Source organism: Streptomyces sp. NPDC005866 (genome assembly GCF_040629895.1).
In the GTDB taxonomy this organism is placed as follows: Bacteria; Actinomycetota; Actinomycetes; order Streptomycetales; family Streptomycetaceae; genus Streptomyces.
The window spans coordinates 394260-451930 of the sequence record NZ_JBEXWP010000001.1 but is presented as its reverse complement, the minus strand read 5'-3'; the positions used below and the strand labels follow the sequence as shown (position 1 = coordinate 451930).

Genomic DNA, 57671 nt, shown 5'->3' with positions numbered 1-57671 from the left:
CACCCGCACACATGTGTGACAGCCGAGACGAAGCGGAGCAGACGGACTCATGGGACGAGCGGAAGAGAGAAGAGCGCGACAGCGTGGCGGCCGCCGCGCCGCGCCCCGGCCCCGCTCGTCGCAGCAGGCCGAGCCCGAGACGCCGACGGCGGCGGGCGGTCCCACGACGGCGGTCGCGTCGCCGTCGGCCGAGGGCGGCACCCGCGCGGAGCGCCGCCGGGCCGCCGCGAAGAAGCCCGGCAAGCCGGACAAGCCAGAGACGTCCGGCAAGCCCGCCAAGGGCCGCATACGCAGGCTGTTCACCTGGAAGAAGATGCTCGGAGCGTTCTTCGCCTGCTGTCTGCTGGTCATCGGCGCGTTCGTCGCGCTGTACATGATGGTGAGCGTCCCCGCGGGCAACGCGGCCGCGCAGACGCAGAGCAACGTCTACAAGTACAGCGACGGCACGGTTCTGGCCCGCAAGGGCACCGTCAACCGCGAGATAGTCGACCTCTCCAAGGTGCCGAAGGACGTCCAGCACACCTTCGTCGCGGCGGAGAACAAGACCTTCTACACCGACGCCGGCATCGACCTGAGGGGCATGGGCCGCGGCCTCTACAACACGGTGATGGGCCGCGGCACCCAGGGCGGTTCGACGATCACCCAGCAGTACGTCAAGAACTACTACCTCAGCCAGGACCAGACCGTCACGCGCAAGCTGAAGGAACTGGTCATCTCGCTGAAGGTGGACCGCGAGAAGTCCAAGGACGAGATCCTCGCGGGCTACATCAACACCAGCTACTACGGCCGTGGCGCCTACGGCATCCAGGCCGCCGCCCAGGCCTACTACCGCGTCGACGCCCAGGATCTCACGGTCGAGCAGGGCGCCTATCTGGCCGCGCTGCTCCAGGCGCCGAGCCAGTACGACTGGGCGGTGGCGACCGACGGCGCCAAGAAGCTGGTGCAGGAACGCTGGAACTACGTCCTGAACAACATGGTCGGCCAGGGCTGGCTGGACAAGTCCAAGCGTGACGCCATGAAATTCCCGGTGCCCAAGGGGCCGAAGGGCGCCCCCGGTCTGGAGGGCCAGAAGGGCTACCTGGTCGAACTCGCCAACACCCAGCTGGAGAACCAGCTGATGAAGTCCCAGGGCATCTCCCGGTCCGAGGCGGAGGCCCAGGTCGTCGACCAGGGCTGGACGATCACCCTGAACATCGACCCCAAGAAGCAGGCGAAGCTGGAGGCGGCCGTCAAGAGCCAGCTCACCAGCAAACTGGACGGCAAGAAGCGCACGGTCGACAAGAACGTCCAGGCCGGCGCCGTCTCCGTCGACCCCAAGACCGGCAAGATCCTCGCCCTCTACGGTGGCGTGGGCTACCCCGACCACTACACGAACAACGCCACCCGCGCCGACTACCAGCCGGCGTCCACCTTCAAGCCGATCATCCTCGCCGCCGCCCTGGACCAGGGCGCCAAGACGCAGAGCGGCAACGCCATCAACGCCGACACGATCTACGACGGCACCAGCGGCCGCGCGGTCAAGGGCAGCGACATCGCCTTCGCTCCGCCGAACGAGGACAAGGCCGACTACGGCAACGTCACCGTGCAGACGGCGATGAACAAGTCCGTCAACTCGGTGTTCGCGCAGATGGGTGTGGACGTCGGGATGAAGAACGTCCTGAAGACCGCCGACGACCTCGGCCTGGGAACCACGGGCCTGCCGGCGGTGCCCGCGCAGACCCTTGGCACCATGGGCGCGAGCCCGCTGGAGATGGCCGGGGTGTACGCCACCCTCGACAACCACGGCCGGAAGGTCACCCCGACCGTCCTCGCGTCGGCGGAGAAGACCGGCCGCAAGGTCGACCTGCCGAACCCGATCGGCGCGCAGGTGATCAACCCCCGCGCGGCCGACCAGGTGACCTCGGTCCTGACCGGTGTGATCGACGACGGTACGGCCAAGGTGTCGGTGGCCCAGAACCCGCTGCGCAAGGGCCAGCAGGTGGCCGGCAAGACGGGTACGTCCGACAACAACAAGTCGGCCTGGTTCACGGGCTACACGCCCGACCTGGTGACATCGGTCGGCCTGTTCGGCGAGGACTACAAGAAGCACAGCCAGGTGTCCCTCACCGGCGCCACGGGCCTGATCCCCGGCACCGGCCGTATCAACGGCGGCGGTTACCCGGCGCAGATCTGGGCGGCGTACACCTTCGGGGTCACGAAGAAGGCCAAGTTCGACCTGAACACCGATCTGGGTGCGGCCGTCCAGCCGACGGAGACGCCGACCCTCAGCCCGACTCCCTCGCAAACCCCGTCCGAGACGCCGAGCCAGACCCCGACGAAGTCCGCGAGCCCGTCCCAGACCCCGTCCCAGACACCGAGCCAGACCCCGACCACATCGCCGCCCCCGACGACCACGACACCGTCGTCGACGCCCTCCTCGACACCGACGGGCGGCATCACGAACAACCCACTGGGTTCGGCCAACGGTCAGCAATGAACGCCCCGGGCTGAAGCGCCTCGCAAGACGCTTCAGCCCGGGGCGCGGGGCCGTATCCGATGTGCCGCTGCCGTCGCGCGGGCAACCGCAAGCGCTACGGCACTATCGGTTCAGCTCGAACCAGACGACCTTCCCGGTGCTCAACCGGGTCGCTCCCCACCGCCTGGCCAGTCTGTTGACGAGGTACAGCCCCCGGCCGCCCTCGTCCGTCGCCCGGGCCTGCCGTAGCCGGGGCAGCTGCGGCACGTCGTCGCCGACCTCACACCGCAGCACATCGGTCCGCAGCAACCGCAACGTCACCGGCCGCGACGCATACCGCACCGCGTTCGTCACGACCTCGCTGACCAACAGCTCGACGGAGTCGGTCATTTCCTCAAGCCCCCAACGCGCAAGGGCCCGCCGGGCCAGCCGCCTGGCCCGCCCCGGCGCCGCGTCCTCCGGCTCCAGGAACCAGTACGCCACATCACTCGGCGCGATCCCGTCGAAGCGGGCCGCGAGCAGCGCGATGTCGTCGTCGCGGTCACCGGGCCCGAGCATGTCGAGCACCTCGTCGCACAGCGCTTCAAGGGGCGGCGGATGGTCGGGTCCCGTCAGCTGCGCGGTCGCGGCGAGCTTCTCCCGCAGCTGCTCTATCCCGGTCCACACGTCCCGCAGCCGGGACTCCACCAGCCCGTCGGTGTACAGCAGCAGCGTCGCCCCGGCGGGCGCGTCCAGTTCCACCGCCTCGAAGTCGACCCCGCCGACCCCGATCGGCGCCCCCGGCGGCACCCGCAGCACCTCGGCCCGCCCGCCCAGGTGCAGCAGCACCGGCGGCGGATGCCCGGCGTTGGCGATGGTGATGCGATGCGACACCGGGTCGTAGACGGCGTACAGGCAGGTCGCCATCCGGTCGCTGCCCAGCCGCTGCGCCTGCTCGTCCAGATGGTGCAGGACCTCCTGCGGCGGCAGGTCCAGGCCCGCCAGCGTCTGCGCGGTGGTCCGCAACTGCCCCATGATGGCCGCCGAGGTCATCGAATGCCCCATGACATCGCCCACGACCAGCGCCACCCGGCTCCCCGGCAGCGGAATCGCGTCGTACCAGTCGCCGCCCACCCGCGCGGTCTCCGCCGCCGGCAGATAGCGCGAGGCCAGCCGCACGCCCGTCGCGCTCGGCAGGTGCTCGGGCAGCATGGTCCGCTGCAACTCGTCGGCGATATAGGCCTCGCGGCCGTACAGCACCGCCTTGTCGATACCGAGCGCGCTGTGCGTGGCCAACTGGGCGGCGACCAGCAGGTCGTCCGTCTCGAACGCGAGCCGCTCCGGACGGCGCAGGAACAGGGCCGCGCCGATCACCCGGCGCCGTCCGCGCAGCGGGGCGAGGATCGCGTGCTGTCCGCCCGGTACGAGGGACTCGTTGCCCTCGCCGAGGAGTTCGGGCAGCGCGGCGCGCGCGGCGGGGGAGCCGGCGAAAACCGGCCGTACGCCCCGCAGCACCTCGTTGAGGGCACCGCCCGGCCGTACCTCGCACAGCTCCGAGGTGAGCGCGGCCAAGCCCAGGTCGGCCGGGTCCGGATCAGGGACGGGCACCGGCATGAAGCCACTGCCCTCGGTGTCCCGCTCCTCCGGGATCCGGTCGGTGCGGCGCAGCCGCAGCACCACCGGGCCGACGGGCCGCTCGTCGCCGACCGGCAGCGGGTCGCGCAGATAGACCAGGATCGCGTCCGAGAAGGTCGGCACGGTCGCCCGGCACAGCCCCATCACGATCTCGTCCAGGTCCATACCCCGGGCGATCCGGCGGGTCGCGGCGCCCACGAAGCGCAGCCGGTCGCCGTCCCGCCGCATCGGCATCGGCCGGCCCGGCGGCAGCCCGCGTCCGGTACGGCGCTCCTGGGGTCCCGCCGTCCGCTCCTGCTCGGCGCCGGGCTGCGGCGGGATGCCCTCGGGGGTGGGGCGCGGCCGGTGTGGGTCGGGCTCAGCGCTGGTGGGCTGGGCGTGTTCGGGGCCGTTGACGGAGTGCTCCTTGGACGTGCTGGTACCAGGGCCGGTGGGCGTCTCGCCCGCGCGGGCCTGCGCCGGTAAGGCGGTGGCGCCGAGCGGACAGGGCTGGGCCTGCGGCTGCGCTTGCGGGGAACGCAGGAGCGCCCCGCGGGCCTCCGCGGGGTCGACGCCCGGCTGCGGGCGTTCGTAGGAGGTGGGGTGCTCCGTCACGCGTGTCGAATCCGTCCGTCCGGGGCTGCGCGCCGGGCGCGCAGGTGGTCCCGCCGAAATGCCGATACCCGGATTAGGTGTCCCGGGAACGGAATTCCGGCGTGGCTGGAGGCTGTTCCTGTGCCACCGGCGAACGGTCTGCGGCCCGCGCCCCGCCGGCCGGTGCTGTCCTCGTACCCCTCGCTCACGTCCTGCCGCCCCTCGGTGACGTTCGGTCAAGCCCGGATCGCACTCCGGGAGTTGTGCTCAACGTGCCCTTGCGGAGGACGATCCTACGGTTGTGGACCGGGGGCGCATCAAGGGTCTCATGTGGACACGTGCGCGCGCGTACGGTCCCAGTCCTCCGGCAGCGACGGTACCGCCCAGGCCGGGTCCGGGCGCCAGTGCTGCCAGCCGTCCGAGAAGGGCGGCTCCCAGGCCCGTACGGCGGCCACCGCGGCCAGACCCGCCGCCCGCACCCGTTCAGCCGTCTCCGCGTCCATCAGCCCGTCCCGCTGGGCCTGTTCGAACTCGTCCTCGTCGAGCCAGTGCCAGCTCCGGTCCGGGTGCACGGAGATGTCCAGGAAGTGATCCTCCGAGTCCACCCCGCCGTCCCAACGGACCAGCGGCTGCTCCAGATTGACGTACCAGTTCTTGAACTGCCAGCCCGGCTCCCAGAACAGCCACACCGACCAGGGCCGGCCGGGCCGGGCCAGCTTCAGCACCCCGGTGCCGAACCAGTGGCCGCGCTCCACGGTCCGCGGCTTGGTGTACCGGGACTCCAGCGGCTCCTCGCGGACCGACGTGCCGTCGGTGAACACGGGCTTGACGCACTCGGTGCCGGGGGCCAGCCAGACGGCGAGCAGCTCCTCGTCGTCCCGGACGACGGTGACAGGACGTGCGATGTGGAAACCGTCCCCGGCGTTCTCCCGGTACCGCCACAGGATCTGGCTCCCAGGAGCCCAGAACCCGGCCCCGTCACCGGTCGCACCGCCCGTTTCCCCGCGCATCACGCGTCTCACCGCTCCACCATCTGCCATGGACAGATATTAGGTGCCACAGGCATCCGCCGCTGCGGTGGACGTCACGGTTCCGGCCGGGCGGCGCGAAACGTTCGCACACGGTCACGGCCGTGTCATCCGCAGGACATCCAGTGCCTCGTCCAGCTGCTCGACGGTCAGAACACCCCTCTCGACGTACCCGCTCTCCAGGACGACCTGACGGATCGTCTTACGTTCCGCCAGCGCCTTCTTGGCCACCTTGGCGGCCTCCTCGTACCCGATGTACTTGTTGAGGGGCGTGACCACGGACGGCGACGACTCGGCGTACTCCCGGGCCCGCTCCCGGTTCGCGGTGATCCCGTCCACGGTGCGGTCGGCGAGCAGCCGCGAGACGTTGGCGAGCAGCCGGATGGATTCGAGCACGTTCTTGCCGATGACCGGAAGCATCACGTTGAGCTCGAAGTTCCCGGCGGCGCCGGCCACGGTAATGGTCTGGTCGTTCCCGATGACCTGCGCGGACACCATCAGCACGGCCTCCGGAATCACCGGGTTGACCTTCCCCGGCATGATCGAGGACCCCGGTTGCAGATCCGGCAGCGTGATCTCGGCGAGGCCGGTCCGCGGCCCCGAGGCCATCCACCGCAGATCATTGGAGATCTTCGTCAGGCCGACCGCGACGGTCCGCAGCTGCCCGCTGGTCTCCACGATCCCGTCCCGCGCGCCCTGCGCCTCGAAGTGGTTGCGCGCCTCGGTGAACGGCAGCCCCGTGACCCGGGCGACCTCCTCGATCACCGCGGCGGAGAACCCGGGCGGCGTGTTGATCCCGGTGCCCACCGCCGTCCCCCCGAGCGGCAGTTCGGCGAGCCGGGGCAGCGAGGCCCGCAGCCGCTCGACGCCGTACCGCATCTGCGCCGCGTACCCGCCGAACTCCTGCCCCAGCGTCACCGGCGTGGCGTCCATGAGATGGGTCCGCCCGGACTTCACCACATCGGCGAACTCCTCGGACTTGCGCTCCAGCGACGCGGCGAGATGCTCAAGGGCCGGGATCAGGTCCCGGGTGACGGCGGCGGTGGCCGCGACGTGGATGGACGACGGAAACACGTCGTTCGACGACTGCGAGGCGTTGACGTGGTCGTTGGGATGCACTTCCCGCCCGAGCCGCTCGGTCGCCAGCGTCGCGATGACCTCGTTGGCGTTCATGTTGGACGAGGTCCCCGACCCCGTCTGGAACACGTCCACCGGGAACTGCTCGTCCCACTTCCCCTCGGCGACCTCCCCGGCCGCCTCCTCGATCGCCTGGGCCATGTCCTTGTCGAGCACCCCCAGCTCGGCGTTCACCTTGGCCGCCGCGCCCTTGATCCGGGCCAGCGCCTCGATGTGCGCGCGCTCGATCCGCTGCCCGGAGACGGGGAAGTTCTCGACGGCCCGCTGCGTCTGGGCCCGCCACTTGGCGTGGGCGGGGACACGGACCTCGCCCATGGAGTCGTGTTCGATGCGGTAGTCGCTCATGCCGGTTACAGCGGTCGGCGCGCCGGGGATGTTCCGCCGCTTGCTCCGCCCGGGTGTGTGACCCAGCTCTCACCACACGGATGCAGCAGTACGGCCCGGGGCCGCGTCGAGGACGGGTGACAGGAAGGGAGGAGCGTGTGGAGACGGAATCCGAGGCCGGCTTCGACGGCTTTGTCGCCGCTCGGTCGGCCGCGCTGTTCCGGGGTGCGCTGGTCCTGACGGGAAACCGGGACGCGGCCGAGGACCTGGTCCAGGAGACCCTCGAGCGGGCCTGCCGCAAGTGGCGGACCATCGCCGCCGCGGACGTCCCGGACGCCTATGTACGGCGGATCATGGTCAACCTCGCCAACGACCGCTGGCGCAGGTTCCGCCGTACCGTCCCGGACCCCGGCGACCGGATCGCCCCGGGCGATGCGTACGGACAGGTCGACAGCCGCGACCAGTTGGTGCGGGCACTGCAGCACCTGCCCATGCGGATGCGGACGGTGGTGGTGCTGCGCTACTTCCACGACCTCTCCGACACCGAGATAGCGGCCGACCTCGACATCTCACCCAGCACGGTGCGCTCCCAACTGGCCCGGGGGATGGAGAAACTCCGCAGCCAGTTCCCCGCACTCTCCGGTCCTTCACCACGGCAGCCCCAGGGGGGAACCCGATGACCTCGTACGGCGATGCGCGGCCCTCCGGCTGCACACCCTTCGAAGAGGAACTCATGAACGCCATGAACCAGTACGCCGACTCCGCCGAGACCCCCGACTTCGACGCGCCGAAGATCGTGCGCCGCACCCGGCGCAGGCGCGCCGTCGGCATCGCCGCCGTCGCCACCGCGCTCATCGTGGCGGGCGGGGGCACCGCGCTGGCCTCGATGAGCGGCGGCGGCTCGCAGGCGCCGGCCGCCACCAAGACCGCCGTCAAGAGCGACGCGACGGTCATGCTGTTCGGCTTCTCCGACGGCGGCACCATTCCGATCGACTTCGCGGGCTGGAGCCTGCAGGAGGCGAAGTCGTACCTCCTGAAGACCCAGACGAAGCTCGGCACCGTCTCCGAGAAGGAGGTCAAGGGCTGCAAGCCGGGCTCGGTGGTCGGAGTGGACCCGCACGCCCCGAAGACCGTCGAGGCCGGCGACACGGTCAGCTTCACCCTCTGCGCCGGCTGACCCGCCCCCGGCACGACGACGCCCGCCCCTGCGCCAATCAGGGGCGGGCGTCCGCTCACATACTTACGCCAGCCCCGGTCCCCGGACCGGAATCGACGTGAACGTCGGCTGCGGCGCAGGATCCTGGAAGAAGTCGTTGCCCTTGTCGTCGACGACGATGAACGCCGGGAAGTCCTCGACCTCGATCTTCCAGACGGCCTCCATGCCGAGCTCCTCGTACTCGACGACCTCGACCTTCTTGATGCAGTCCTGGGCCAGGCGCGCGGCCGGCCCGCCGATCGAGCCGAGGTAGAAACCGCCGTGCGTGTCGCACGCGTCGGTGACCTGCTTGCTGCGGTTGCCCTTGGCGAGCATCACCTTGGAGCCGCCGGCGGCCTGGAACTGCTCCACATAGGAGTCCATGCGGCCGGCCGTCGTAGGACCGAAGGAACCGGAGGCGTAGCCCTGGGGGGTCTTGGCCGGACCGGCGTAGTACACCGGGTGGTCCTTCAGGTACTGCGGCATCTCCTCGCCCGCGTCGAGCCGCTCCTTGATCTTGGCGTGCGCGATGTCACGGGCGACGACGAGCGGGCCGGTGAGCGAAAGCCGGGTCTTCACGGGGTACTTCGTCAGCTCGGCCAGGATCTCGTCCATCGGCTGGTTCAGGTCGATCTTCACCACGTCCGACGACTCGTCGAGGTGCTCATCCGTCGTCTCCGGCAGGAACCGCGCCGGGTCCGTCTCCAGCTGCTCCAGGAAGACGCCCTCGGCGGTGATCTTCGCGACGGCCTGCCGGTCCGCGGAGCAGGAGACGGCGATGGCGACGGGGCAGGACGCCCCGTGCCGGGGCAGCCGGACCACGCGCACGTCGTGGCAGAAGTACTTGCCGCCGAACTGCGCGCCGATCCCGATCTTCTGGGTCAGCTCGAAGACCTTCTGCTCCAGGTCCTTGTCCCGGAAGCCGTGGCCGAGCTCCGAGCCCTCCGCCGGGATCTCGTCCAGGTAGTGCGCGGAGGCGTACTTCGCGGTCTTCAGCGCGTACTCGGCGCTCGTACCGCCGACGACGATCGCCAGGTGGTACGGCGGGCAGGCGGCCGTACCGAGCGAACGGATCTTCTCCTCCAGGAACTTCATCATGGAGGCCTCGTTGAGGACGGCCTTCGTCTCCTGGTAGAGGAACGACTTGTTGGCCGAGCCGCCGCCCTTCGCCATGAAGAGGAACTTGTAGGCGTCGCCGTCGGTCGCGTACAGCTCGATCTGGGCGGGCAGGTTCGACCCGGTGTTCTTCTCCTCCCACATGGTGAGCGGAGCCATCTGCGAGTACCGCAGGTTGAGGTTCAGATAGGCGTCGTAGATGCCGCGGCTCAGCGCCGCCTCGTCGCCGCCCTCGGTCAGCACGTTCTGCCCGCGCTTGCCCATGACGATCGCCGTGCCGGTGTCCTGGCACATGGGCAGCACACCGGCCGCCGCGATGTTGGCGTTCTTCAGCAGGTCGAGCGCGACGAACTTGTCGTTGGCCGACGCCTCCGGGTCGTCGATGATCCGCCGGAGCTGGGCGAGGTGGGCGGGCCGCAGATAGTGCTGGATGTCGTGGATGGCCTCCTCGGCCAGCTTGCGCAGCGCCTCCGGCTCCACCTTGAGGAACGTCCGCCCGCCCGGCCCCTCGACGGTGGACACACCCTCCGGGGTCACCAGCCGGTACGGGGTGGAGTCCTCGCCCTGGGGGAGTAGATCGGTATACGCAAACGCTGGGGTGGTGGGGGGGGAACTACTCGGCATCTCAGCCCATTCCTCACTCTGGCGGACGGCCGCCCGCCGACGCTGGCGGGCCTCACCAGCGTAGAACCTGGCTCTGACACGGAGTTTGTGAGGTAGCGCTCAGTTCGACACGCCAGGGTTGTCCATACCCCTAGTCGCGATCTATCGCGTTTCGGTACTCTGCTGCCGTGGACCTTCAGAAGCAGACCGAGACGCCGGTCGCCGAGCTGCGCGCCTCGGACGCCGACCGTGACCGAATCGCCGACATCCTGCGGGAGGCCCTCGCCGAGGGGCGCCTGACCGCCGACGAGCACGCCGAGCGGGTGGAGGGGGTGCTGAGCGCCAAGACGGTGGGCGAACTGGAGGTCTTCATACGGGACCTGCCGGCGGCCCACGCCCGTCCGGCCGGCCCGGCCTACACACCGGTACCGCCCCGGCCGACGCCCGGCGCGATCCCCGCCGAGCCGGACACCAACGTCGTGGCCGTCTTCAGCAGCGCCCGCCGCCGGGGCCGCTGGCGGGCGGGCCGCCGACTGCACGCTTACGCGATCTTCGGCTCGATCGAACTCGACCTCACCGAGGCGATCTTCGAGTACCAGCAGGTCGTCATCAGGGCGTTCTCGATCTTCGGAGACGTCCAGATCCGCGTCCCGGAGAACGTGTCGCTGCGCGGCACCGGCGGCGGTGTGCTGGGCAACTTCGAGGCGGACACGCTGGACTCGGTCGACTCCGACGCGCCGGTCGTCTACGTCGAGGGGTGGGCCGTACTCGGCAATGTGGAGGCGCGGCCCAAGCGCGGGAAGTTCATCGAGGACATCCTGGACCGGGTTCACGACAAGGTCGACAGGAAGTTGCGCAAACACCTGGACCGTTGACGGACGCGAAGCACTCCTCGTCGCGCGGCGCCCCGGGTCGTGAACAGGGCGCGGGGCCACGGCTGTTGAGGACGCTGTGCATAGGCCCGCGCACAGCGGGTAGGCCTTGCTGCATCGTCTCTCGCTCGCGAAGCCGTCGTCAGGAGTAGACCGTGCTGCAACCGCCGCATTCGTCCCTGCAGGTAGCTGCCGTACCGGCCCAGCGGGTGCCCGTGCGGGACAGGGACCAAGACGCACCCTGGCACACCGAGGCGGTGTGCCGGCGCGACGAGGCAGGCCTGTTCTTCGCACCCTCCAAGGAACCCACCGCCGCCCGGCTGTCCCGGGAGGAGGCGGCCAAGCGGGTCTGCGCCCGCTGTCCGGTCATGGTCGAATGCCGCGAACACGCGCTGCTCCAGCCCGAGCCGTACGGCGTCTGGGGCGGCCTCACGGCAGCGGAACGCCGAGTGGTCCTGGCGCGGCGCAGGCGCCGCGACATGGAGCTGAAGAACGCGGCACGAGTGACGGCGGCGAACCGCATAGCGCAGGCGGGCTGACGAAAAGGCGCCCTCTCCGCACAGAGGGCGCCTTTTGACCCGCGTGGGGGCAGCGCCCCCCTCCGCTCAGGTCCTACTTCGCCCGATCGAAGTCGATCGCGCTGTACGCCCGCAGCTTGCGCAGCCGGTGCTCGGAGTCGATGCGCCGTACTGTCCCCGACTTCGACCGCATCACGATGGACTCGGTCAGCGCGGTCTCCGACCGGTACCGCACCCCGCGCAGCAGCTCACCGTCGGTGATGCCGGTGGCCACGAAGAACACGTTCTCCCCGGTCACCAGGTCCTCGGTGGTCAGGACCCGGTCCAGGTCGTGCCCGGCGTCGACGGCCCGCTGCCGCTCCTCGTCGTCCTTGGGCCACAGCTTGCCCTGGATGGTCCCGCCGAGGCACTTCACGGCGCACGCGGAGATGATGCCCTCGGGCGTACCGCCGATCCCGAGCAGCATGTCGACGCCCGTGCCCTCGCGCAGCGCGTAGATCGACCCGGCGACGTCACCGTCGGAGATCAGCTTGATGCGCGCGCCGGCCTCCCGGATCTCCTTGATGATCCCTTCGTGCCGCGGCCGGTCGAGGATGACGACGGTCACGTCCTCCGGCGCGGACCGCTTCGCCTTGGCGACCCGGCGGATGTTGACGGCCACGGGCGCGTTGATGTCGACGAAGTCCGCCGCCTCTGGGCCCGTGACCAGTTTGTCCATGTAGAACACGGCGGACGGGTCGAACATGGCCCCGCGCTCGGCCGCGGCCAGCACGGCGATCGCGTTGGGCATGCCTTTCGCGGTCAGCGTGGTCCCGTCGATCGGGTCGACGGCGATGTCGACCTCGGCCCCGGTGCCGTCACCGACACGCTCCCCGTTGAAGAGCATCGGGGCCTCGTCCTTCTCGCCCTCGCCGATGACGACCACGCCGTTCATCGACACGGTGGAGACGAGGGCGCGCATGGCGCGCACGGCGGCGCCGTCGGCGCCGTTCTTGTCACCGCGGCCCACCCAGCGCCCGGCGGCCATCGCGGCGGCTTCGGTCACCCGGACGAGTTCCAGGGCGAGGTTGCGGTCGGGAGCCTCGGAAGGCACATCGAGTTCGGACGGCAATTGATGATGCTCGGTCATCGGTGCGCACCTTTCTGATACGACGACGGCCGGATGAGGGTTTCGCCTCGACTCTATCGCCAGGCTGACAAAATGAGCAGGGGACCCCACGGATGAGCGCGGTGGGCACCTGCGACGATAGGGGACGTGGCAGGCACGAACGGCAAGCAGAAGACGGTCCGGGACATGATTTTCTCCCTGGCCCTCATCGGCCTCGCGGCGGGCTTCATCTACCTGCTCGTCCCGCACGATGATCACGCTCCCGACATCCAGCGGGTCGACTACCGGGTCGAGCTGCTGACCGCTCGGCGCGCGGCGACCTACCCGGTGGCCGCGCCGGAGGGCCTGCCCGGCGGCTGGAAGGCCACCTCGGTCCGCTTCCAGGGCCAGAAAGGCGACCGCTGGCACCTCGGCTACCAGACCCCCGACGGTCAGTACGTCCAGATCGAGCAGTCGACCCAGAAGCGCGCGGACTTCGTCACTGACGCCAGCCAGGGCGCGACAGCCACGAAGACGACCGAGAAGATCGGCGGCCACACCTGGACGCACTACACCGGCGGCCGCTACGACGCGCTGGTGCTGGAGAACACCCCCGGCTCCACGACGGTGGTGGCCGGCACGGCCTCCTTCACCCAGCTGACGAAGATGGCGGCGGCCCTGAAGCTGTCGTGACCCCTCGGGCCGACCCGCCCGTCCTGACGTGAGAGGCCCCCGGCGCCGTTGCCGGGGGCCTCTCACGCATGTGCGGGGTGGCTCAGACGGCCGTGACGACGTCGTCGTAGGCCAGGCGCGGGGAGCGCGGGAACCAGGCGTCCGGGCCGGGCCGGCCGATGTTGATCACCATCAGCGGGGTGTGATCGCCGTCCAGGAACTCCTTCTGGACGCCCGCGAAGTCGAGGCCGGTCATCGGGCCGGCGGCGAGACCGGCGGCGCGGACACCGATGATGAAGTAGGCGGCCTGGAGGGTCGCGTTCAGGGCGGCGTTGCTCTCACGGACGGCGCGGTCGCCGAAGACGGCGTCCTTGGCCTGCGGGAAGTGCGGGAAGAGCTCCGGCAGCTCCTCGTGGAACTCGTTGTCCGCGGCGAGGATCGCGACCAGCGGGGCGGTGGCGGTCTTCTTCTGGTTGCCCTCGGCCATGTGCTGCACCAGGCGCTCGCGGGCCTCGGCGGAGCGGACCAGGACGACGCGCAGCGGCGACTGGTTCATGGAGGTCGGACCGAACTTGACCAGGTCGTAGATCGCCTGGATCTGCTCGTCGGTCACCGGCTCGTCGGTGAAGGTGTTGGCGGTGCGGGCCTCGCGGAACAGCAGGTCCTGGGCGGCGGGGTCGAGAACGAGAGACATGGTTGAACTTCCTAGAGGTCACGTCCGGTCGAATCCGGACCGCGGTCCGGATAGGCTGACGGCATGACCATACGCCGAGAAGGTTCAAGTTTCAACTAGAACCGGATCATGGTGGTCCGCCTCACATCCACCGCTCAGCTCACTCCCCCTCCTGGGCCCCTTCCCCCTCCTCTTCCTCCTCGGCCAGCGCCGCGTCCAGCCGGGCCCGCGCCCCCTCCAGCCACCGCCGGCACACCCTGGCCAGCTCCTCGCCGCGCTCCCAGAGCGCGAGGGACTCCTCAAGGCTCGTCCCGCCGGCCTCCAGCCGCCGTACGACCTCGATCAACTCGTCGCGCGCCTGCTCGTAGGAGAGCGTCGTCTCTTCCGTCTTGTTGCTCATGCGTCCACCTTCCACATCAACCCGTAAGACCGGTCCGGTGCCTCAGCCGTCAACGCGCACCGTGAACTCCCCTTCCGCGACGCGCGCCCGTAGCGCCTCGCCCGGCTGGACCTCCTCGCTGCCGCGCACCACATGACCGTCGCCCTTCTGCAGCACGGCGTAACCGCGCTTCAGCGTGGCGGCGGGGGACAGGGCCACCACGCGCGCGTGGGTGTGCGTCAGCTCGGAGTCGGCGCGGTCGAGCAGATGCCCGAGGGTGCGCCGCGAACGGTCCACCAGAGAGGCGAGATGATCGGCCCGCTCGTCGACCATCCGATGCGGGTCCTCCATGACCGGCCGGGCGAGCGCGTGCGTCAGCCCCCGCTCCTCCCGGCCCACGAGCGCGTCTACGCAGCGCCGGGCCCGGTCCCGCAGCATCCGCACCCGGTCCAGCTCCTCACCGACGTCCGGTACGACCTTCTTGGCGGCGTCGGTGGGGGTGGAGGCGCGCAGGTCGGCGACGTAGTCGAGCAGCGGGTTGTCGGGCTCGTGCCCGATGGCGGAGACGACGGGCGTACGGCACTCGGCGACGGCCCGCACCAGCTGCTCGTCGGAGAACGGCAGCAGATCCTCCACACTGCCACCACCGCGGGCCACGATGATCACGTCCACGTCCTGGATCGCGTCAAGCTCCTTCACCGCCTGCACGACCTGAGGCACGGCGTGCACGCCCTGCACCGGCACGTTCCGCACCTCGAACCGCACCGCGGGCCACCGGTGCCGGGCGTTCTCCAGAACATCCCGCTCGGCGGCCGAGGCCCGCCCGCACACCAGCCCGATCAACTGCGGCAGAAAAGGCAGCGGCTTCTTCCGCTCGGCGGCGAACAGCCCCTCGGCGGCCAGCGCCTTCTTGAGCATCTCCAGCCGCGCCAGCAGCTCCCCGACCCCGACGGGCCTTATCTCGGCCGCCCGCAACGACAGCTGCCCACGCGGCGCGTACCACTCCGGCCTCGCGTGGACGACGACCCGGGCGCCCTCACCGACGACATCGGCGACGGAGTCGAACACCTGCCGGTAGCAGGTCACGCCGATGGAGATGTCGTACGACGGATCCCGCAGCGTCAGAAACACGACACCCGCCCCCGGCCGCCGCGAGAGCTGGGTGATCTGCCCCTCGACCCACACTGCGCCGAGCCGGTCGATCCACCCACCGATCAACCGGGAAACCTCACCGACAGGCACAGGCGCTTCGGCGGACGTGTTCAATGCCATGCGGCGAGCGTAACGGCGCCGACCGACAGGCCCTTCACTCCGCGGCCCCCCGCTGCGCGACCAGCACCGCCAGCCCCACCGCCAGCCACACGACCCCCGCCACACCGAGCGCCACACGCGCGTACGCGAAGACGGACCCCGCGAGCGGCACGGCCCGCACCATCCGCGCTTAGCTGAACGCCGTGAAGGCCATCGCCACAGTGGCGACGACGTAGACAAGGGCCACCGCGCCGTGCGACCTCGCGTCCAGGGTGCCGAAGACACCGACCGGCGCCATCGGGGCGTTGAACAGCAGCCCGTAGACCACCAGGTCCCGGAAGCCGAGACTGCGCCGCAGCCGGTGCCGTTCGTCCGCCTCGGGCGGCGGCGCCGTCGCCGTACCGGTCTCGGACATCAGTGCCTCCCGCGGCCGTGTGTCTCGCGCTGCTCCGGTCTCCCGTCAGTCTCCCCGGGATCGTCACCGGGACGCGATCTTTGGCCCCCCGAACGCGGCCTTACGATGGGTGCCATGACTGCTTCGCCTGGCCGCCGTGTCCTGCTCGCCGCCCCCCGTGGCTACTGCGCGGGTGTGGACCGCGCCGTGATCGCCGTCGAGAAGGCCCTGGAACAGTACGGGGCCCCGATCTATGTCCGGCACGAGATCGTCCACAACAAGTACGTCGTGCAGACCCTGGAGAAGAAGGGCGCGATCTTCGTCGAGCGGACCGAGGAGGTCCCCCCGGGGAACATCGTGATGTTCTCCGCGCACGGCGTCGCCCCCGTCGTCCACGAGGAGGCCGAGCGCGGCCGCCTCGCCACCATCGACGCGACCTGCCCGCTGGTCACCAAGGTCCACAAGGAAGCCGTCCGCTTCGCCGACGAGGACTACGACATCCTCCTGATCGGCCACGAGGGCCACGAGGAGGTCATCGGCACCTCCGGCGAGGCCCCCGACCACATCCAGCTCGTCGACGGCCCCGGCGACGTCGCCCATGTCGAGGTCCGTGACGAGTCCAAGGTCGTCTGGCTCTCCCAGACCACGCTCTCCGTCGACGAGACCATGGAGACGGTCGACGCGCTGAAGGAGAAGTTCCCGCAGCTGATCTCCCCGCCGAGCGACGACATCTGCTATGCCACCCAGAACCGTCAGCTCGCCGTGAAGCAGATGGGCGCCGAGGCCGAACTGGTCATCGTGGTCGGCTCCCGCAACTCCTCCAACTCCAAGCGGCTCGTCGAGGTCGCCAAGCTGGCCGGCGCCCGCGAGGCCTACCTGGTCGACTTCGCCGCCGAGATCGGCGAGGCCTGGCTGGAGGGCGTGACCACGGTCGGCGTCACCTCGGGCGCCTCCGTGCCGGAGGTCCTGGTCGAGGAGGTCCTGGAGTGGCTCGCCGAGCGCGGCTACGGCGATGTGGAGATCGTCAAGGCGGCCGAGGAGTCCATCACCTTCTCGCTCCCCAAGGAGCTCCGCCGCGACCTGCGGGAAGAGGCGGCAACCCTGGTCGCCGAGCGCGGCGGCACCGGCGCCGAGGCGTGAGGAGCCCTCGTACGACGGTGTGACCGCAGGTCGTCCGGCGTCGTGACGGTCAGTCGTACGACGTAACGTGGAGCCATGCAGATCTTCGGTGTGGACATCGGTGGTTCCGGGATCAAGGGCGCTCCCGTGGACCTGGACAGGGGCGACCTGGATCAGGAGCGCTGCAAGGTGCTCACCCCGCATCCGGCGACGCCCGACAGCGTCGCCGACGGGGTCAAGGAGGTCGTCGACCACTTCGGGTGGAGCGGCCCCGTAGGGCTCACCTTCCCCGGAGTGATCACCGACGGCACTCATATCCGTACGGCGGCGAACGTCGACAAGAGCTGGATCGACACCGACGCGCGCACCCTGTTCAGTGAGCGGCTCGGCGGCCTGCCGGTGACCGTGGTCAACGACGCGGACGCGGCGGGCGTGGCCGAAATGCAGTTCGGCGCCGGCCGGGACCGCAAGGGCGTGGTCATCCTGCTCACCTTCGGCACCGGCATCGGCAGCGCTCTGTTCACCGACGGCGAGCTGGTCCCCAACACCGAGCTGGGCCATCTGGAGCTGGGCGGCCACGACGCCGAGAAGAGGGCCTCCAGCAAGGCCAAGGAGGACCACGAGCTCAGCTGGGAGCACTGGGCGCACCGGGTCACCAAGTACCTCGCGCACGTCGAGATGCTGTTCACCCCGGACCTGTTCATCATCGGCGGCGGGGTGAGCCGCAAGGCCGACAAGTTCCTGCCCCTCATCGACGGCGTCAAGGCCGAGATGGTGCCGGCGCAGCTGCAGAACAACGCGGGGATCGTGGGTGCGGCGATGCGCGCGGCGCACCACGCCAAGTAGCGGCAAGCAGCCACAAGCAGCCGGGGTCAGCCTCCGCGCCGGCGCCGGCGCCGGATCAGCTGGATCCTGCGGACGATGACGATCACCCCGGCGACCAGTGTTCCGCCGTAGAGCCAGCCGGCCTGTGTGGACAGGGCCGTCACCAGGCCCATCACACTGCCCAGGAACCCGCCGCCGCCGTCGGCGACGGCCAGCAGGCCGACGGCGAAGGCGATCGGGACGACGACGGGGGCGGTCAGCAGATCGTTCCCGCGCACCCACAGCGCGGTCAGCGCGCTCACCGGCAGGAACAGCACGCCGTACACCGTCAGGGACGCCCCGAACAGCAGGTCGTCCAGAAAGCCGAGCAGGAACATCGCGGCCCCGCAGAACAGGCCGCCGCCGAGTCCGGTGAGCCGTGGGCCCGACGGCCGCCGGGGTCCGGCCACCGCCGCCGTTCGGGGTCTGCCCGGGGGCGGCCGGCGCTCGGCTGTCGCAGGCCGCCGTCCGGCCTGCGGCGGCAGGGGCGCGCGCGGGGCGCCACGGCGCTGTCCGTGCTGTCGGGGGCGGGACCTGTGATGCTCCACCGGACCAACCTAGGTCGGTTTATGTGCCGAATCGCGGCCCGGACACGCCGAAACCAAGCCAAGTGCAGAGCTTGGCCAGGTGTTCGACGGGGCCGCCGGCCCGGGGTCCCGAACCCCGTAAACTGGTGGATCGGCCGGCCCGCCGGCACTGGCAGCCTCCGGCTCACTCACCCACTCACTACGGGAAGTCGCAACGTGTCGCTCACGATCGGAATCGTCGGCCTGCCCAATGTCGGCAAGTCGACCCTGTTCAACGCCCTGACCAAGAACGACGTGCTGGCGGCCAACTACCCGTTCGCCACGATCGAGCCCAACGTGGGCGTGGTCGGCGTCCCCGACGCCCGCCTGGTCAAGCTGGCCGAGATCTTCTCCTCGCAGCGGATCCTCCCGGCCACGGTCGACTTCGTCGACATCGCGGGCATCGTGCGCGGCGCCTCCGAGGGTGAGGGCCTGGGCAACAAGTTCCTCGCGAACATCCGTGAGTCCGACGCGATCTGCCAGGTCATCCGCGCCTTCAAGGACGAGAACGTCGTGCATGTCGACGGCAAGGTCTCGCCGAAGGACGACATCGAGACGATCAACACCGAGCTGATCCTCGCGGACCTCCAGACGATCGAGAAGGTCCTCCCGCGCCTCCAGAAGGAGTCCCGGATCAAGAAGGACGTGGCGCCCAAGGTCAAGGCCGTCGAAGAGGCCAAGGAGATCCTGGAGAAGGGCGACACCCTGTTCTCCCAGGGCATCCTCCAGGGCAGCGAGCGTGCCGAGCTTCTCCACGACCTGCACCTCCTGACCACCAAGCCTTTCCTCTACGTCTTCAACGTCGACGAGGACGAGCTGACCGACGACACCTTCAAGACCGAGCAGCGCGCCCTGGTCGCCCCGGCCGAGGCGATCTTCCTCAACGCCAAGCTGGAGGCGGACCTCGCGGAACTCGACGAGGAGGACGCCCTGGAGCTGCTGGAGTCGGTCGGCGCCGAGGAGCCCGGCCTCGCCACCCTGGCCCGCGTCGGTTTCAACACCCTCGGCCTCCAGACCTACCTCACGGCCGGCCCCAAGGAATCCCGAGCCTGGACGATCAAGAAGGGCGCGACGGCCCCCGAGGCGGCCGGCGTGATCCACACCGACTTCCAGAAGGGCTTCATCAAGGCCGAGGTCATCTCCTTCGCCGACCTGGTCGAAGCCGGCTCGGTGACCGAGGCCCGCGCCAAGGGCAAGGCGCGGATGGAGGGCAAGGACTATGTCATGCAGGACGGGGATGTCGTGGAGTTCCGGTTCAACGTTTGAGCGGACGAAATAACAAACGTCGCTGACGCGGCAAACATGCAGGTCAAAAGGGGCTGCCGGGCTCTGTCGAGTCCGGCCCCTTCGGCATCACCGTGCTGGATGGGTGCTGGATATTCCGACGCGGGGTCAGGGGTGGTCAGGTCTCGCAAACGCTGGAGCGGTGTCCCACGTGAACGACCCAGACCACCAGCTCGCGCTGGACGTGGTGCTGACTCCTAGTCGCCCCGGGGCGGGGTGAGCTTGTCGAGGTCCAGGCTGATCTCGAAAGGCACCGGGCGCTTCAGGGCGCCCCGGAAGATGCCGGCCGGCGCGTAGGCGCCAGTCGGTTCGTCGAGTTCGTAGACGTGGACGACGGGAGCGCTGCCCTCGTCCTCGATGCACCAGTAGTGCGGGATGCCCGCCTCCGCGTACTTGCGGAGCTTGACCGTACGGTCCCGGTGCGCGGACTCGGGTGAGACGACCTCGATGACGAGTCGTACCTCGTCCGGTGTGAACCAGGTACGGTCTCCGTCGTAATCCGCCGTCGTCAACAGCAGATCCGGTTCAGGCCGGTTTCGCGCGTGGAGCTTTATGGTCATCCCGCGGCCGACCCTGACATCGCCGGGCGCCTGCTCCATGAGGGCGACGGTGAGCATGGTGACGAGGTGGCCGTGCTACCACCTCTGCGGCGACATCATGAAGACGAGGGCTCCGTCGACCAGCTCGGTGTGGCGAGGCGCCTCCGGGAGGCGGTCCAGGTCTTCCGCGAACCAGCCTTCCGCGCGCGGCGGGCGCATCCAGTCGGGCAGTGCGGTCATGGCTCAACCGTAGCGACCCGACGAGGCCTGGGCCACGAGACCGTCAACAGGACGACCGCCACTCCTGTCGTCCTGAAGGCCCTCACCGGCCGGCGGTGCTGACGCTGTGCTGACCCGACCCGTTTCTGGCGGACCTGAAAGCGGCACGCCGGAACGGTGGGAGGATGCCGGGACAGCGAGTGAGGGGCGGGGCACGTGGGGCGGGCGGAGCGGGAACTGGTCGCGCGGGGAACGCGGCTGAATGTGGCCGCGTGCGATGTCGTCGCGGATCACGGCAGGGCCGTCGAGACGGTACGGGCGGCACTGAGGCCGCTCCACGACGCGGCGGTACGGCGGGAACTGGACGCCATTCCCGTCGCCCGGCTGCAGGACGTCACCCAGGGACGGCTGCGGCTGGGCAGTGTCGAGCAGAGCGGACTGCGCACGGTCGGCGATGTGCTGGCGGCAGGCCCCTACCGGTTGCGGCAGCTCCCAGGGGTGGGGCAGCGCACCGTCGACCAGATGCTCGCCGCGGCCCGCAGCCTCTCCGACGCCGTGCACGAGACCGTGGCCGTCCATGTCGACGTGGACCGGCCGGAGCCGGGTACCACCGCGCTGGTCATCGCGTTGCACACACTCGTGGAGGCCGGGCCGGACGCCGTCCGTGCCGTCGCCCAGGCCACCGACGTGTCGAAACGGCTGGAGCCGCTGCTGGCCGGTGCCAGACCCGCGACCGGACGCCTCAGGATGCTGCTGGCGGGCCGGGAGACGAAGGCTCGCGCGCTGGCGGCGGTGACCGAACTCCGTTCGCTGCTGGCGGAGGCGGAGCGGGCGCGGCTGCCCGAACTGTTCGCCCAGGCCTCGGTGGACCTGCTCCGCGGGCCGTCCTCCGAACTCGCCGCCTGGGGGGACTTCGAACTCCGCTCCGCCGAGTACTACGCCCTGCTCGCGGAGATCTCCGGCCGGCCGGCCGACAAGGCCGCCGCCGAGGGCTTCCTGCCGGACGAGGTAGCCGAACGGGTCCGGGCTCAGCGGCTCGACGACTCGCACCGTCGGGTCTCCCTGCGCGGCTACCAGGCGTTCGGCGCGCGCTTCGTCCTCGCGCAGCGCAAAGCGATCCTCGGCGACGAGATGGGCCTGGGCAAGACCATCCAGGCGATCGCCGTGCTCGCCCACCTGGCCGCCGAGGGGCAGAGCCACTTCGTGGTCGTGTGCCCGGCGAGCGTCCTCGTCAACTGGACCCGGGAGATCGAGGCCCGCAGCGCGCTGCGCGTGATGCTGCTCCACGGCCCCGACCGGCACGACGCGTTCGCCGACTGGAAGGAGCGGGGCGGGGTCGCTGTGACGACGTTCGACGCCGTGCGCGGATTCCCTGTACCGGGGGGCGGCGAGGTCGGCCTGTTCGTGGTCGACGAGGCGCACTCCGTGAAGAACCCGAAGGCCAAGCGGTCCCAGGCGGTCGCCCAGTGGGCGGAGCGCTGCGAGCGCGCCCTCTTCATGACCGGAACCCCGATGGAGAACCGGGTCGTGGAGTTCCGCAACCTGGTCGGGATGCTCCACAGCGGTGTCGCGGAGTCCCTGGAGGAGGGGGACGCCCTGGCCGGATCGGTCGCCTTCCGCAAGGCCGTCGCCCCCGTCTATCTGCGGCGCAACCAGCAGGACGTGCTGACGGAACTCCCCAGCCTCCAGCACATCGACGAGTGGGAGGAGCTGAGCGCATCGGACGAGGAGGCGTACCGCGAGGCCGTGCGCGCCGCCAACTTCATGGCGATGCGCAGGGCCGCGTATCTGCGCCCTGAGCGGTCGGCCAAGCTGGAGCGGCTCCGGGAGATCGTCGAGGAGGCCGCCGAGAACGGGCAGAAGACCGTGGTCTTCTCGTACTTCAAGGACGTACTGCGGGTGGTGCGGGAGGCACTCGCCGACCGGGTCGCGCTGTTCGGTCCGCTCACCGGCGAGGTCCCCGCCGGACGGCGGCAGCAGATCGTCGACGACTTCGCCGCCGTGCCGGGCCCCGCGGTGCTGCTGGCGCAGATCCAGGCGGCGGGCGTCGGCCTCAACATCCAGGCCGCCTCGGTCGTCGTCATCTGCGAACCCCAGATCAAGCCCACCATCGAAGACCAGGCGGTGGCCCGGGCTCACCGCATGGGCCAGGTCAGACCGGTCCGTGTGCACCGTCTGCTCGCCACCGGGGGAGTGGACGAACGCCTGGTGAGGCTGCTGGAGAAGAAGACCCGTCTGTTCGACGCCTACGCCCGCCGCAGCGCGGTGGCCGAAGCCACCCCGGACGCGGTCGACGTCTCGGACACCGAACTGGCCCGCCGGATCGTCGAGGAGGAACAGGCGCGCCTGGGCATGACGGACGCAAACCCCGTCGAGAGAGCGGATGCATGACCCACATGGCCGCGGTCCACGCGCTGATCCACCTTCACGACTTCCCCGACGGAAGCGCCGACTTCAAGCTGCTCGGGGTCTTCTCGTCGGAGGACAAGGCGGCGCGGGCCGAGGCCGCCGGCGCTGAGCTTCCCGGGTTCAGGGATTTTCCGGACGGTTTCCAGGTTGTCCGCGTCGAGGTGGACGCGACACGAGCGCTCCAGGGACGGCTGCCCGAGGAACTGCACCTGCTCTTCCGGACCCTGGAAGATCCCGTCTGCGGCGAAGAGGTCGTCATCCTGGGGGCGTTCCGTGCGGAGGAACGGGCCCAGGAGACGGCTTCGGCATACCGGGAAGGCCCGCCGGAGGCCGAGTTGGAGATCTCCCCCGTCACCTTGGACGAGCGAATGTGGGGCGACGGCTTCGTCACCGTCGAACCCGAAGCCCCGTGACCCCCCGAAGCTCCCAGACCTCCTACGCCGACTCGCGCAGCCGGAGCTCCGCCCCCACCGTCAGTTCGTCGGCGCGCAGCGGCCCGGTTCCGGTCAGTAGCCGGGCCGCCTGTTCGACGGCGAGCGCGCCGAGACTGCGGGTGTCCAGGGCCACCGTGGTCAGCGCCGGCTCGACGAGCGCGCCCAGCTGCAGGCCGTCGAAGCCCAGCACGGCGAGGTCCGCCGGGACCTGGCGGCCGAGCCGGCGGGCGGCGCGCAACGCCCCGATGGCGATGATGTCGTTGAACGTGAACACGGCCGTCAGGTGCGGGTGCCGGGCGAGGAGTTCCAGGAGCGCTTGCTCCCCGCCCTCCACGCTCTGGTCGGCGCGGGCCACCGACCCGGCGTCCAGTCCGCACGCGGACATCGCGGTGTCGAACCACTCGTGCCGGACGCTCGGCTCGGAGCGTTCCGCGTGGTCCAGCATGCCGATGTGCCGGTGCCCCGCCTCGGTCAGGTGCCGTATCGCCGTGTGGACGCCGGCCTCGCCGTCGATCCGGATCGAACTGAACCGTTCGGTGCGGCGCTGCCGGTCGATGAGGACGACGGGGAGCCCCCGGGTGAGCCGCGCGATCTCGTCCTCCGGCAGGCTCAGGTAGCCCACCACGGCGTCCACCTGTGAGGCGATCACCTCCAGGGTGCCGCGTTCCTCCTCGACGCTGTCGCCGGTGTCGTACACCACCACATGCCAGCCGCGGCCCCGGGCCGCGTCCAGCGCGGCGGCGGCGACCTCGGTGAAGAACGGGTTGAGCAGGTCGGGGATCACCAGTCCGACGCTGAACGTGTCCTGCCGCACCAGCCCCCTGGCGAACCGGCTGGGCCGGTAGCCCAGCGCGAGGGCGGCGTCGAGAACGCGCTGCTTGGTGGAGACGCCGATCTCGCCCTTGTCGTTGAGCGCTCGTGACACGGTCTGCCGGGACACTCCCGCGGCCTCGGCCACATCGTCGATCGTCACCCTGCGGGGTCCGTTCCCCGACGGCGCCATCACTCACCTCCGTGCTGTTGCCGACGCGACCGCGTCGCAGGGACACCGACTATGCCGGGTCCGACGTCTTGGGCCTTGACACTCCGGCGGACCGGAGCCCACACTCCAAATCACTTCCCGTTACCGCTCCCGTGAGCGCTCACGTTACCGCTCACGGAACCTGATTCCAACCAGAAGGCATCCGCCTCCAGGTGTCAACGTCGACCCGCCTGTCGACCCTCGGCAGGCGTTCTCTGGAACGGAAGATATGAGCAGCACAATCACGCGCACCCGCCTCGCCGTCGCAGCCGCCACAGCGGGCATCGTCGTACTCGCCGGGTGCTCCTCGTCCGGTTCGTCGGACAAGGCGTCCGCCTCGTCCTGCGCGCCCGCGAAGGGCAAGGTCACCCTCCAGTACTGGAACACGGTCCCCGGCATGGACAAGGTCGTCGCCGTGTGGAACAAGCAGCACCCGGACGTCCAGGTCGAGACGAAGAACATCTCCAACGACCAGTACGGCACCCTCGGCAACGCCCTCAAGGCGGGCAAGGCGCCGGACCTGGCCCAGGTCGGCTACGACGAACTGCCCAACCTGCGCACCCAGAACGCCTTCACGGACGCCTCCGCCTGCAAGGCGGCCACCGCCGCGAAGTCGAAGTTCGTGCCCTGGACCTGGTCGCAGACCAGCTTCGGCGGCACCGGGGTGTTCGCCCTCCCGCAGGACACCGGCCCGATGGCCCTGTTCGTGCGCAGCGACATTTTCCAGAAGTACCACGTTGCCGTCCCCACGACCTGGGACGCGTACGCAACGGCCGCGCAGCGGCTGCACAAGGCGGACCCCGGCCTCACCATGACGTTCTTCGACCCGAACAACGCCGAGTGGTTCAACGGGCTGCTCTGGCAGAACAGCGCCCAGATGTACGGCTACTCCGGCAACAAGTGGCAGGTCTCCGTCGAGTCGCAGCAGAGCAAGCAGGTCGCCGACTACTGGCAGAAGCTGATCTCCGGCAAGCTCGTGCGCACCGACCTCGCCAACGGGTCCACGCAGATGTACGCGGCGTACCAGAAGGACCAGATCGCCAGCTACGTCGGCGCAGCCTGGGGCTACAGCATGTTCCGCGACAACCTGCCCAAGCAGTCCGGCAAGTGGTCGATCGTCCCGATGCCGACCTGGGGCACGAGCGGTTCCTCCGGTGACTGGGGCGGCTCGACCGTCGGGTTCATGAAGGGCAGCAAACACCTCTACGAGTCGGTCGAGTTCAACACCTGGCTGAACACCGACCCCCAGGCGCTGAAGCTGGAGAACGAACTCGGCGGGCTCTACCCGGCCGCCAACGCCGGGCTCGACATGCCCTCGCTGTCCAAGGGCGTGCCGTTCTACAAGAACGAGAAGATCTTCGACGTCTTCGCCGCCTCGTCCAGGAAGATCGACACCAGCTTCTCCTGGGGCCCCACGCAGAAGACGGTGAACCTGGCCCTCCAGGACGCGATGGCCAAGGCGGCGGCCGGTGACGGCACCCTCACCGACGCGCTCGCGGCCGCCCAGGCAGCCGCGCTGAAGTCGATGAAGGACCAGGCCATCCCGGCCGAGGCGGGTAAGTGACCGCCGTATGACCGACATCGCGACCCACCCGACCCGCGCGGTGACGCCGACCGGGGGCCGCCGCCGTCGTCTCGACGGCGGCGGCCCCCGGATGGGCACCGTCGCCGCCTTCGTCACCCCGTTCTTCCTGCCGTTCCTGCTGTTCTACCTGGTGCCGGTCGGCTACGCGCTCTGGCAGAGCTTCCGCGTGGTGCGCCGCAGCGGAGGACAGTACGGGACGTCCTACACGACCTTCGGCGGCTTCGAGCAGTACGTGCAGGTGTTCCAGAACACCGAGTTCTGGTCCAGCATCGGCCGTATCGGACTGTTCGGCATCGTGCAGGTGCCCGTCATGCTGTTCGTCGCCCTGACCGTCGCGCTGCTCCTCGACACCCCGCTGCTGAAGATCAAGGCGTTCTTCCGCATCACCGTGTTCATGCCGTACGCGGTGCCCGGTGTCATCGCCGCGATCATGTGGTCGTACCTCTACTCGCCGCAGCTCAGCCCCGTCGTCGACCTGCTGAAAGGCATCGGGCTGCACCCTGACTTCCTCGGCCCCGGTGCCGTGCTCTGGTCGACGGCGAACGTCTCCACCTGGCTGTGGACCGGCTACAACATGCTGATCATGTTCTCGGCGCTGCAGTCGATCCCGCAGGAGCTCTACGAGGCCGCGAAGATCGACGGCGCCTCCAACTGGACGATCGCCTGGCGGGTCAAGGTCCCGATCATTGCCCCGTCGATCGTCCTGACCACGGTGTTCTCGATCATCGGGACGCTCCAGCTGTACGCCGAACCGGCCGTGCTGCGGCAGATCTCCTCGAACATCTCCAGCACGTTCACCCCGAACATGCTCGCCTACACGGTGGCCTCGGGGAACAACTACCAGCAGGCCGCGGCCATTTCCGTCGTCATCGCCGTCATCACCTTCGTCTTGAGCTTCGGGTTCATGCGACTGACCTCGAAGAAGGCCGGACTGTGAGCAACAAACCATCCATGATGAGAGAAAGCCGTGTCAGCCGTACGGCCGCCATGGGCCTGATGCTGCTGCTGACCGTGTACTTCCTGCTGCCGGTCTACTTCCTGGTCGTCGCGGCGACCAAGCCGCAGGGCGACCTCGCCTCCACCAACGGGCTGGCGTTCTCGCACTTCAACCTGTTCGACAACCTCCGGGTCCTGTTCACCCGCAGTAACGGCATCTTCGGCCGCTGGGCCCTCAACACCGTCGTCTACGCGGTGCTGGGCGCGGCCGTGGGCACCCTGATCTCCGCGCTGTGCGGCTACGCCCTCGCCAAGTTCCGCTTCCGCGGCCGGGAGTTCCTGTTCTCCGTCATCCTCGGCGGCGTCCTGGTGCCCACCACCGCTCTCGCCCTGCCGCTGTTCCTGCTGTTCTCGGCGACCGGGCTGGTCAACACCTATCTCGCGGTGTTCCTGCCGAGCATCGTCAGCCCGTTCGGTGTCTATCTCGCGCGGATCTTCGCGAACGCCGCCGTGCCGCAGGAGCTGATCGAGTCGGCACGGCTGGACGGCGCCGGCGAGTTCCGCACCTTCTTCTCGGTGGCGTTCCGGCTGATGGCACCGGCCCTGGTGACCATCTTCCTGTTCCAGTTCGTGGCCATCTGGAACAACTTCTTCCTGCCGATGGTGATGCTGCAGAAGGAGTCCCTGTTCCCGATCACGCTCGGCCTGTACGAGTGGAACGGCCAGACCGCCCGGGCCCCGCTGCTCCAGCAGTCCGTGATCACCGGCTCGCTGGTGTCGATCGTGCCCGTGATCGTGGTGTTCGTCCTGCTCCAGCGGTTCTGGCGGACCGGACTCGCCGCCGGCTCCCTCAAGTGACCCCCCGGAAGGTGCCCCTCGTCATGCCCGACTCCGCCGTCTTCGTGCCCCACTTCCACTGGGACCGGGAGTGGTACGAGCCGTTCCAGGTGTTCCGGCACCGCCTTGTCACCGCTCTCGACACCGTGCTGGCGACGGCCGAGACGGACCCGGACTTCCGGTTCACCGTCGACGGGCAGATGGCCGCGGTCGAGGACTATCTGGAGATGCGCCCGGAGCACCGCGACCGGGTCGCAGCCCTGGTCCGCGAGGGCCGGCTCGCCGTCGGGCCCTGGCTGATCCTGCTCGACGAGTTCCTCTGCTCCGGCGAGACCATCGTCCGCAACCTCCAGATGGGGTGGGCGGCCGCGGAGCGCCTCGGCGGTGCGATGCCCATCGGCTATCTGCCGGACATGTTCGGCCATATCGCGCAGATGCCGCAGATCCTGGCCCGCGCCGGCATCGAGCACGCGGCACTGTGGCGCGGGGTGCCCGGCTCGGTCGACGGCCACGCCTTCCGCTGGCGCGCGCCCGACGGCTCAGAGGTGCGCACCGAGTTCCTCTTCGACGGTTACGACAACGGCCTCGACGTCCTCCTGGTACCGGACCGGATCCGGCAGGCGCTCAGTGAGTACGCCGAGCTGACCGCCGGACGCTGGGGCGGCGACCCGCTCCTCGCCATGGCCGGCACCGACCACAACGCGCCCGATCCGCGGCTGGCGGACTGGCTGCGCAAGGCCTCCGGCGAGGAGCGGCCGATCACCGTCGCCACGCTCGACGAGTACCTCCGCAAGCACGTACGTGACGGGGTGACCGCCGTCGTCACGGGCGAACTGCGCAGCCATGTGCGGGGCAACATCCTGCCGGGCGTGCTGTCCGTGCGGCTCGGGCTCAAGCAGCGGATGGCCCTCGCCGAGCGGACCGTCGACCACGCCGAGCGGATGAACGCCCTGTGGTCCCGGCGCGACGAGTCGGCCTTCCTCGCCCTCGCCTGGCACAAGATCATCGAGTCGACCGCCCATGACTCGGTGGTCGGCTCCGGCACCGACGAGACCTGCGACCAGGTCGCGGCCCGCCTCGCCGAGGCCGCGCAGACCGCCCGCGCCGTCCGGGACGCGGCCCTCGCCGAACCCGCCGCCCTGGTACCGAGCGACGGCCATCTGGTCGCCAACCCGCTGCCGGCACCCCGTACCGCACTGGTCGAGGTGGACGTCGTGGCCGCCCCTGAGGGGAGCACGCTGGTCGCGACCACCGCCGACGGCTCGGCGCATCCGGTGCAGCTGGTCTCCGAGGCCCCGACCGTCCTCAGCGACGAGCGACTCGACGCCGCACAACTCGAACGCGTGCTGCGCCGCATCCACCGCCGCGAGCTGTTCGGCCTGCTGATCGACCGCTATGAACTCACCCCCAACTCCCTGGTCTTCCACCTCGCCGAGGCACCGGCCGGCCCCTTCGACCTGATGACCCTGCGCGCCGAGGTCGCCGCCGCCGCGGCCGCGCACCCGGGGGAGTGGCGGGTGCGGACCCTGGCGCAGGCCCGGGCCACCGCGCTGGCGGCCGTGCCCGTCCCCGCCTGTGGACTGGCCGCCTTCCGCGTCGAGCAGGGCGGGCCCACCGCCCCGGCGATGCGGCCGGTGACGGCGACGGCGGACCGCCTGTCCAACGGGCTGATCGAGGTCACGGTCGCCGCCGACGGCACCCTGGAGGTGACCGGCACCGACGGCACCGTGCTGTCCGGAGTGGGCCGCCTGGTCGACGGCGGTGACCGGGGCGACAGCTACAACTACGCCCCTCCCGCGCACGACGTACTCGTGTCCGAGCCGGCCCGGGTCGGCGTCGAACTCCTCGACGGCGGCCCGCTGCGGGCGAGGCTGCGTGTCACCCGCGTCTACGACTGGCCGGCCGCGCTCGCTCACGACGACCGGGACCGGCGCGACGGCCGCACCGTCCCGACCCCCGTGGACATGCTGGTGGAAGTCCGCGCGGGCGAGCCGTTCGTCCGGATCTCCACCGCGTTCCTCAACCAGTCCGCCGACCACCGGCTGCGTTTCCACATTCCGCTGCCCGAGCCCGTCGCCGCCTCCGCGTCGGCCGGGCAGTTCGCCGTCACCGAGCGCGGACTGACCGCGGAGGGCGGCTGGGGAGAGTACCCGATCCCGACCTTCCCGGCGAACGCCTTCGTGTCGGCGGGCCGGGCGACCGTCCTGCTCGACCACTCCGGCGAGTACGAACTCGTCGACGACGGCTCCGCCCTCGCCCTCACCCTGCTGCGCGCCATCGGCTCGATCAGCGTCAACATCCACCCCCTGCGTGACGAACCCGCGGCGAGCGAGATCCCCGCCCCGGGCGCACAGGAGCTGGGCATGCGCATCGAGAACCGGTTCGCCGTCCTGCCCTGGGCGACCGGCTGGCAGAGCGCCAACGCGGTCGCGCTCGCCGAGCAGTTCCGGAGCGACGTCCTGGTCACCCGCGGGACCGCGCCCGGCGGCGGCACCCTGCCCCCGGACGCGACCGGGGTGCGGGTCGACGGCCGGGACGTCCAGGTGTCGAGCATCCGCCGCGTCACCGACCCCGAGCGCGGGCCCGGCACCGAGGTGCGGCTGGCCGCACTGCGCGACACCACGTCGGCCGTCCACATGACCGGCGCCTTCACCGAAGCCACGACCGTCGACCTGCTCGGCCGGCCGATCGCCGCCGAACCGGTGGCGGGGGACGGGCTCGAACTCGTCCTCGGCCCCTGGGAGATCCGCACCGTCGTCCTCCGCTAGCCGACCACACCCCCCGACACCCGGAAAGTTGTGAACTCTTGCCCTCCGAGCACTCCGCGTACGTATCGGACACCGCCCCGTGGCGTGGCGCCCTGCGCCCGGCCCGCTCGTGGCTGCACTCCGACGCGCCCTCCCTCTCGCTGAACGGGGCCTGGCGCTTCCGGCTGTCGCCGACGGCGGCCGTGCCCGAGGAGTTCGCGGCCGAGGACTTCGACGACCAGGGCTGGGACGGCATCCCGGTGCCCGCGCACTGGGTGCTGGAAGGCGACGGGGCCTACGGCCGGCCCATCTACACGAACGTCCAGTTCCCGTTCCCGATCGACCCGCCGTACGTCCCCGACGAGAACCCCACCGGCGACTACCGCCGCCACTTCGGCCTCCCCGACGGCTGGTCGGACGCCGAGCGGGTCCTGCTGCGCTTCGACGGCGTCGAGTCGCTGTTCAGGGTGTGGGTGAACGGCGTCGAGATCGGCAGCGCCAGTGGCAGCCGGCTGGCCCACGAGTTCGACGTGACCTCCGCCGTGCGCCCAGGTGACAACGTCGTCGCCGTACGGGTGCACCAGTGGTCGGCCGCCAGTTACCTGGAGGACCAGGACCAGTGGTGGCTCCCGGGCATCTTCCGGGACGTCACCCTGCTGGCCCGCCCGGCCGGGGGCGTCGAGGACGTCTGGCTGCGCACCGGTTACGACAACGGGCACGGGCGGATCGACCCGGAGGTCACCGCCGACACCGCGGCCTTCCCCGTCACCCTGCGCATCCCCGAACTGGGCGTCGAGCGGATCTGGGAGACGGCGGCCGACGTGGCGCCCCTCGACATCCCGGGCGTCGAGCCGTGGTCGGCCGAGCGGCCCCGGCTGTACGACGTCACCGTGTCGTCGGCCGCCGAGAGCATCGCCCTGCGGGTGGGCTTCCGCACGGTCGAGATTCGCGGTGACCGCTTCCTGGTCAACGGCCGCCGGGTCGTCTTCCACGGCATGAACCGCCATGAGACCCACCCCGAGCGCGGCCGGGTCTTCGACGAGGCGCACGCCCGCGAGGACCTGGCCCGGATGAAGCGGTTCAACGTGAACGCCATCCGCACCAGCCACTACCCACCGCACCCCCGGCTGCTCGAGCTCGCCGACGAACTCGGCTTCTGGGTCGTCCTCGAATGCGATCTGGAGACCCACGGCTTCGACCACGTCGGCTGGGCCGGCAACCCGAGCGACGACCCGGCCTGGCGCGCGGCCTGCCTGGACCGCATCGAGCGCACCGTCGAACGGGACAAGAACCACCCCGCAGTCGTGATCTGGTCGCTCGGCAACGAGGCCGGGACCGGCGCCAACCTCGCCGCCATGTCGGCCTGGCTGCACGCCCGCGACCCCGAGCGTCCCGTGCACTACGAGGGCGACCGCACCGGCGACTACACCGACGTCTACTCACGCATGTACGCGACCGTGACGGAGACCGAGCAGATCGGCACGGACGGTTCCCGCGCCCCGCTGCTCGGCTGCACCCCCGCCCAGGGCGCCCGGCTGCGCACCAGGCCGTTCCTGCTGTGCGAGTACGCCCACGCGATGGGCAACGGACCGGGCGCCCTCGACCAGTACGAGGAACTGGTCCACCGCCACCCCCGGCTGCACGGCGGCTTCGTCTGGGAGTGGCGTGACCACGGCATCCTGGCCACGGCCCCGGACGGGTCGCCGTACTTCGCCTACGGCGGCGACTTCGGCGAGGTCGTGCACGACGGCAACTTCGTCATGGACGGCATGGTGCTGAGCGACGACGTGCCGACGCCCGGCCTCCACGAGTTCAAGGCGGTGGTGCAGCCGATCCGCTTCGCCTTCGACGGCGACAAGCTCGCGATCACCAACCTGCGGCACTCCGCCGACACCTCCGACCTGCGCTTTTGCTGGTGCGTCGAGCACGACGGCACCCTCGTGGCATCAGGGGACCTGGAGGTCCCGGTGGTGGTGGCGGGCGAGTCGGGGCGGGTGCCGCTGCCGCCGGTCCCGGTGGCGGCGGACGCCGAGACCTGGCTGACGGTGGAGGCGGTGCTGGCGGCGGAGACCGCCTGGGCACCCGCGGGACACGAGGTCGCCACCGCCCAACTCGACCGCTCGGTACGGCGGCCGGTGCCCGCCGTCCGGCCCCGGACCGGCTGGCGGCCGGACGAGCGCACGCTCACGCTCGGCATCGCCGAGTTCACCGGCGGATCCCTCACCCGCCTCGCCGGGCGCGCCATGACCGGTCCGCGGCTTGAGCTGTTCCGCGCGCCGACGGACAACGACGAGGGCACGTCCGACCGGCTGGAGGGCAGCGACGCCAGTGCCGCCGGGGTGTCCAGTGCCGAGCTGTGGCGCCGGGACGGACTCGACCGCCTCACCGCACGGCGTGTCAGTGTGGAACAGGCCACGGACGCCCTGCGCACCGTCGACCGGGTCTCCGCCGCGCACTCCGCGCTGTCGGTGACGGTGGAGTCCGTGTGGTCGGTCGAGGACGGCGAGCTGGAACTGCGCGTGGAGATCGAGCCCTCGGGCGGCTGGCGGACGGTCTGGCCGCGGATCGGGGTGCGCTTCGAACTGCCCGACGGGACGGCCCCCGTGGACGGCGCCGACTGGTTCGGCCTGGGCCCGCACGAGTCCTACCCCGACAGCCTCCGCGCGGCCCGCACCGGCCGCTTCTCCGCCGCCCTCCCGGACCTCTCGGCCGGCTATGCGCGCCCCCAGGAGAGCGGCCACCGCTCCCGGCTCCGCCACCTCACGCTGACCAGCGCCGGCACCGAGGTGCTGCACCTCACGGCCCTCCCCGACAGCCGCGGACGACGCCCGGGCTTCACCCTCGGCCGCCACACCCCCCAGCAGATCGCCCGGGCCGCCCACCCCTTCGAACTCCCGGAGTCCACCACGAGCCATCTGATCATCGACGCGGCCCAGCACGGGCTCGGCTCCCGGGCCTGCGGACCCGACGTGTGGCCCGAGTTCGCGCTGCGCCCCGAAGCGCGCACCATCAGGCTGCGCATCACGGACGGCGTACGCCGGTGAGGTGAACCCGTTCCGGAAAACCCGTTGGACCTGAACTCCCCTTCCGGGTGAGGGTGGTCGGCTGGACCGACCGCGACAGCAGGGAGACGGGACATGACCAGGATCTGGCTCATCACCGGGGCGAGCAGCGGCTTCGGCCGGGCGCTCGCCGAGGCCGCGCTCGCCGCGGGTGACACCGTCGTCGGGGCGGCCCGGCGCCCCGAGGCACTGGACGATCTGGCCGCCGCCCACCCCGGGCGGGTGGACCCGGTACGTCTGGACGTCACGGACATCGCCGCGATCGAGCCCGCCGTACGGGACGTCGTGGCCCGGCACGGACGGATCGACGTCCTCGTCAACAACGCCGGCCGCACCCACGTCGGCGCCTTCGAGGAGACCACCGACGCCGAACTGCGCGACCTGTTCGACGTGCATGTCCTCGGCCCTGCCGCGCTGGTGCGGGCGGTCCTGCCGCAGCTGCGAAGCCAGCGCTCGGGCGCGATCGTACAGATGAGCAGCATGGGCGGCCAGATGTCCTTCGCGGGCTTCTCGGCCTACAGCGGCACGAAGTTCGCGCTGGAGGGCATGTCCGAGGGGCTCGCCGACGAGGTGCGGGAGTTCGGGATCAAGGTGCTGATCGTGGAGCCGGGCGCCTTCCGCACCTCCCTCTTCGACACCAGCCGGGCCGGGGCCAGCCCCGACACCGGGGTGTACCCGAAGGTCGCCGAGACCCGTGCGGCCGTCGAGGGCGGCCACGGCAGCCAGCCCGGCGACCCGGCCAAGGCGGCCGCCCTGATCCTGGCCGCCCTGGACGCCGAGGAGACCCCGCTGCACCTGCCCCTGGGCGACGACGCGGTGACCGCCGTACTGACGCAACTGGACGTCGTACGACGGGACATCGCCGCCTGGGAGAAGCGCACCCGGGCCACCGACTTCGACTAGGGCCTGTCCGGCGGATCACGCCGCAGACGCGGGGTGTGGCACGCACATCTGCCGCGTTGTCGTCACTCCCCGACGTCCCCCGGCCTTCGGCCGGGGGTGCCCCCACCGTGTCGACTCCCTCCTCCGCCTTGCAGTCGCACGCACCACACCCCGCTCACCGGCGTCGATGAGTCACCGCTGACTTCCTGCGACGTGATCCGCCGGACAGGCCCTAGCCCACCACGGTCGGGTCCGTGACCCAGCCCGCCGCCAGTACCAGCCGGGAGTCGCGGTGCACGGCGAGGAAGCCGAACGGCCGGTCGAAGGTGGCCCGGACGACGGTCGACTCGTGCCGGTACTGCGGAGGGCCGCTGCCAGGCGCCGCCACGACGGCCGTCACCGCGGCGGCCCTGAAGCCCAGCGGGCCGAACTCCGCGACCGCGGAGTGTCCGGCCGCCCCGATGGCCAGCGGCGCGGCGCTGATGCCGGGGAAGTGTCCCTCGCGGGCGTCGGCGGCCGTGGAGAGCCCGAACAGACCGTGCAGCTGGAGCAGATCGTGGTCCGCGCGCACCTCGAAGCCGACGGTCGTCACATCGAGCCGCACCGGGTCCGGGGTGAGCGACGGCAGCCGCTCCACGGCCACCCCGGGTCCCGCGTGCCCGTAGGGGAGCCGGCCGCCGGTGGTCACCGGCAGGGCGCGCTCCAGGACGCCGATGCCGGTGTCCAGCACCTGCCCGGGCGCCATCCCCTCCTCGCCGAGCAGGAGATGGACGTCGAGGGCGTTGCCGCCCAGCACCTTCAGGATCGTGACGTGCCCGTCCGGGCCCGCGGCCACCCCGATCCGGTCCGTCCGGACGCTGCTGCGGTTGAGACCGGCCAGGGTACGGCCCTGCCACGGCCCGGACCCGGGCCGCAGCACGGTCTCCTGGAACGGCTGCCGCCAGTCCGTGTGCAGGGCCAGCGCGGTCGCGAGCACCATCCGGGCGCCCTCGGTCAGCTGGACCGGCATCCGCTCGACCAGCCCCTCGGTGCGTTTGGCCGCCCACGCGTCCAGCGCCTCCTGGGAGGCCGCGGGGTCGGCGCCGAGCACCCCGTGCGCGTCGGCGGGCAGCCCCGCCGCCCACTGCTCGCGCAGCTCCAGCGCACGGTCGGTCCACAGTCCCAGGGCCGAGCCGACACCGTGCATCGAGTCGAGCCCGCCCAGTAACTCCCGTGCCCCGGCCGCTGCTTGGTCCGCCGGCATCCCCACGGCCCGGGCCAGCTCGTCCCGGGCGGGGCCCGTGGCGCCGTCGGCGAGGAAGGCCAGCAGCGGCCAGACACCGGCGGCCGAGAAGACCGTGCCCTGTCTGGTCCGCTGCGCCCAGCGAGCGGTGAGCGCGTTGACGGTGCTGACGGTGTCGTTCATTCGTCGTCCTCCCAGGAGTACTCGGGGAAGGGCAGGGGATCCGTGACCCGGCCCGCGGCGAGGGCGAGCCGGGAGTGCCGGTGCGGGGCATGGAAGCCGGAGAGGCGGTCGAGGCGGGCGTCGATCCGGGTGCTGACGCAGCGCCGCTCGGACAAGGCTTCTGCGGCGACCACCCCGAACGCTTTCACCGCCGCCGCCACGAAGCCCGGCGCAAGCCCGGACCGGGTGCCCCGTAGGGCAGCTGACCGCCCGGGACCTGTGCCCCCGTGTCCAACGGCCACTCCTGGAAGGGCGCCGGCCGGCGGGTACGCATCGCCGACGCACCGCCCAGGACCAGTTCCGTGTCCTTGTCGAGGCTGACGGGCATCCGGTCGACGAGCCCGCCCGTGCGCCGCCCGGCCCAGGCGTCCAGCGCCTCGTGGTCAGTCGGCTCGTCCCCGGCCGGCACCCCGTGCGCGTCGGCGGGCGGCCCCGCCACCGAGGCCTCCCGCAGCTCCGGGGTCCGCTTGGCCCACACGCCCGGCGCGGTGTCCAGGCCACGCCTGCCGGCCATGGCGCCGAGCAACTCCCGTGCCGGACCGGCCGCTTCCTCCGCGGGAAGGCCCAGCGCCCCCGCCGGTTCGGCAAGCGCCCGCCCGTCCGCCGGAAAGGCCGGCGGCGGCCACACCCCGGCCGCCGAGAACACCGTGCCGTCCTGCGACGCGGCGGCCCAGCGTGCGGCCGGCGCGTTCACCGCGCGCACGACCGCTCTCCCCACCCTCATTCCGCCCCCGTTCACGGCGCGCTTACGATGCGCGCAGTCGTACGTCAGTTCAGCCGTGCGTTTCACGCGGCCAGACGCCCCCTCAGGAGCACGGTACCGGTGTCCATACCTCCGCCTCCCGGCCCCCAGCAGCCACAAGGGCCGTACCAGCCGCCCCAGTCGGGCCTGCCGCAGTACCCGCAGCACCCGCAGGGACCGTACGGGCAGCAGCCGCCGCCGTACCCCTCGCCGTACCAGTCCTGGGGCCAGGGCTACGGCCCCTACGCCGTCCAGGCGCCCGTCAACGGCCTCGCCATCGCCTCCCTCGTGCTCGGGCTGCTGTGCTGTCTGCCGGGGGTGGGGCTGGTGCTGGGACTGGTCGCGCTGAGCCAGATCCGCAAGCGCGGTGAGCGCGGCAGGGCGATGGCGGTCATCGGGTCGGTGTTCTCCGGGATCGGGCTGGCCCTGTGGGTGCTGCTGCTCGCCACCGGCGGCGCGGCCAGTTTCTGGCAGGGGGTCAAGGAGGGCGCGAACGACCGCTCCAGCCTCTCGCTGTCCACCGGCGACTGCTTCGACACCCCGGACGGCACCCTCACCGGCGACCTGGTCACCGACGTGACCGTCGTGGACTGCGGGCAGGCCCACGACGGCGAGGTCTTCGCCACCTACGACCTCAAGGGTTCGGGCTACCCGGGCGACACCAGGATCGGCGACTCCGCCGACCAGCGTTGCTACGCCCTGGAGGACGGCTACGCGATGGACGGCTGGGCCGTCCCCCACGACGTCGACGTGTACTACTTGACGCCCAGCAAGGACAGTTGGGGGTACGGCGACCGGGAGGTGGCCTGTGTCTTCGGCAACACGACCGAGGGCCGCACGCTGTCCGGTTCGCTGCGCAACGACGAGAGCGTGCTGGACGCCGACCAGGTCGCCTACCTCGATGCCGCGCACGTCCTCAACACCGCCCTCGGCGCGGTTCCCGAGGCGGAGTACGTCGAGGACGACCTGCCCGGCTACCAGGCCTGGGCGGACCGGGTGACCACGGCCGTCACCCGGCAGACCGCGATGCTGGACGCCCACCACTGGGGACCGGACGGCAAGCAGGCGGTGCACGACCTGATCGTGGACCTGGACAGGGCCCGGTCGGAATGGGCGAAGGCCGCGAAGGCCAAGGACGCGGACACGTACTACACCCACTACGACAAGGGTGCGGCGCTGCTCGACCCGAAGCGGACGGTCACCGCGCGCAAGGCTCTGGGCCTCGCCACGACCCCGCCCTCGTACGACAACGGAGGCGGCGGCTCCGGCAGCGGAGGAAGTGGCTCCGGCATGGAGGTGTGACGGCGGCCATAACGGGGAGAAAGTGCCTGCGTAAAGCCTTCCCCGGCCGTATGTCATCACATCGAGTGATTCTCTGGCCTTTGCTTGCATGGCACAACCCACGGTTGCCAGGCTGTTGCTGTCTGTACAACCTGATGGGAGCGGCCAGTGACTTTCGGTGAGCAGCCGGCGTATCTGCGTGTCGCGGGTGATCTCCGTAAGAAGATCGTCGACGGTTCGCTGCCCCCTCACACCCGGCTCCCCTCCCAGGCGCGCATCCGCGAGGAGTACGGCGTCTCCGACACCGTCGCCCTGGAGGCGCGCAAGGTGCTGATGGCCGAGGGGCTGGTCGAGGGCCGCTCCGGCTCCGGGACCTATGTGCGCGAGCGGCCCGTGCCCCGGCGGGTGGCCCGCTCCGGGTTCCGCCCGGTCGGCGGCGCCACCCCGTTCCGGCAGGAGCAGTCCGACGCGACCGCGCGCGGCACCTGGGAGTCCAGCAGTGAGCAGACCGAGGCCGGCGCGGTGATCGCCGACCGGCTCGGCATCCACATCGGCGACCGGGTGATGCGCACCCGCTACCTGTTCCGGGAGGCCGGCGAGCCGATGATGCTCTCCGTCTCCTGGGAGCCCCTCGCGGTCACCGGCCGCACCCCCGTGATGCTGCCCGAGGAGGGCCCCCTCGGCGGCATGGGCGTGGTGGAGCGGATGCGTGCCATCGACGTCATCGTGGACAACGTCACCGAGGAGGTCGGCGCCCGTCCCGGACTCGCCGAGGAACTGCTCACCCTGGGCGGTGTCCCCGGCCATGTGGTCCTGGTGATCCAGCGGACCTACTACGCCTCCGGCCGCCCGGTGGAGACCGCGGACGTCGTCATCCCGGCCGACCGGTACCGTGCCGCGTACCACCTGCCCGTGAAGTAGCGCACACCGTGGCGATAGTTGACACCTTTACGGCCTGTGTCCGGCCTGGACCCGGCCGTTGCGATCCGGCCGTTTTCCCAGGTGGTCGCGGCTGTCCACGGATGCCTCCGGCCCGAAGCACCGGGTGCGCGCACGGCGCGTTCGTCATCGTGCGCCCCCACCGTTCTGGCTGGTTGCGTACCTCTTTGTGAAAAGCCGTATTCGCTGCGTAAAGGTTAGGCGTACGCTCGGGCATATGCGGAGTGCGGTTTCCTTAGCGGGGCGGGGATGGGCGGGAGCCGGGAGAATCGGAGGGGCGCGATGACGGAAGGCACGGTCGCTCTCCCCTGGCTCGTCATACGGCAGGACGAGAACGGCAATCGCTACCGCGTCGGCCGGTACGCGACCCGGGCCGAGGCCCAGAAGATCGCCGACAGTCTCGACGACCGCGGACACAAGCAGCTCTACTGGGTCGAGCGCATCGGCCACAGCAACGGCAACGGGGAGGGCTCCACCCGTAACTGAGCCCTCCGGCCCCTCCCGTAGGCTCCGGGTCATGAGCGAACGGATCGTGGTGGTCGCAGCCGCCCTGATCGACGCCGGCCGGTTGCTCGCGGCCCGCCGCAGCGCGCCCCCGGAACTGGCCGGACGCTGGGAGCTGCCCGGCGGCAAGGTCGAGCCCGGCGAGACACCCGAACATGCCCTGGTGCGCGAACTGCGCGAGGAACTCGGCGTGGAGACGGAGACGGTGGCGCGGGTGCCGGGGGAGTGGCCCCTGCGGCAGCCGTACGTCCTCCAGGTCTGGACGGCCTGCCTGCGCCCCGGATCGGCCGACCCGAAACCCCTCCAGGACCACGACGAGCTCAGGTGGCTGACGCCGGAGGAGGTCTGGAGCGTGGACTGGCTGGACCAGGACGTGCCGGCGGTGCATGAGGTCGTCGAGCCGGGAGGTACGGGGCTGCGTTGAATGTGCGGCTACCGCCGCGTGGGCGCGACTGGCCACTACGGCCCGGCGGTCGCTCGACAACCGCGCCCTCCCACCCCCTTGGGCGCACGCGCCCCCCTCCCTACGCCGTTCGTGCCACAGTGCGCCCTCTCACGCGGTACTGCTCCCGGGTAATCGGGTATGTGCCCATTAACCCCACGAAACCGGACATGGGTGGGCTCGCGGCCAGCGATGCGACTGGGAAGTGATCGGTGTGATCGACACCGAAGGTGACACCGCCGAGTGGACCTTTCCCGCGGAACCGGGCGCCGTGCGCACCGCCCGGACCGCGGTCCGGGGCCAACTGACCAAGTGGGGCCTCGACGGCCTCGCCGACCTCGCCGCCCTACTGGTCAGCGAGCTGGTCACCAACGCGTTGCGGCACGCCACCGGCCCCATCGGCGTACGTCTGGTGCGCCCCGCCGACGTCGGCGACACCCTGCGGGTGGAGGTCTCCGACCCGCTCCCGGACCCGCCGCGCGAGCGCACCGCCAGCCCCGACGACGAGGGCGGCCGGGGCCTTCAGCTGGTCGCCGGCTCCTCGCGCCGCTGGGGGACCCGGCCCGGCGTCACCGGCAAGACGGTCTGGTTCGAACTGGCGGTACCCGGCCGAACGGGATGAACGGGGTGTACACGTGCGCTACCCCGTCCACTCGCGGGAGTGGCCGGGGAATGGGTGCCGCAGTGCGTGATTCGACGGCGTGTTCCCTGGTTAGAAGACTGGAAGTGTTGTCACGGTCCGGTCTGGAAATCGTCGGGACCGTGGTGTGATCGTGAACACCGTGTCAGGCGGCACCGTAGTGCTGGATACTGCGGGCAGCCGCACCCGGTGACCGGTGCCGGGAGCGGTGAGCTGGAGGGGACGGTTCGCGTGAGCGAGATACCAGCTAAGGCCACGGGGTCCGAGGACCCGTCGGACGGCGCGATGGCGGGGACCGCGGAGACAGCCGCGGTCCCCGGCGACGCCATGTGGCAGAGCAGCCCGCCCGGCTCGATCTACGACTACATCAAGGTCGCCTCGTTCTCCATCGGCGCCGGCGGCCTGGTCGACCAGTGGAGCGTGCGCGCCGAGCAGATCTTCGGCATCCCCGCCGAGCGCGCCGTCGGCATGGACCCCATCGAGGCGTTCATAGACCCGGACCTGCGCAATCGCGGCCAGCGGAAGATGGCCGAGATCCTGGACGGGCGGGAGTGGACCGGTGTGGTCCCGTTCCGGATGCCCGACACGGCGGACGGCGAGCGCGGCGAGGAGGGCCTCGCCGAGGTCTACGTCATGCCCACCCGCACCGCGGAGGGTGAGAACGCGGCCGTGTGCATAGTGGTCGACGTCCGCACCCTACGCAGCATCGAGACCGACCTCGCCGCCTCGCAGTCGATATTCGGTCAATCTCCGTTCGGCTTCCTGCTGATCGACACCGACCTGCGGATCCGCCGCGCCAACGTGCGGTTCTCCTCCATCTTCGGCGGGAGCCCCGACGACCACCGAGGCAAGGGCGTCCACGACTATCTGCCGCGCTCCGAGGCCGAACGGGTCGCGGCCACCCTGCGCCGGGTCCTGGAGAGCGGCAACTCCATCACGGACATGCACGTCACGGGGTTCGTGCCTGGCTCCGAGGAGCGCCGGCACTGGTCCATCAACCTCTACCGGGTGCACAGCGGCACCGGCCGCCCCATCGGCATCGCCTGGCTGGGCCTGGACATCACCGCCCGCCGCGCCGCCGCCCGCGAGGCCGCCGCAGCCCGGCGCAATCTCGCCCTCCTCAACGAGGCCGGTGCCCGCATCGGCAACTCCCTCGACCTGGAGACCACGGCCCGCGAACTCCTCGACGTGGTCGTCCCCGGCTTCTGCGACCTCGCCACCGTCGACCTCTACCAGGGCCTGCTGGCGGGCGACGAGAGGCCGCCCGGACTCTCCGACGGCAGCGCGGAACTGCGCCGGGTCGCCTTCGCCAGCGCGGTCTCCGACGCGCCCTTCGTGGGCGGCGGCGCCTCGGTCACCGTCGGCGCCGTCCACCACTACCCCTTCAACTCGCCCTGCGCGGACGCCCTGCGCACCGCCCGCCCGCAGCGTGTGCCGGCCGAGGAGGGCGGCCTCGTCCAGTCCACCCTCGCCGTCCCGATGGTCGCCCACGACACGGTCGTCGGCCTCGCCCGGTTCGCCCGCACCAAGGGCAGCGAGCCGTTCGGCGACCGCGACCGGGACCTGGCGGTCGAACTGGCGGCCCGCGCCGCCGTCTGCATCGACAACGCCCGCCTCTACCGGCGCGAGCACGAACGCGCGTTGATACTGCAACGGTCCCTGCTCCCGCCCGGCGACCCCGAGGCCTCGGGGCTGGACATCGCGTGCCGCTACCTGCCCGGCAACGCGGCGACCGAGGTCGGCGGCGACTGGTTCGACGTCATCGAACTGCCCGGCCACCGCACGGCGCTGGTGGTCGGCGACGTGATGGGCCGGGGCCTGCGCGCGGCGGTCGCGATGGGTGAACTCCGCACGGCGGTCCGTACCCTGGCGTTGCTGGATCTGGAACCCGCCGAAGTCCTCTCGGCGCTGGACGAGATCGCCCGCGGCCTCGGCACCCCCGGCGGTGTCCAGCAGGCCACCCGCACGGCCCGCCAGCCCCGCGACGCCGACCTCTCCGAGGTCTACCTCGCGACCTGCGTGTACGCCGTCTACGACTCGGTCACCAGGCGCTGTACTTTCGCCAACGCCGGCCATCTGCCCCCGGTGCTCGTCGAACCCGGCGAGGCCGCGCTGATGCTGGACGTGCCCCCCGGCATGCCGCTCGGCGTCGGCGGCGAGCCCTTCGAGGAGGTCGAGGTCGAACTCCCCGAGGGCGCCCTGCTCGCCCTCTACACGGACGGCCTGGTCGAATCCCGCGACCATCCCCTCGACGAGGGCCTCCAGGCGTTCGTAGGGGCACTCACCGACCCTTCCCAACCCCTTGAGGACGTCTGCGACCACGTCCTGAGCACCCTCGACACGCACCACGGCGAGGACGACATCGCGTTGCTGATGGCACGTGTCCAGGGGCTGCCGGCCGATTCGGTCGGTGACTGGACGCTGCCGCGCGAGCCGCGCAGTGTGGGCCGCGCCCGCGAGTACGCGCGCGGCCAGCTGCTCAGCTGGGACCTGGAGCCGCTGGTCGACACGGCGGAGCTGCTGGTCAGCGAGCTGGTCACCAACGCGCTGCGGTACGGCGAGGGGGACATCCGGCTACGGCTGCTGCTCGACCGGACGCTGGTGTGTGAGGTGTGGGACTCCGGCCTGGTCCAGCCGAGGCGCAGGCGCGCCCGCGACACGGACGAGGGCGGCCGGGGTCTGCAACTGGTCGGGCTGCTGAGCGCGGCGTGGGGCTCACGCCGGACGCCGCGCGGCAAGACGGTGTGGTTCGAACTGCCCCTGCCGGACGGGGAGACCGGCCTGACGGACCCCGCGGAGGCTCTGCTCAGCCTGTTCTGAGAAGGCGCACCGCGGGCCGCTTCGCCGGTGCGGCGCGGCGGAGGCTGGTCGCGCAGTTCCCCGCGCCCCTGGAGGTGTTGCGCGCGCAGTTCATCGCGCCCCTGACGGGGCCGGTTTGCCGGTGCGGCGTCGTCGTGGTTGCGTGCGCAGTTCCCCGCGCCCCTTGACGGGGCGCTACGGCAACGCCCCTTAGGGGCGCGGGGAAATGCGCGATCCGCCCCCACTCACCCGCAGCCGCCCAACGGCCTCTCGCGGCACCCATGCTGCGCTAGCCCAACCGCCCCCGCGTCTCCGGGCCCCCGAACGCCACCACCGGCCCCCCGTCGGCCTCCTCACCGAGCAGTACGCCCCCGAGCACCGCCCCCGCGAGCCCGCTCTCATGGGCCGTCTCCCCCGCGTACGGGTTCCCGTGCGTCCGTACGTCCCGCTCGGCCAGTTCCCGTGCCCGGCGCGCCAGCCGGTCGGCGTCCGCGGGTGCGGCCCGCCCCGCCTCCGCCAGCAGCGCCCGCGCCTCCGCGCCCACCGCCCCCCGATGCACTCCGATGAAGTCGTCCGCCGCTCCCAGCGCACTGCGCGCCACCAGGTCCGCCCCTGCGGCGATCACCCCGGCCGGACCGCCCCCGGTCCCCTCCACCGCCCGTACCACCCGGCGCAGGGCGTCCAGCGGGTCGTAGGGCCCACTCGTCAGCTCCTCCCGTACGGCGGCCAGCACGGCGTCCGCGTGGCCCAGGCGCGATAGCGAGCCGGTCGCCCGGGCGCCCGCCAGTTCCGCCTCCGCGCCCGTGAGCGCGGCCGGCACCATGCCCGCCGCCGTCCGCAGTTGCGCCGCGAGCCGTGCCACCCCGTCCAGCAGCACCCCGGCCTGCGCCACCGCCCCCTCGGCGGCCCGCAAGCCGCGGCGGAACCCGTCGCCGTCGCCCGAATCGGCGTCCTGGCGAGCCTGGTTGAGTCGTGCGGTCGCGAACACCAGCCGGTCCTTTGCCTGTTCGACGTATCCCACCACGGCGGCGACGGCCCCGCTCCCGTACCGCTCACCCGCCTCTGCCAGCGCACTCGCCACCCCGCCCGTCCGCGAGGTCAGTTCCCGGAACCGCCCCTCGGCCACCGCCAGCGCATCCCCCGCACCCCACTCGGCGTCGAACCCCTCCGCCGCCGCGTCCAGTTGCCGCCCCGCCTCCGCGCACCGCCCCACCACCCCCACCAGCGCCTGCCGTCGGCCGGCGTCGTCCCCCGGTATCCCCTCCTCGTACCGCCGCCATATCGCGAACGCGGCCGACAGCTCGGTCCCGGCCGCCCGCAGGGCCCGTACGGCGGGCTCGCCGCCGTCGACGTACCCGAGTGCCTCCCGGCTGGTGCGGACGCAGTCGTCGGCCAGGACCAGGGCGGCCCGGGCCTGCCGTTCGGCATCGACGGGCGACGGCGTGGGCGGGGCGGGGGAGACGATCCCGGGTGTGGTCCGCGAGCGCGACCGCCGTACCCGCCGTACGTACCCGTAGCCGCCCAGCGCGCCCGCGGCCGCCAAGGCGACCAGCGGCAGTACGTAGTCGGCGGTCGACGCCCCGTCCGCCTCGGCCGCGGCGACCGGCTCGCGCACCGCCACGGGAACCGGTTCCTGAGCGGTGGTCGTCATCACCGGCAACACCAGCCAGACCGCTCCGGCCAGCCCGCCCAGCACGGCATGCCCCACCCGCGCACCTATGTGCCCGGTGGCATGCCTCGGACGGCCCCGGATCAAGGATGACGTCACATTTCGGAGCGTATGGGCAGCCAGTCGGCTTCGCGACCGGGGCGGAGACGGGCGGGGGACGACGAGAACAGGGGGACGGCCGGTGGAACGGGCATCAGAACCGGAGGGGGAGGGCGACGGCACGCGGGAGGTGCCCGGCACCCGGAAGAGAGCCGCCTGGGTCCGGTGGGCCCGGCGCATCGGGCTCGCCGCGGCACTGCTCCTGGTCCTCCCTCTCGTCACCGCCGAGACCGCCCTCCGCGTCAACTACACCGGCGACCCGAGGCCCGGCACCCACACCCGGGACAAGGACGCCCTCTGGCTCGGGCACGCCTGGGTCGACGGCCGTAAGAGCGACGCCGACGTCACCGCCCTCGCCGCCCGGCTCGCGGACACCGGCATACGCGACCTCTACGTCCATGCCGGACCACTGGAACACAACGGCACGCTGCCCAGAACGGCCTGTCCCAAGGCCCGTTGGCTGATAACGGCCGTGCATCGAAAACTCCCCGGCGTCCGCGTCCAGGCCTGGCTCGGGGACGAGATCGCGCCCGAGAAGCCGTACGCCATGCATCTGGAGAAGGAGCGGACGCGTGCCGCTGTCGTCGCGTCGACCCGGCAGGTCCTCGCCGCCGGCTTCGCCGGGGTCCACTTCGACTTGGAGCCCCTGCACTCCGGCGACCGGAACTACCTCGCCCTCCTCGACGCCCTGCGTCCGGTGACCCCGCTGCTGTCCGTCGCCGCACACCAGATCGACCCGCTCCCTGCCTTTCACTCCTTCTGGGGTACCGTCACCGGACATCCCAAATGGTGGTCACAGGAATATTTCGGGCAAGTCGCCCGTCGGGTGGACCAGATCGCGGTGATGTCGTACGACACCATGCAGCCGCTGCAGAGCCTGTACGGCGGATACGTCGCACAGCAGACCAGCCTCGCGCTCGAGGTCACCCCGGGGGACACCGACCTCCTGATGGGGCTGCCCTTCTACCACGAAAACCGCTTCGGCCACTGGGCGCACGCGGAGACCGTGCCGGCGGCCGTACGAGGGGTTCGGCTGGGACTGTCCCGCACGGACGCGGATCGCGCTAACTTCGGCGTCGCCCTGTACGTCGACTTCGCCGCCACCGAGGATGACTGGACCTCTTATCGGAAGGACTGGGTCCGTACGTCATGACAACCGCTCGTGCCCACCTCACCCGTGACGACCTCGCTCCGCTCGCCCGCGAGGCCCTCGGCCGTGCCCCCGCCACGGCCACCCGACTGCGCGGCGGCTCCAAGAAAGGCGTCTACCGGCTCGCCCTCGACAACGGCAGGACCGCGATCGCCTACGTCTGGTCCCCGGAGGAGGACTACTGGGGCCCCGCCGACGCCGACATCCGCGACCCCTTCTCGCACGCCTCCGGCCTCGGCCTCTTCCTGTCGGCCCACGACCGGCTGACCGAACTCGGTGTGCGCACCCCGCGTCTGCTGTTCGCCGACGAGGAGGCCGAGTACCTGCCCGCGTACGCGGCGGTCGTCGAGGACGTCCGCGGCGGCAGCCTGGAGACGCTGCTGCGCAGCGACCCGGGCGCGGCCCGGATGCCGCTGGCCCGGCTGGCGGGCGCGCTCGGCGTGCTCCGGGAGTACGTGTCCCGCGGGTACGGCAAGGCCGCCCTGGTGGAGGAGGGCGGCAAGCCGCTCGGCAGCTCCTGCGAGCAGGTGGTCGCCGACCGGGCCGTGCACGACATCGCGGAGGTGGCCGACCGGGACCCCCGGGTGCGGGAGGTCGGCCAGGCGCTGTCGGAGCGCGTCCGGCAGCTCTACGACGCGGTCGAGCCCCGCGACCACGCCTCCCTCGTCCACGGCGAACTAGGGCCGGACCATGTCCTGGTGACCGAGGAGGGCGATCCGGCGCTCATCGACATCGAGGGCCTGATGTACTTCGACGCCGAGTGGGAGCACGTCTTCCTCCAGCTCCGCTTCGGGCCCGCCTACGACGTGCTGCGCGTCGCCGACCTCGACGAGGACCGCATGGAGCTGTACCGGCTCGCGATGCACCTCAACCTCGTCGCCGGGCCGCTCCGGCTGCTCGACGGCGACTTCCCGGAGCACGAGCCGATGCGGGACATAGCCGAGTTCAACCTCCAGCAGGTACTCAGCCTTCTGCGGGGCGCCTCCTGATCTTCGAGCCGAGCCACACCAGCGGGTCGTACTTGCGGTCGACGGCCCGCTCCTTCAGGGGGATCAGGGCGTTGTCGGTGATGTGGATGCCCTCGGGGCACACCTCCGTGCAGCACTTGGTGATGTTGCAGTAGCCGAGACCGTGTTCGTCCTGGGCCGTGCGCTTGCGGTCCAGGCCGGACGCCTCGGCCGCGTCCAGCGGGTGCATGTCCAGCTCCGCGACCCGCATGAGGAAACGCGGCCCGGCGAACGCCGACTTGTTCTCCTCGTGGTCGCGGACGACATGACAGGTGTCCTGGCACAGGAAGCACTCGATGCACTTGCGGAACTCCTGCGACCGCTCCACGTCCTCCTGGAACATCCGGTACTCGCCAAGGCCCACTCCGGCGGGCGGGACGAAGGCCGGGACCTCCCTGGCCTTCTCGTAGTTGAAGCCGACGTCCGTGACCAGATCGCGGATCACCGGGAAGGCGCGCAGCGGGGTGACCGTGATGGTCTCGTCCTGTTCGAAGACGGACATCCGGGTCATGCACAGCAGGCGCGGGCGGCCGTTGATCTCCGCCGAGCACGAACCGCACTTGCCCGCCTTGCAGTTCCAGCGGACGGCCAGGTCGGGGACCTGGGTGGCCTGGAGTCGGTGGATGATGTCCAGGACCACCTCGCCTTCGTTCACCTCGACCTTGAAGTCCTCCAGGCCGCCACCCGCTTCGTCGCCTCGCCACACCCTGAAGTGGGCCGTGTAGCCGCTCATTCGTACAGCTCCTCTTCGGCGAGGTACTTGACCAGCTCCTCCTTCTCGAAGAGGGCGAGCAGGTCGGGGCGGATGGGGTCGGTGGTCTCGCGGGTGAGGGTGATCTGGCCGCGCACCGGGTCGGTGGCCGCCAACCCGCCCGTGGGATCGGCCAGTTGGCAGAGCAGGTTGAGCCGGCGCCACCTGCGGTCCATCGTCGGATGGTCCTCACGGGTGTGCCCGCCGCGCGACTCGGTGCGCTCAAGGGCCGCCCGGGCCACGCACTCGCTGACCAGCAGCATGTTCCGCAGGTCCAGGGCGAGATGCCAGCCGGGGTTGAACTGGCGGTGCCCCTCCACCCCGGCCCGGCGCGCCCGCACCCGCAGCGCGGCCAGCCGCTCCAGGGCCTGCGCCATCTCGCCCTCCCGGCGGATGATGCCGACCAGGTCGTTCATGGCCTGCTGGAGCTCCTGGTGGAGGGTGTACGGGTTCTCCGGCGGGCCCGCGTCGGGCTCCTCGCTCTCGGCGGAGAACGGCCGCAGCGCCTCCGCGGCCGCCAAGTCGACCTGGATGTCGTCCACCGCCGGCCGTGCGGCGAGGTCCGCCGCGTAGTCGGCCGCGTGCCGGCCCGCCCGGCGCCCGAACACCAGCAGGTCGGACAGCGAGTTGCCGCCGAGCCGGTTGGAGCCGTGCATACCGCCGGCCACCTCACCGGCCGCGAACAGCCCGGGCACCCCGCGCGCCGCGGCGGTGTCGGACTCCACCGCCACCCCACCCATCACGTAGTGGCAGGTGGGCCCGACCTCCATCGCCTCCGCCGTGATGTCGACGTCCGCCAGCTCCTTGAACTGGTGGTACATGGAGGGCAGCCGGCGCCGGATCACCTCGGCCGGCATGCGCGTCGACACGTCCAGGAAGACCCCGCCGTGCGGGGAGCCGCGGCCCGCCTTCACCTCGGCGTTGATGGCCCGGGCCACCTCGTCGCGGGGGAGCAGCTCCGGCGGACGCCGGTTGTGGTCCGGGTCGTCGTACCAGCGGTCGCCCTCCTCCTCGGACTCGGCGTACTTGTCCTTGAAGACGTCCGGGATGTAGTCGAACATGAACCGCTTGCCCTCGGAGTTGCGCAGCACCCCTCCGTCGCCGCGCACCGACTCCGTGACCAGGATCCCCTTCACCGACGGCGGCCAGACCATGCCCGTCGGGTGGAACTGCACGAACTCCATGTTGAGCAGGGGCGCCCCGGCCAGCAGGGCGAGCGCGTGCCCGTCGCCGGTGTACTCCCACGAGTTCGACGTCACCTTGAACGACTTGCCGATACCACCGGTCGCGATCACCACGGCCGGCGCTTCGAGGACGAAGAAACGGCCGGTCTCGCGGTCGTACGCGAAGACACCACTCACACGTGAGCCGTCCTTCAGGATCCGGGTGACCGTGCACTCCTGGAAGACCTTCAGACGGGACTCGTAGTCGCCGGTCTCCTTCTTGTCCTCCTGCTGGAGCGAGACGATCTTCTGCTGCAGGGTCCGGATCAGCTCAAGACCCGTGCGGTCGCCGACATGGGCGAGGCGCGGGTACTCGTGGCCGCCGAAGTTGCGCTGGGAGATCTTCCCGTCCTTCGTACGGTCGAACAGGGCGCCCCAGGTCTCCAGCTCCCAGACCCGGTCCGGGGCCTCCTTGGCGTGCAGTTCGGCCATCCGCCACTGGTTGAGGAACTTGCCGCCGCGCATGGTGTCGCGGAAGTGGACCTGCCAGTTGTCGTGCTCGTTGACGTTGGCCATCGCCGCCGCGATGCCGCCCTCGGCCATCACCGTGTGCGCCTTGCCGAACAGCGACTTGCAGATCACCGCCGTACGGGCGCCCCGCTCGCGTGCCTCGATCGCGGCCCGCAGGCCGGCGCCGCCGGCACCGACCACGACGACGTCCCACTCCTGGCGGTCGACCACGGTCATCAGAAGAACCTCGGATCGTCGAAGGCACCGGACGCGACGAGATAGACGTAGAAGTCGGCGAGCGCCACGCTCACCAACGACGCCCAGGCGAGCAGCATGTGCCGGGCGTTGAGCCGGCCGACGATCTGCCACGCCTTGTAGCGCACGGGGTGTTGGGAGAAGTGCTTGAGCTTGCCGCCGACGATGTGCCGGCAGGAGTGGCAGGACAGGGTGTACGCCCAGATCAGCACGATGTTGACCAGGAAGACCAGGGTGCCGAGGCCCATGTGGCCCCAGTTCTCGTGCGGGTCGCGGAAGGACAGGACCGTGTCGTAGGTCAGCACGCCGGCGACCAGCAGGGCGGCGTAGAAGAAGTACCGGTGGACGTTCTGCAGGACGAGCGGGAAGCGGGTCTCACCGCTGTACTTCGCGTGCGGCTCGGCCACCGCGCAGGCCGGCGGGGACGCCCAGAAGCTGCGGTAGTACGCCTTGCGGTAGTAGTAGCAGGTCAGGCGGAAGCCCAGCGGGAAGATCAGGATGATGATCGCCGGGGAGATCGCCCACCAGCTGCCGAAGAGGTCGGCGTTCGGGCCCGCGGGCATGGTCTTGCAGTTCTCGGCCAGACAGGGCGAGTAGAACGGCGAGACGTAGGGCGCCGCGTAGTAGTCCGCGTTCGCGAAGGCCCGCCAGGTCGAGTAGACGACGAACGCGAACAGACCGGCCGCGGTGACGGCGGGTGCCAGCCACCAGCGGTCGGTCCGCAGGTGCGGGGCGGAGATCGCGGCGCGGGCACGGGTGCGTACGCCGCCGCTGTTCGGATGTGGTTCCGTACCAGTGGCCAATGGATGACTCCGGTCGGTTCGGGGGGCGGGGGCCTGCGGGCAGCGCTGCTACGGAGCGCGCCGGTCGCGGGCGCCGAGACCCTCGTCGTCCGTGTCCGTCCACAGGTTGATGTCGTACGGGTCGTCGGAGATGGTGACGAGTTCGGGGCGCTTGCCAGGAGCGGCGGTGTTGGCCGTCTCCCGCAGCAGTGCCACGCTCTCGCGCAGGTGATCGGCGTCGGTACGGACGCGGCGCATCTCCAGTCCGCCGCTCCCGAGCTGCTGCTCCAGGCGGCCGACGGACCGGTTCAGGTCGTCTAGGCAGCGCTGGACTGACGTCAGGTCGTCGTGCACGGACATGACGTGACCTCACTTCCGCGGACTTCACCGTCCAAGGTGGCAACGTTCATGCGCCTGCGAGTGTTGCGCGTCACACCTGCCGGTGTGAAGGCATGTGCAGCGATTGGCGGATTGCGCGCCTCCCTCGCACGCCCGCACGCGCCCTGGGTGCGCCGGGGATGGGTGCCGGTGCGGGAGGCGCCGCCCGGGTGGGCGTTGCGCCGCACGGGTGGCCTTTGGCGGCCCCCGCCGCCGTGTCGACCCCAGCCGACGGACCCCGTCCATTTCAGTGGGGTCCGTACTTCTGACGTACATGTGATCAACTCCAAAATACCCCCAAATGTGAACAGACCCCACCCGTGTCACCGGGCCTCCCGGAGGTAGCAGAGATGTCTCACCACGGCGCCGGACCCACGCCTGGCCGCAGCGCGGTCATGCGCTCGGTCGCGTTCCTGACCGCGGGCGCGCTCGCGGTGCCCTTCCTTGCGGGCTGCGGCTCCGACGACGAGGGGAGTAAGCCGCTGGCCGGACAGGACATCGCGGCGGTCGCCCGTGACGCGGTCGCCGAGGGCGGCACGATGAAGTGGGCCGTGGACGCCGTGCCGGAGACCCTGAACACCTTCCAGGCCGACGCCGACGCGGGCACCACCCGGGTCGCCCAGGCCGTCCTGCCGTCGATGTTCATCATGGACGCCGCCGGCCGCCCGGTCCGCAGCCCCGACTACCTGGAGTCCGCGAAGGTCATCGAGACCGAGCCGCGTCAGGTCGTCGTCTACAAGCTCAACCAGCAGGCCGTCTGGAGCGACGGCCGGGAGATCGGCGCCGCCGACTTCGCCGCCCAGTGGCGCGCTCTGTCCGGCAAGGACTCCGCCTACTGGACCGCCCGCAACGCCGGCTACGACCGCATCGGCAAGATCGAACGCGGCGCCAACGACCTGGAGGTCCGGGTCACCTTCGAGCGGCCGTACGCCGACTGGAAGTCGCTGTTCTCGCCGCTGTACCCGAAGGAGGTCATGGGCACCCCGGACGCCTTCAACGACGGCGCCCGCAGGAAGCTCGCGGTCACCGCGGGACCCTTCCAGGTCGCGAAGGTCGACACCGCCAAGAAGGACGTGATCCTCACCCGCAACCCGCGCTGGTGGGGCCGCCCGGCCAAGCTCGACGAGATCGACCTGCACGCCGTGTCCCGCGAGAAACGGGCCACCTCGCTCGCCGCCGGCACGGTCGACGTCGCCGACATCGACGCCTCCGAGGCCCAGCGGATCATCATCGCCGGGCGGGACAAGGGCACCGGCCTGCCGCTGCAGGGCGCCGGGAAGACCTCCGCGAGGAAGCTGCGCTCCTGGGCGCTCACCCTCGGCATGGACGAGGAGAAGCTGCCCAAGGGACCGAAGAAGCTCCGCAAGACCATCTCGACGTGGCTGGAGCAGCAGCAGGAGCTGCGCGACGTCGAGGTCCGCAAGTCCCTGGAGCCGGCCTACACACAGCTCGCCCTGAACGGCTCCGCGGGCCCCCTCGCCGACGAGCGGGTGCGCCGGGCCGTCGCCCGCGCCCTCGACCGCCAGACGCTCGCCAAGCTGGTGCTCACCCCGCTGGGTCTGCCCGCGGTGCCGGTCGGCAGCCACCTCGCCGTGTCCGGGCAGAGCGCCTACGCCGACAACAGCGGGGCGATCGGCAGCCTCGACACACACGAGGCGCAGGCGCTGCTCGCCGACGCGGGATGGGTGGCCGGCGGGCCGATCAAGACCGGGGGCAAGGCGGCCGGCGCGGAGGGCGAGAAGGGCGAGAAGGGCGGCAAGGGAAACAACGGGGACAAGAGCGATAAAGGCGACAAGAGCGACGACTCCGACGGCGGGAGTGACGGGCAGTACATCGTCGGGGAGGACGACAAGGCACCCGGCGGCAAGGAACCCGACGACAAGGACACCCGCGACCACCAGGAGGACCACGCCCACGGGGCGCCCGGGGCGTACGCGCCGAAGGGCACGGCCGCGCCCAAGGGGGCGCAGGCCGCGGCCGCTCCGCTGGCCAAGGACGGCAAGGCGCTGAGTCTGCGGTTCGTGCTGCCGTCGGGGCCGGGGTCGGAGACGCTCCAGGAGGTCGCCGAGCGGATCCGGCAGATGCTGACGACGGTGGGGATCCAGTCCGAGATCAGCAAGGTCTCCGACGAGAGCTACTTCAAGGACCACATCGCGTCCGGGCAGTACGACCTCGCGCTGTACTCGTGGCCGTCGTCCGCGTTCCCGGCCACGGACGCACGGCCGATCTACGCGAAGCCGGTGCCGGCGGCCGACGGGTCGCTGAACATCGAGCAGAACTACACGAGGGTCGGCACCGACCAGGTGGACCAGCTCTTCGACCAGGCGCTCGGGGCGCTGGACGAGGACGAGGCGGCCGGGCTGCTGCGCAAGGCGGACTCGCGGATCTGGGCGTCGGCGGGATCGCTGCCCCTGTACCAGCGGCCGCAGATCGTGGGGGCCCGGAAGGGGCTGGTGAACGTGGGGGCGTTCGGGTTCCAGACGCCGGTCTATCAGGACATGGGGTTCCTGAAGAAGGGGGCGAAGGTGTCGGCGAGTCCGAGCAAGGGGTAGATCACCAAGGGCCGGACCAAGAGGCGGGGGAGCGGATTCGCGGTCGGGTGCGGGCGCATTGTGGCTGGTCACGCCGCTCCCCGCGCCCCGGAGAGGTCGGCTTGGCGAGCTCCTGCTGGAGAGGGCACGTACCATGGGGTGAGGCCGTGGCGTGTTCAGCCCGGCAGGGTGCGCGTAACACCGATGTACGCGCAAGCCCCTTCCTCACACTCCGGGAGTACGCCGCACCATGGCCACGCGCCACGACATCCGCAACGTCGCCATCGTCGCCCACGTCGACCACGGCAAGACGACCCTCGTCGACGCCATGCTGAAGCAGGCCGGTGCCTTCGCCGCGCACGCCGCCGAGTCGCTCGACGACCGCATGATGGACTCCAACGACCTGGAGCGTGAGAAGGGCATCACGATCCTGGCCAAGAACACGGCCGTGAAGTACCACCCGAAGGACGATGGCGAGGTCGTCACCATCAACATCATCGACACCCCGGGCCACGCCGACTTCGGCGGCGAGGTCGAGCGCGGTCTGTCGATGGTGGACGCGGTGGTGCTGCTCGTCGACGCCTCCGAGGGCCCGCTGCCGCAGACCCGCTTCGTGCTGCGCAAGGCGCTCCAGGCCCGGCTCCCCGTCATCCTGTGCATCAACAAGACGGACCGCCCCGACTCGCGCATCGACGAGGTCGTCAACGAGGCCTACGACCTCTTCCTCGACCTCGACGCCGACGAGGACCAGATCGAGTTCCCCATCGTCTACGCGTGTGCGCGTGACGGTGTGGCCTCGCTGACCAAGCCGGAGGACGGCACCGTCCCGGCGGACAGCGACAGCCTGGAGCCGTTCTTCTCCACGATCCTGTCCCACGTCCCGGCCCCCGAGTACGACGAGGCGGCCCCGCTCCAGGCGCATGTCACCAACCTGGACGCGGACAACTTCCTCGGCCGTATCGCGCTGCTCCGGGTCGAGCAGGGCGAGTTGCGCAAGGGCCAGACCGTCACCTGGATCAAGCGCGACGGCACGATGTCCAACGTCCGTATCACCGAGCTGCTGATGACCGAGGCGCTCACCCGCAAGCCCGCCGAGATGGCAGGACCGGGTGACATCTGCGCGGTCGCCGGTATCCCGGACATCATGATCGGCGAGACCCTCGCCGACCCCGAGAACCCCATCGCGCTGCCGCTGATCACGGTCGACGAGCCCGCGATCTCGATGACCATCGGTACGAACACCTCGCCGCTGGTCGGCCGCGGCGGCACCGGCAAGGGCGCGGACGCGAAGGCGGCCGTCAAGGACCGCAAGGTCACCGCCCGTCAGGTCAAGGACCGCCTCGACCGCGAGCTGGTCGGCAACGTCTCGCTCCGCGTGCTCGACACCGACCGTCCGGACACCTGGGAGGTCCAGGGCCGTGGCGAGCTCGCGCTCGCCATCCTGGTCGAGCAGATGCGCCGTGAGGGCTTCGAGCTGACCATCGGCAAGCCGCAGGTCGTCACCAAGCAGGTCGACGGCAAGACGTACGAGCCCGTCGAGCGCATGACGGTCGACGTCCCCGAGGAGCACATGGGCGCGGTCACGCAGCTCATGGGCGTCCGCAAGGGCCGGATGGACAACATGTCCAACCACGGCTCCGGCTGGGTCCGCATGGAGTTCGTGGTCCCGTCCCGCGGTCTCATCGGCTTCCGTACCGAGTTCCTGACCGGTACGCGCGGCACCGGCATCGCCCACTCCATCCACGAGGGCCACGAGCCGTGGTTCGGCGTCCTGACGACCCGTAACAACGGCTCGCTCGTCGCCGACCGCTCCGGCGCCGTCACCGCGTTCGCGATGACGAACCTCCAGGAGCGCGGCGTGCTGTTCGTGGACCCCGGCACCGAGGTGTACGAGGGCATGATCGTCGGCGAGAACTCGCGCTCCGACGACATGGACGTGAACATCACCAAGGAGAAGAAGCTCACGAACATGCGGTCCTCGTCGGCCGACTCGTTCGAGGCGATCGTCCCGCCGCGCAAGCTCTCCCTGGAGCAGTCGCTGGAGTTCTGCCGTGACGACGAGTGCGTCGAGGTGACCCCGGAGGCCGTTCGGATCCGCAAGGTGAACCTGGACGCGCGTGAGCGGGCCCGCGCCGCCAGCCGCGCCAAGCACGGCTGACGCACACCGTTCCGGCACGATGCCGGGCACTCCGCGATACGGAGTGCCCGGCATCGTGCTGAGCGGACCCATAGGGAAAACCCTAATTCTCGTCGTGGATCCGTAAGGGCGGACCGCACGGCACTACGCTTCTGGCAACATGTCCCATCTGTGTCCAAGCGCACTTTTCGGGATTCTGCAACTGGATTTCATCCGAGTCGAGTTCGGTAAACGAACATGCGGGCCCGATAGGTGTGTAACAAGTCCGTTTCGCAGGGATCTTTCTGCAAACCCTTTGTCCGGATTTTGGAAGATGTTCGCGTCAGGTGTGATCGAACCGAGACCTTATGAGTGTGGTTCGGTCATGGCGCATGGCAGATAGTTAGGCGCGTAGAGCTCGGATCTCCGGGTCATGCGCTGGGTGGCGCTGGCCTGCGGGCGCGGGGAGTACACCTCACGGTTTCAGGCGCCGGTGACGGCGAAGTGTCGTGTGCTTCCTTCTGCGGTGAATCAATGGACTCATGAGGAGGAGCCCCATGCGTGGTGCCAAGAGCGCCAAGTGGGTTGCGATAGCCGCCGTAGTGGCGCTGGGTGCGACGGCCTGTGGCGGCGGGGGGGACACCGGCAGCTCGGGCAGTGGCAAGGGCAACGGCGTCGTGTCGGTGGAAATCGGCGAACCGCAGAACAGCCTTGTTCCCACCAACACGTACGAGACCGAGGGCGGCCAGGTCATCAACGCCCTCTTCACGGGCCTGACCAAGCTTGACGCCGACAACAAGGTCGTCAACGCCATGGCGGAGTCGGTCGAGTCCAAGGACAACAAGGTCTGGACGATCAAGCTCAAGTCGGGCTACACGTTCCACAACGGCGAGAAGGTCACCGCCCAGTCCTTCATCGACGCCTGGAACTACGGCGCCAACCAGACCAACGCCCAGCAGACCAACCCGCTGTTCAGCCACATCCAGGGCTACGCGGACCTCAACCCGGGCGAGGGCAAGAAGCCCTCGACCGACAAGCTGTCCGGTCTGAAGGCGGTCGACGACAACACCCTCCAGGTCACCCTGACCGGCGCGTTCTCGGCGTTCCCGTCGCAGCTGTCCTTCACCGCGTTCGTGCCGCTGCCCAAGGCGTTCTTCAAGGACCCGAAGGGCTTCGGCGAGGCCCCGATCGGCAACGGCCCCTTCGAGATGAAGGGCAAGTTCAAGCACAACGAAGAGATCGACGTCACGAAGTACGACAAGTACCCGGACGCCTCGAAGATCGAGGTCAAGGGTGTCAACTTCAAGGTCTACTCGAACCTGGACACCGCCTACAAGGACGTCGTCGCCGGCAACCTCGACACCCTGCTGACGATCCCGACTTCGGGTCTGCCGACGTACCACAAGGACCTGGCGGGCCACTACCTCGACGAGGCCGACTCGGCCGTCGGTTACATCGGGTTCCCGATCAAGTACAACAAGGCCTTCCAGAACGCTGATCTGCGTAAGGCCATCTCCATGTCGATCGACCGCAAGACGATCTCGGACAAGGTCTTCCTCGGTTCCCGTACGCCCGCGGACGACTACATCAGCCCGATCATCGACGGCTACCGCAAGGGTGCCTGCGGCGAGGCGTGCACCTACAACCCGTCCAAGGCCAAGCAGCTCTACAAGGTGAGCGGCGGCCTGCCGGGCAACACGCTGGAGATCGGCTACAACGCGGACGGCGGCCACAAGGAGTGGGTCGAGGCCGTCGCCAACCAGATCCAGCAGGCCCTCGGCGTCAAGGTGACGGCCAAGCCGTTCGAGCAGTTCCAGACGATCCTCAACGACCTGGACGCCAAGAAGTACCAGGGTGCGTTCCGGATGGCCTGGAGCATGGACTACCCGGACATGGAGGACTACCTCCGTCCGGTCTTCTCCAAGGACGCCATCGCCAACGGTTCCAACTACTCGGGCTACGTCAACGAGGCCTTCGAGAAGCTCCTCGTCAAGGGCGACCAGGCCGCGACGCACGAAGTGGCCGTCAAGACGTACCAGCAGGCGGACGACATCCTGCTCAAGGACATGCCGTA

At 70.6% G+C, this 57671-nt stretch carries 46 protein-coding genes and 2 pseudogenes (1 of these 48 only partly in view); 28 read left to right on the top strand and 20 right to left on the bottom strand.

Translation table 11 applies throughout. The annotated features are described in order from the left end of the window. The first annotated feature begins 49 nt into the window (after positions 1 to 49). Positions 50 to 2476 carry a transglycosylase domain-containing protein gene (locus ABZ396_RS02120; protein ID WP_358919576.1) on the top strand — a complete coding sequence of 809 codons (2427 nt, stop codon included), beginning with the start codon at positions 50 to 52 and terminating at the stop codon, positions 2474 to 2476. Between the two features lie 102 nt (positions 2477 to 2578). Here the strand turns inward: ABZ396_RS02120 and ABZ396_RS02115 are convergent, their stop codons facing one another. From ABZ396_RS02115 to ABZ396_RS02105, 3 genes are all read right to left on the bottom strand, one after another. Then, a complete protein-coding gene (locus ABZ396_RS02115) occupies positions 2579 to 4663 on the bottom strand; it encodes a SpoIIE family protein phosphatase (protein ID WP_358919574.1) in 2085 nt (694 codons plus the stop codon). Positions 4664 to 4968: 305 nt separating this feature from the next. Continuing rightward, the gene (locus tag ABZ396_RS02110) at positions 4969 to 5652 is read right to left on the bottom strand and encodes a DUF402 domain-containing protein (RefSeq protein ID WP_358919664.1); all 684 of its coding nucleotides are present in this window, start codon (positions 5650 to 5652) and stop codon (positions 4969 to 4971) included. A 114-nt stretch (positions 5653 to 5766) separates the two neighbouring features. Continuing rightward, a complete protein-coding gene (locus ABZ396_RS02105) occupies positions 5767 to 7152 on the bottom strand; it encodes a class II fumarate hydratase (protein WP_358919572.1) in 1386 nt (461 codons plus the stop codon). Between the two features lie 137 nt (positions 7153 to 7289). Between ABZ396_RS02105 and ABZ396_RS02100 the strand changes: the two genes are divergently transcribed. Together ABZ396_RS02100 and ABZ396_RS02095 are read left to right on the top strand one after the other, a co-directional pair. Next, on the top strand, positions 7290 to 7811 hold the full coding sequence (locus ABZ396_RS02100) for a SigE family RNA polymerase sigma factor (RefSeq protein ID WP_358919570.1): 522 nt from the start codon (positions 7290 to 7292) through the stop codon (positions 7809 to 7811). Next, entirely contained in the window at positions 7808 to 8308 is a 501-nt protein-coding gene (locus tag ABZ396_RS02095; protein WP_358919568.1) for a PASTA domain-containing protein, read from the top strand. The genes ABZ396_RS02100 and ABZ396_RS02095 overlap by 4 nt, the downstream gene beginning before the upstream one ends. A gap of 63 nt (positions 8309 to 8371) precedes the next feature. On the opposite strand, the gene ABZ396_RS02090 is transcribed toward ABZ396_RS02095, so the two are convergent. Continuing rightward, complete coding sequence (locus ABZ396_RS02090; protein WP_358919566.1) at positions 8372 to 10066, bottom strand: fumarate hydratase; 1695 nt, start codon at positions 10064 to 10066, stop codon at positions 8372 to 8374. A gap of 167 nt (positions 10067 to 10233) precedes the next feature. Between ABZ396_RS02090 and ABZ396_RS02085 the strand changes: the two genes are divergently transcribed. Both ABZ396_RS02085 and ABZ396_RS02080 read left to right on the top strand, forming a co-directional pair. Then, complete coding sequence (locus tag ABZ396_RS02085) at positions 10234 to 10920, top strand: DUF1707 domain-containing protein (RefSeq protein ID WP_358919564.1); 687 nt, start codon at positions 10234 to 10236, stop codon at positions 10918 to 10920. Positions 10921 to 11072: 152 nt separating this feature from the next. Continuing rightward, positions 11073 to 11456, top strand: a complete 384-nt coding sequence (locus ABZ396_RS02080; protein WP_358919562.1) for a WhiB family transcriptional regulator — start codon at positions 11073 to 11075, stop codon at positions 11454 to 11456. A 73-nt stretch (positions 11457 to 11529) separates the two neighbouring features. Here the strand turns inward: ABZ396_RS02080 and glpX are convergent, their stop codons facing one another. After that, a complete protein-coding gene (gene glpX, locus ABZ396_RS02075; protein ID WP_358919560.1) occupies positions 11530 to 12564 on the bottom strand; it encodes a class II fructose-bisphosphatase in 1035 nt (344 codons plus the stop codon). 126 nt (positions 12565 to 12690) lie between these two features. Between glpX and ABZ396_RS02070 the strand changes: the two genes are divergently transcribed. Next, positions 12691 to 13215, top strand: coding sequence for a DUF4245 domain-containing protein (locus ABZ396_RS02070; RefSeq protein WP_358919558.1), 525 nt, complete (start codon positions 12691 to 12693; stop codon positions 13213 to 13215). Positions 13216 to 13297: 82 nt separating this feature from the next. On the opposite strand, the gene ABZ396_RS02065 is transcribed toward ABZ396_RS02070, so the two are convergent. The 4 genes and pseudogenes from ABZ396_RS02065 to ABZ396_RS02050 all read right to left on the bottom strand — a co-directional run. Then, a complete protein-coding gene (locus ABZ396_RS02065) occupies positions 13298 to 13888 on the bottom strand; it encodes a malonic semialdehyde reductase (protein ID WP_358919556.1) in 591 nt (196 codons plus the stop codon). 139 nt (positions 13889 to 14027) lie between these two features. Next, a complete protein-coding gene (locus ABZ396_RS02060; protein WP_358919555.1) occupies positions 14028 to 14267 on the bottom strand; it encodes an exodeoxyribonuclease VII small subunit in 240 nt (79 codons plus the stop codon). 42 nt (positions 14268 to 14309) lie between these two features. Beyond that, positions 14310 to 15518 carry an exodeoxyribonuclease VII large subunit gene (gene xseA, locus ABZ396_RS02055; protein WP_358919553.1) on the bottom strand — a complete coding sequence of 403 codons (1209 nt, stop codon included), beginning with the start codon at positions 15516 to 15518 and terminating at the stop codon, positions 14310 to 14312. 58 nt (positions 15519 to 15576) lie between these two features. Further along, positions 15577 to 15912: pseudogene (locus ABZ396_RS02050) on the bottom strand (amino acid permease); the annotation flags it as partial. A gap of 114 nt (positions 15913 to 16026) precedes the next feature. Here ABZ396_RS02050 and ABZ396_RS02045 point away from each other — a divergent pair. Continuing rightward, entirely contained in the window at positions 16027 to 17031 is a 1005-nt protein-coding gene (locus ABZ396_RS02045) for a 4-hydroxy-3-methylbut-2-enyl diphosphate reductase (protein WP_358919551.1), read from the top strand. Between the two features lie 75 nt (positions 17032 to 17106). Continuing rightward, positions 17107 to 17856, top strand: coding sequence for a polyphosphate--glucose phosphotransferase (gene ppgK, locus ABZ396_RS02040; protein ID WP_358919549.1), 750 nt, complete (start codon positions 17107 to 17109; stop codon positions 17854 to 17856). A 26-nt stretch (positions 17857 to 17882) separates the two neighbouring features. Here ppgK and ABZ396_RS02035 read toward each other — a convergent pair whose 3' ends face one another. Beyond that, positions 17883 to 18422: a DUF6542 domain-containing protein gene (locus tag ABZ396_RS02035; RefSeq protein ID WP_358919547.1), complete on the bottom strand. Its 540-nt coding sequence runs from the start codon at positions 18420 to 18422 to the stop codon at positions 17883 to 17885. A gap of 195 nt (positions 18423 to 18617) precedes the next feature. Between ABZ396_RS02035 and ychF the strand changes: the two genes are divergently transcribed. Further along, a complete protein-coding gene (ychF, locus tag ABZ396_RS02030; protein ID WP_358919545.1) occupies positions 18618 to 19706 on the top strand; it encodes a redox-regulated ATPase YchF in 1089 nt (362 codons plus the stop codon). Between the two features lie 215 nt (positions 19707 to 19921). On the opposite strand, the pseudogene ABZ396_RS02025 reads toward ychF, so the two are convergent. Then, a pseudogene (locus ABZ396_RS02025) lies at positions 19922 to 20503 on the bottom strand (Uma2 family endonuclease). Between the two features lie 195 nt (positions 20504 to 20698). Here ABZ396_RS02025 and ABZ396_RS02020 point away from each other — a divergent pair. Both ABZ396_RS02020 and ABZ396_RS02015 read left to right on the top strand, forming a co-directional pair. Further along, positions 20699 to 22873 (top strand): DEAD/DEAH box helicase, encoded by a 2175-nt coding sequence (locus ABZ396_RS02020; protein ID WP_358919544.1) that lies wholly within the window; start codon positions 20699 to 20701, stop codon positions 22871 to 22873. Then, complete coding sequence (locus ABZ396_RS02015; RefSeq protein ID WP_358919542.1) at positions 22870 to 23304, top strand: hypothetical protein; 435 nt, start codon at positions 22870 to 22872, stop codon at positions 23302 to 23304. Before ABZ396_RS02020 ends, ABZ396_RS02015 begins: the two co-directional genes overlap by 4 nt. Before the next feature lie 22 nt (positions 23305 to 23326). On the opposite strand, the gene ABZ396_RS02010 is transcribed toward ABZ396_RS02015, so the two are convergent. Next, positions 23327 to 24328 (bottom strand): LacI family DNA-binding transcriptional regulator, encoded by a 1002-nt coding sequence (locus ABZ396_RS02010; protein ID WP_358919540.1) that lies wholly within the window; start codon positions 24326 to 24328, stop codon positions 23327 to 23329. Positions 24329 to 24575: 247 nt separating this feature from the next. Between ABZ396_RS02010 and ABZ396_RS02005 the strand changes: the two genes are divergently transcribed. The 6 genes from ABZ396_RS02005 (at position 24576) to ABZ396_RS01980 (ending at position 34416) form a co-directional block, all read left to right on the top strand. Beyond that, positions 24576 to 25910, top strand: coding sequence for an ABC transporter substrate-binding protein (locus ABZ396_RS02005; protein WP_358919538.1), 1335 nt, complete (start codon positions 24576 to 24578; stop codon positions 25908 to 25910). 7 nt (positions 25911 to 25917) lie between these two features. Further along, a complete protein-coding gene (locus ABZ396_RS02000) occupies positions 25918 to 26868 on the top strand; it encodes a sugar ABC transporter permease (RefSeq protein WP_358919536.1) in 951 nt (316 codons plus the stop codon). A gap of 14 nt (positions 26869 to 26882) precedes the next feature. After that, the gene (locus tag ABZ396_RS01995; protein ID WP_358919534.1) at positions 26883 to 27725 is read left to right on the top strand and encodes a carbohydrate ABC transporter permease; all 843 of its coding nucleotides are present in this window, start codon (positions 26883 to 26885) and stop codon (positions 27723 to 27725) included. Positions 27726 to 27748: 23 nt separating this feature from the next. After that, positions 27749 to 30472: an alpha-mannosidase gene (locus ABZ396_RS01990; protein ID WP_358919532.1), complete on the top strand. Its 2724-nt coding sequence runs from the start codon at positions 27749 to 27751 to the stop codon at positions 30470 to 30472. 38 nt (positions 30473 to 30510) lie between these two features. Further along, positions 30511 to 33495: a glycoside hydrolase family 2 TIM barrel-domain containing protein gene (locus tag ABZ396_RS01985; RefSeq protein ID WP_358919531.1), complete on the top strand. Its 2985-nt coding sequence runs from the start codon at positions 30511 to 30513 to the stop codon at positions 33493 to 33495. Between the two features lie 93 nt (positions 33496 to 33588). Then, positions 33589 to 34416, top strand: coding sequence for an oxidoreductase (locus ABZ396_RS01980; RefSeq protein ID WP_358919529.1), 828 nt, complete (start codon positions 33589 to 33591; stop codon positions 34414 to 34416). A gap of 211 nt (positions 34417 to 34627) precedes the next feature. Here the strand turns inward: ABZ396_RS01980 and ABZ396_RS01975 are convergent, their stop codons facing one another. From ABZ396_RS01975 to ABZ396_RS01965, 3 genes are read right to left on the bottom strand one after another with little or no spacing between them, the layout of a single operon-like run. Then, positions 34628 to 35800, bottom strand: a complete 1173-nt coding sequence (locus tag ABZ396_RS01975) for a serpin family protein (RefSeq protein ID WP_358919527.1) — start codon at positions 35798 to 35800, stop codon at positions 34628 to 34630. Further along, on the bottom strand, positions 35797 to 35988 hold the full coding sequence (locus ABZ396_RS01970; RefSeq protein WP_358919525.1) for a hypothetical protein: 192 nt from the start codon (positions 35986 to 35988) through the stop codon (positions 35797 to 35799). Before ABZ396_RS01970 ends, ABZ396_RS01975 begins: the two co-directional genes overlap by 4 nt. Then, positions 35985 to 36542 (bottom strand): hypothetical protein, encoded by a 558-nt coding sequence (locus tag ABZ396_RS01965; RefSeq protein WP_358919523.1) that lies wholly within the window; start codon positions 36540 to 36542, stop codon positions 35985 to 35987. The genes ABZ396_RS01970 and ABZ396_RS01965 overlap by 4 nt, the downstream gene beginning before the upstream one ends. Positions 36543 to 36662: 120 nt before the next feature. Here ABZ396_RS01965 and ABZ396_RS01960 point away from each other — a divergent pair, with 120 nt between their 5' ends. The 6 genes from ABZ396_RS01960 (at position 36663) to ABZ396_RS01935 (ending at position 43207) form a co-directional block, all read left to right on the top strand. Then, positions 36663 to 37883, top strand: a complete 1221-nt coding sequence (locus ABZ396_RS01960) for a DUF4190 domain-containing protein (protein ID WP_358919521.1) — start codon at positions 36663 to 36665, stop codon at positions 37881 to 37883. A gap of 147 nt (positions 37884 to 38030) precedes the next feature. Beyond that, positions 38031 to 38783 carry a GntR family transcriptional regulator gene (locus ABZ396_RS01955; RefSeq protein ID WP_358919520.1) on the top strand — a complete coding sequence of 251 codons (753 nt, stop codon included), beginning with the start codon at positions 38031 to 38033 and terminating at the stop codon, positions 38781 to 38783. A gap of 300 nt (positions 38784 to 39083) precedes the next feature. Beyond that, entirely contained in the window at positions 39084 to 39287 is a 204-nt protein-coding gene (locus ABZ396_RS01950) for an SPOR domain-containing protein (RefSeq protein ID WP_358919518.1), read from the top strand. 31 nt (positions 39288 to 39318) lie between these two features. Next, positions 39319 to 39729 (top strand): (deoxy)nucleoside triphosphate pyrophosphohydrolase, encoded by a 411-nt coding sequence (locus tag ABZ396_RS01945; protein ID WP_358919516.1) that lies wholly within the window; start codon positions 39319 to 39321, stop codon positions 39727 to 39729. 223 nt (positions 39730 to 39952) lie between these two features. Continuing rightward, on the top strand, positions 39953 to 40369 hold the full coding sequence (locus tag ABZ396_RS01940) for an ATP-binding protein (protein WP_358919514.1): 417 nt from the start codon (positions 39953 to 39955) through the stop codon (positions 40367 to 40369). A gap of 249 nt (positions 40370 to 40618) precedes the next feature. After that, complete coding sequence (locus tag ABZ396_RS01935; RefSeq protein WP_358919512.1) at positions 40619 to 43207, top strand: SpoIIE family protein phosphatase; 2589 nt, start codon at positions 40619 to 40621, stop codon at positions 43205 to 43207. 268 nt (positions 43208 to 43475) lie between these two features. On the opposite strand, the gene ABZ396_RS01930 is transcribed toward ABZ396_RS01935, so the two are convergent. After that, complete coding sequence (locus tag ABZ396_RS01930; protein WP_358919510.1) at positions 43476 to 44954, bottom strand: hypothetical protein; 1479 nt, start codon at positions 44952 to 44954, stop codon at positions 43476 to 43478. Between the two features lie 82 nt (positions 44955 to 45036). On the opposite strand from ABZ396_RS01930, the gene ABZ396_RS01925 reads away from it, so the two are divergent. Further along, positions 45037 to 46107 (top strand): hypothetical protein, encoded by a 1071-nt coding sequence (locus tag ABZ396_RS01925; RefSeq protein WP_358919508.1) that lies wholly within the window; start codon positions 45037 to 45039, stop codon positions 46105 to 46107. After that, on the top strand, positions 46104 to 47093 hold the full coding sequence (locus ABZ396_RS01920; protein ID WP_358919506.1) for a phosphotransferase: 990 nt from the start codon (positions 46104 to 46106) through the stop codon (positions 47091 to 47093). The genes ABZ396_RS01925 and ABZ396_RS01920 overlap by 4 nt, the downstream gene beginning before the upstream one ends. On the opposite strand, the gene ABZ396_RS01915 is transcribed toward ABZ396_RS01920, so the two are convergent. Genes ABZ396_RS01915 through ABZ396_RS01900 form a run of 4 tightly spaced genes read right to left on the bottom strand, consistent with a single transcriptional unit; the run spans position 47068 to position 50932 of the window. Beyond that, a complete protein-coding gene (locus ABZ396_RS01915; protein WP_358919505.1) occupies positions 47068 to 47844 on the bottom strand; it encodes a succinate dehydrogenase/fumarate reductase iron-sulfur subunit in 777 nt (258 codons plus the stop codon). The genes ABZ396_RS01920 and ABZ396_RS01915 overlap by 26 nt on opposite strands. Beyond that, entirely contained in the window at positions 47841 to 49772 is a 1932-nt protein-coding gene (locus tag ABZ396_RS01910) for a fumarate reductase/succinate dehydrogenase flavoprotein subunit (RefSeq protein ID WP_358919503.1), read from the bottom strand. The genes ABZ396_RS01915 and ABZ396_RS01910 overlap by 4 nt, the downstream gene beginning before the upstream one ends. Beyond that, positions 49772 to 50593, bottom strand: a complete 822-nt coding sequence (locus ABZ396_RS01905) for a hypothetical protein (RefSeq protein ID WP_358919501.1) — start codon at positions 50591 to 50593, stop codon at positions 49772 to 49774. Before ABZ396_RS01905 ends, ABZ396_RS01910 begins: the two co-directional genes overlap by 1 nt. Before the next feature lie 48 nt (positions 50594 to 50641). Continuing rightward, positions 50642 to 50932: a hypothetical protein gene (locus tag ABZ396_RS01900; protein WP_358919499.1), complete on the bottom strand. Its 291-nt coding sequence runs from the start codon at positions 50930 to 50932 to the stop codon at positions 50642 to 50644. Between the two features lie 368 nt (positions 50933 to 51300). On the opposite strand from ABZ396_RS01900, the gene ABZ396_RS01895 reads away from it, so the two are divergent. From ABZ396_RS01895 to ABZ396_RS01885, 3 genes are all read left to right on the top strand, one after another. Continuing rightward, positions 51301 to 53502 (top strand): ABC transporter family substrate-binding protein, encoded by a 2202-nt coding sequence (locus ABZ396_RS01895; RefSeq protein WP_358919497.1) that lies wholly within the window; start codon positions 51301 to 51303, stop codon positions 53500 to 53502. A gap of 229 nt (positions 53503 to 53731) precedes the next feature. Continuing rightward, positions 53732 to 55639, top strand: a complete 1908-nt coding sequence (typA, locus tag ABZ396_RS01890; protein WP_358919495.1) for a translational GTPase TypA — start codon at positions 53732 to 53734, stop codon at positions 55637 to 55639. Between the two features lie 515 nt (positions 55640 to 56154). Continuing rightward, positions 56155 to 57671, top strand: partial view of an ABC transporter substrate-binding protein gene (locus tag ABZ396_RS01885; RefSeq protein WP_358919493.1) — the 5' portion only. Its footprint extends 106 nt past the window's final position; the window shows 1517 of its 1623 coding nt (coding positions 1-1517); its start codon is at positions 56155 to 56157; the stop codon falls past the right edge of the window.

Bases quoted from the DNA above. Each gene is read 5' to 3' on its own strand.
- xseA (WP_358919553.1), bottom strand. From the start codon at position 15,518: ATGGCATTGAACACGTCCGCCGAAGCGCCTGTGCCTGTCGGTGAGGTT.
- ABZ396_RS02015 (WP_358919542.1), top strand. From the start codon at position 22,870: ATGACCCACATGGCCGCGGTCCACGCGCTGATCCACCTTCACGACTTC.
- ABZ396_RS01990 (WP_358919532.1), top strand. From the start codon at position 27,749: ATGCCCGACTCCGCCGTCTTCGTGCCCCACTTCCACTGGGACCGGGAG.
- glpX (WP_358919560.1), bottom strand. From the start codon at position 12,564: ATGACCGAGCATCATCAATTGCCGTCCGAACTCGATGTGCCTTCCGAG.
- ppgK (WP_358919549.1), top strand. From the start codon at position 17,107: ATGCAGATCTTCGGTGTGGACATCGGTGGTTCCGGGATCAAGGGCGCT.
- ABZ396_RS01950 (WP_358919518.1), top strand. From the start codon at position 39,084: ATGACGGAAGGCACGGTCGCTCTCCCCTGGCTCGTCATACGGCAGGAC.
- ABZ396_RS02045 (WP_358919551.1), top strand. From the start codon at position 16,027: ATGACTGCTTCGCCTGGCCGCCGTGTCCTGCTCGCCGCCCCCCGTGGC.
- ABZ396_RS01910 (WP_358919503.1), bottom strand. From the start codon at position 49,772: ATGACCGTGGTCGACCGCCAGGAGTGGGACGTCGTCGTGGTCGGTGCC.
- ABZ396_RS02120 (WP_358919576.1), top strand. From the start codon at position 50: ATGGGACGAGCGGAAGAGAGAAGAGCGCGACAGCGTGGCGGCCGCCGC.
- ABZ396_RS01945 (WP_358919516.1), top strand. From the start codon at position 39,319: ATGAGCGAACGGATCGTGGTGGTCGCAGCCGCCCTGATCGACGCCGGC.
- ABZ396_RS02065 (WP_358919556.1), bottom strand. From the start codon at position 13,888: ATGTCTCTCGTTCTCGACCCCGCCGCCCAGGACCTGCTGTTCCGCGAG.
- typA (WP_358919495.1), top strand. From the start codon at position 53,732: ATGGCCACGCGCCACGACATCCGCAACGTCGCCATCGTCGCCCACGTC.
- ABZ396_RS01995 (WP_358919534.1), top strand. From the start codon at position 26,883: ATGATGAGAGAAAGCCGTGTCAGCCGTACGGCCGCCATGGGCCTGATG.
- ABZ396_RS02110 (WP_358919664.1), bottom strand. From the start codon at position 5,652: ATGCGCGGGGAAACGGGCGGTGCGACCGGTGACGGGGCCGGGTTCTGG.
- ABZ396_RS02090 (WP_358919566.1), bottom strand. From the start codon at position 10,066: ATGCCGAGTAGTTCCCCCCCCACCACCCCAGCGTTTGCGTATACCGAT.
- ABZ396_RS02005 (WP_358919538.1), top strand. From the start codon at position 24,576: ATGAGCAGCACAATCACGCGCACCCGCCTCGCCGTCGCAGCCGCCACA.
- ABZ396_RS02060 (WP_358919555.1), bottom strand. From the start codon at position 14,267: ATGAGCAACAAGACGGAAGAGACGACGCTCTCCTACGAGCAGGCGCGC.
- ABZ396_RS01920 (WP_358919506.1), top strand. From the start codon at position 46,104: ATGACAACCGCTCGTGCCCACCTCACCCGTGACGACCTCGCTCCGCTC.
- ABZ396_RS01915 (WP_358919505.1), bottom strand. From the start codon at position 47,844: ATGAGCGGCTACACGGCCCACTTCAGGGTGTGGCGAGGCGACGAAGCG.
- ABZ396_RS01900 (WP_358919499.1), bottom strand. From the start codon at position 50,932: ATGTCCGTGCACGACGACCTGACGTCAGTCCAGCGCTGCCTAGACGAC.
- ABZ396_RS02105 (WP_358919572.1), bottom strand. From the start codon at position 7,152: ATGAGCGACTACCGCATCGAACACGACTCCATGGGCGAGGTCCGTGTC.
- ABZ396_RS02010 (WP_358919540.1), bottom strand. From the start codon at position 24,328: ATGGCGCCGTCGGGGAACGGACCCCGCAGGGTGACGATCGACGATGTG.
- ABZ396_RS02000 (WP_358919536.1), top strand. From the start codon at position 25,918: ATGACCGACATCGCGACCCACCCGACCCGCGCGGTGACGCCGACCGGG.
- ABZ396_RS01895 (WP_358919497.1), top strand. From the start codon at position 51,301: ATGTCTCACCACGGCGCCGGACCCACGCCTGGCCGCAGCGCGGTCATG.
- ABZ396_RS01975 (WP_358919527.1), bottom strand. From the start codon at position 35,800: ATGAACGACACCGTCAGCACCGTCAACGCGCTCACCGCTCGCTGGGCG.
- ABZ396_RS01980 (WP_358919529.1), top strand. From the start codon at position 33,589: ATGACCAGGATCTGGCTCATCACCGGGGCGAGCAGCGGCTTCGGCCGG.
- ABZ396_RS02095 (WP_358919568.1), top strand. From the start codon at position 7,808: ATGACCTCGTACGGCGATGCGCGGCCCTCCGGCTGCACACCCTTCGAA.